The organism is Veronia pacifica (genome assembly GCF_001707825.1).
Lineage (GTDB): Bacteria > Pseudomonadota > Gammaproteobacteria > Enterobacterales > Vibrionaceae > Veronia > Veronia pacifica.
The window spans coordinates 1-57,671 of record NZ_LYBM01000020.1 but is presented as its reverse complement, the minus strand read 5'-3'; the positions used below and the strand labels follow the sequence as shown (position 1 = coordinate 57,671).

The window sequence follows — 57,671 nt, the reverse complement described above, 5'->3', positions numbered from 1 at the left end:
GCTATTTTTATATCCTCAACGTTTTCTAAACCTCCCCATTGTTGGTATTTACCAAGGTATTTCTTTTCCTTGCCAGGATAGAAACGTACCATTTTGTTCTTTGGTAAGGTTTTTAATAACGTCTGCAATACCTGATGCGCTCTGTTCAGCTGTGATATCTGCATCTTCACCCCCCATATCTGTTTTTACCCATCCCGGGTGAACAGAGCATACTGTTAGAGCTGTGTGCTCTTGCTCCAAAGACAACAACTGCATGACTTTGTTAACCGCTGTTTTTGAACTTCGATACGCGTACATGGCCGGGCCATCATCTTCGAGGGAGCCCATCTGGCTAGAAATAGTAATGATTCGCGGATTTTCAGAACGTGCCATTGAAGCTACAAGTGCACGGCTGACCATAAGTGGCGCAATAGTATTTGTTGCAAAGGTATTCAGCCAGTCATTGACTTCAACTGTATTCAACGCCTGCTCTGTTGATCCCAGTACCCCTGCGTTATTGATGAGAATATCTATTTTTGACGAGCCTAAACGAGCGACTAATTCATTGATTGAACTATCATCGGTGACTTCCAGCTCATAGAGCGTCAGTGCATCATGAGAGAGTAAACTGTTGAGTTGCTCCGAAGGTTGGCCACGATATGTGGATATAACCCGATAATCCAATCTGAGAAACTGTCGAGTGAGTTCCAAGCCAATACCTCTGGAGGCTCCTGTAATAAGTACTGTTTCCATTTTCATTTTCCTAATTATAAAAATTATTAATTGATATTTTTATTACATCCTGAGAAAAGTAAAACATTCATTTTACTTTGATAAGAATGATTAATATATTATGCCTAAGTATATTAATTAATAAAGTCATGATGATAAAATAAATAATAATCAGGTATAGTTAAAAACAATATGTCAATAAATCATCATTTAATTTGTGGTAATTAACAATATTAAAATTCACAAAGAAATAAAACGAATATTTCATTTTAAGTGATATATAAATTTAGGTCGGTTATATGTTTAGACGATTAATTAAGAGCATAAGCTAGGGCGTATGAGTTTTATCCTTTAAACCCACTGAAAATGAATACCTCAAAAATCCACGAACACCCTAGCGTGATTTCTATCGCAATTATTCATTGGTATCATCATGATGATTAAAAATAGTAGGTATGAAAAAAGTGAAGTGGCTCGTCAAAGTTTCTTCGTCAACTAGCACAGATTACCGCTATTGATATGATTGCAGCCACGAAACCACAACCCTGTGGTCCAGCATCAAAAAATTAAAGTGGGGCTTTATTTTGTGTTATCAAAGAGACACTTTTTCGTTTTGCCATATCAAAGGCTTGTTCTTCCGTTCCCTCATATGGGTCTTTGCCTACATCAAACGTGACACAACCCTTAGAGAATGGCAGGCAATTAAAGTTGCAGATCATCTTCGAGTAATTGGTCTGCCTAAACCAGCGCTTAAGATCGCTAAATCTGTTTTTTATTCTTCAGAGAACCGCCGCAATAAATTCTGGTCCTGTCATCTCACAGCGACTTCGTTACAGTATCTCAGCAGATATTGCGAGTCGGATGATTTTTTTGAGCAGGCTTTAGAAATAGCGGATGAACTCGAGAGAAGTTTTGCACTTCAACATCACGGCAAATCTCTTGTTGAGCAGGGTAAAAAGAATTTAGCTAAACGCAAACTAAAGGAAGCCCTTGAAATAAGAACCCGCCTAAGGCACGCAGAGCTTGTTCATTCAACGCAGCTCGCACTCATACATTTATAAACCCACCTATACAGCGACAGGATGCCTTTTCACTGTCGCTCTGACTCACATGTCACTTCAGGATAGGAGACACTATGTTTACCGGGATCGTCCAAACAATCGCAGTCATAGAAAAAGTATCTGACATTCAGCAGGTAAGAACCTTCGTCATCGCTTTTCCAGAGGGCTTTTGTGAACAGCTTGAATTGGCGCGAGCATATCAATTGATGGCGTGTGCCTTACAGTAACCGAGATCCTACACAATAACAGAGTAAAGTTTGACGTTATCTTACAAAGCATCAGGATCACTACACTGGGTAATTATACCGTTGGTACAAGAGTGAATGCTGAGCGTGCAGCAAAAGACGGGGCAGAAATTGGTGGCCACCCGCTGTCTGGTCATATTGATTTTCATACCAGCATCGAGTCTATTGAAAATGTAGGTAACAATTATTGCCTGACGCTTGCTTTGGAAGAACAGTGGCAGCCTTATATATTTCCCAAAGGCTATATCGCCCTCAATGGTGCAAGCCTGACAATTTCAGACGTGGATAAAAAACAAGGATGGTTTCAAGTTTGGCTAATTCCTGAAACACGTAATGTGACTGTCTTTGGGCATAAAGAGAAGGGGGATAAAATCAATGTGGAGATTGAGCGTGGTACTCAGGTTGTTGTTGACACAGTCAAAGCAACATTAGAAGAGCAGTTCAAAGATCTACTGCCTGCTTTCAAAAAATTAATGGACCAGCACGATATTGATATTCAATCGCTCGGCTCAACATCAGCGAAGAAAATTCTCGGTCTTAACAGCACGTCCAAATATTGACCGCTCTTCATTCCAGATAAATACACTCTCAGCGATTACTCATCTAAAGACAACATGAGGCTATACCTTGCAACCAATCACTCAAGTGCTTACCTTTCTCACCGAAATTGAAAAACTAAAGAATGTCCTCCGTAAATCACGACCGGTCGGACTAAAGCGTTATGAAAATTCAGCCGAACACAGCTGGCATGTTGCCATTTCTGCCTTAATGTTGAAGGACTTCGCCAATGATGAAGTTAACATTGAGCGAGTAGTGAAAATGTTATTGATTCACGATTTGGGTGAGATTGATGCAGATGACATTATTATCTATGACAGTGAAACCTCAGCGAACAAAAACAAAGAAAGAAATGGCATGATACGCTTGCTGGCATTGCTTCCAGACAATATGGGAGAGGAGTGGCTAATGCTGTGGGATGAATTTGAGACCGGTGATTCTGCAGATGCGAAATTTGCTAAAGCAATAGACAGGGTGCCACCGCTGATCCATAACCTACATGATGAAGGCCATAGTTGGAAAAAACATAATATTTCCAAAGAACAGGTTTTTAATCTTAATAAAAAGCGAATCGGTAACGGTAGTCAGACACTCTGGTTGGCTTTAGAAGAACAACTAAACGAGGCTGTGGAAGCAGGGATACTGAAATAACTATATTAGGGCGTTTTTTCTCATCAACTTTGTTGCCATAGATGTGATTTGCTTATCTATTTGTCATACGACCTGTGTCTTGGCTTCACGATCATGAAGTAGACTCATCGTTCAGGTTATTACATAGGCGAATAGCAAATGAAACCAGGCGCCACAGGGCTAAAGCGTATTATTGACGCTACAGGGTACTCAATGAAAGGTCTGAAGGCTGCGTGGAAAAACGAGGCCGCCTTTCGTCAGGAGTTAGCTCTTCTTGTTTGTCTTACCGGTGTGACTTTTTTTCTTCCAGTGAGCCATATTGAACAACTGCTGATGGTGAGCAGCTTATTTATTGTAGTCATTGTTGAACTGCTCAACTCGGCGATTGAAGCTGCCATCGATAGAATTGGACCTGAGCACCACGAACTTAGCGGCAGAGCCAAGGACATTGGCTCTGCCGCTGTTTTCATGTCGTTGCTACTGGTCGTTATAGTCTGGGTCGGTATTATCTTTTTCTAACATGCTGGTGACCATGGACAAGTGTTTTATGGTCACCACTAAGCAATAAACGACAACAGAATGTCTTCCAGCTCATCCCAAGGGAGCGCATCCTTATCAATAACCTCGATTTTAGACTCGATACCATCAAGACTCAGTGCGTTAACTGAGACGACCTGATTAACAATGTTGAATGCAAAAACACCGTTATCCGTTTTCACAACCGCTTTAACTCGCTCTGCATTGAGGTTTCCGAAAAGCCCATAGAGAGCGTCGAAAGGAAACGTTACACTGGGCGAAAACACCCAGCCGCAGCTTTTGTACCCCTGCCCTTCATTTTCGCGTCTCGCGAAGCGTTCGCCAGGTTCCAGTTCAAAAGCAGGCATCTCATCATTGTGTGCATGGTGATGACCAAATGCTGCATCACGATTTTTTCTCGGTAAATCAAGCCAAAGCGGGTCTAGTGTACCCTGCTCAACGTAACCTTTAGCCAGCTTGGGTATTTCTGAATCAAACACACATTTGTCAAACGCCGCAACATCACTGTCACTACACAAATCTACTTTGTTCGCAATCAGCACGTCAGCCAAATTAATCTGATCTATAAAGTTTTGATTATCTGTATATTTCTGATTTGAGAAGTTTCGTGGGTCAACGAGAGTCAAGGTTGCTCTAAGGTCGATATATTTCTCATAATGCTCTGAGAGTAATTTACCAATGATATCCTTAGGGTGACCAAGTCCTGTTGGTTCAATAAGTAACCTATCTGGCTTTTGAGCCAATAAAGCATTGATTCCAACAGCCATAGGTAAGCCGGCAACGCAACACATGCATCCGCCTGGCACTTCTCTTACTATCGCCCCTTGCTCACTGAGGAAAGCGCCATCGACTCCAACCTCACCAAATTCATTTACCAGTACTGCCCAGTTCTCCCCCTCAGGCTTTGATTTAAGTAATGAGAGTATTGATGTCGTTTTTCCCACTCCGAGAAAGCCCGTTATGATGTTAGTGGGCACTTTAGTCTCGAGCTTATTTGTCATTTTATATCCTTGATCATTCATTTCGGCACCAAGATCTGAATCAGGTGGATTATATACCCAAACAACCTCGAGATGCAGGATTCAGCAGGCTTGACTTACGTTGTGTTCGCGCCACATCTTTACAGATGAACTGACCTCCATCCAAAAGAGACATCAAAGAATATAGCGGCAGTAAAATCATCCTAGAAAAGCCATTCAATGCTATACATATTCGTTGTCTTTTTTAATGAGATAGAGGCTGAAATACATTTTTCGCTAACTCAGCGTACCGAATTACGCGCATTTTTGAATCACAGATTTTGAGTGTTTTTTGAACGTTTGGGTAAAGCCTTTTATATGGACCAAGGCGTTTATCTTTCTTTTTACCTTTTAATGATACAGGGTGCATATATCTATTGTTGCCGTATAAATCTTTATCGTATTTGTGTCATAAGATGACTCTTATTTGTCACTTTATGACCTCACTGATATTCAATCCGGTTGTTAATTTAGAGCTTGTTAAACAACAAGGAAGTCGCGTACAGCCCTGTAAAATTGCCGTTTTTAATCACCAATAGGGTTGTAGAGGGCACTTAAAAATGTGCCATTAATTTATGTGAAACAGAAATAATGATATTGAATGCTTATTTAGGTACTTGAATAATTGATTTTGTCATTACCTCAATAGAGGTAAGACTCAACCGAGTTGTGATGTGACAGTGTTTATCTCACTACACTGTGACTGACCAACAGCGATGTCTTGTATATTCCCGATAAATAGCCGTTGCGGTTGTTATTTTGGCTGGGTTTCTCTGTCTCAGCATATTAAGAAATACGCCTCAGCTATTTTTTACCTCAATAAAGGTAAGTAAGTGTTTGTTTATATTTATATAAGCTAACACTTACTGTTTTTTTATTCATCGATCTCTTAAGCTACGCTTAAACGTTATCACCTTTTCTTTTTCTACCTCACTTGTCACATTTTGATAGCAATTCAGCTCGGATATATATTTATGTCTCTGCGGCAGTAAATGTGAAAAATGTGGCCAGCAAATATTAAATGCTCACTTTAAGATGTATTCCCTCAGATTAAATACGAATCTAACACTTGCACGATGAACCATCGCTTTACAAAACTACTGATTTCAAGTTGTTCTGACATATCACTGAACAAAAATACACAATTAAGCGATATGCATCTCAATGATGATTAGCTTGCATGACTGCGATAGAATTTGTTCGAAAAGCACTCTAGGTTAAGATGTCTAATGGATAAAAACGAGTAATGAAGGAGCATATATGTATTATGTTGCTGTCATCCCTGAATCAATTCCCGAAATTGAGTCAATACGGGCAGATATCGATCCACTTGTTGAACTATCAAAAGCGCACATCACCCTCGTTTTCCCTCATCAGTGGGAATCGCTTAATGACGCGATAAAACACATTGAAAATATAGCAGCCAACGTCTCCCCTTTTTCAGTCGTTGCCAGAGACTTTACCGGTCAAGACGGGGATCTGATTTTTCTAAATATAAAAAAAGGAAACGACGAACTGATAGAGCTGCATGACATGCTTTATTCAGGTCCATTCCAGAGTCAGCTCGATCGAAAACAAACCTACATCCCTCATATAACAGTGGGGCGAGTGACAAACCCTTTTGCATGGCAGGAAAATATTGAAGCATTGACTGAGTTGAACAACTCAATCTCTTTCGATGTAACATCAATGAGCGTTTTAGAAATAACGCAAAGTGGCGATGAACTCATCCGAGACATTGAACTTTCGGGCTAAAAATTTTGCTCGCAAACTAAACATAGACACATATATAACACGTCTACATTCCTCGCCCCTCTAGTTAAAGGGGCAAGGTGTGTATTTTTACTTTCTGCTGCTTGGATGCACAGCTATGAACTCCGGCATTTTTCTCGCGTTAATTAATCTTTCGAAACAATACGCTAATTCAAGAAGCGTTTGTTCCTGATAAGCCCCACTGAAGAACGATAAACCAAGGGGTAGCCCTTGAGTGTCCCCCATAGGAACTGTAATGATGGGGTATCCAGTAATGGCTGACGGTGAAGACGAGCCACCTTCAAAATTATCGCCATTTTCATGATCAATCAGCCATGACGGCGTATTGGTCGGAGCGATAAGTGCATCAAGTTGATAGTCAGTAGACAAAGCATCTATTCCTTGCTTACGACCATATTTTTCAACCAGCTGACGTGATGCCTGGTAGGCAGGCTCCTCTACGCTTCCCTTTTTCGCGGCCATCTCAATTAACTCTTGATTAAAGAGCGCTAGCGTTGACGGGTTTGCCAAGTTGAATGCCACCAACTCATCGATATTTTTTACCTCAACGCTGGAGGATGTTCCACTGAGATATTCACTCAGGTCATGCTTGAAGTCGTAAAGCAAAATCTCAAATTCAGCTTCACCAAGGCTATCCTCCTGAGGTAACTCAAGTCCTCTAATTATTTCTGCACCAGCCTGCTCCATCTTACCGACTGCGGCTTCAAATACAGCGCGAACACTTTCAGGGAATCGGTCCGCATGTTGAGGAATCCCAATACGTTTTCCTTCCAGAGATGCAAACTGCAGGGAAGCGGCGTAGTCTTTTCTTGCCTTGGAGTGACTAGGGTCAACGAGTGCATTCAACAGCAGTGCAGTATCCATAACCGTTCTTGCCATCGGTCCCGCTGAATCCTGATTGTGACTGATGGGAATAATGCCCTTTGACGGCACTAAACCGACAGTTGGTTTCATTCCAACAATGCCGCAGTGTGAAGCTGGCGCGACAATTGAACCATCGGTTTCTGTTCCCACTGCGACCGTTGTGAGATTTGCAGATACCGAGACTGCTGAGCCGGAGCTTGAACCACATGGATTTCTATCGAGGAAATATGGGTTTTTAGTCTGCCCGCCTAATTCGCTGAACCCGCTTGAGCTTTTTAAAGATTTAAAATTTGCCCACTCGCTCAGGTTTGCCTTACCCAGTATCACTGCACCGGCTTTACGTAGCTGAGCTACCAAAGGAGAATCTTGCAAACAGACATTATTTTTAAGAGCCAGTGCCCCCGCCGTTGTTGGCATTGGACCTGCTGTTTCAATATTATCTTTTATTAATACAGGGACACCGTGGAGTGGACCCAGGGGTTTTTCGGAGTTCCAGAGAACGTCTAGTGCTCTGGCTTCATCAATAGCATGCGGATTGACAACCAAAACCGAATGAAGTGAGGGCCCCGTTTTATCGATTTGATGGATGCGCTCAATATATTGAGTGACTAACGACTCTGATGATATCTTCCCTTCCCTCATTAATGCCGCCATCATATCCAGCGTCATCTCTTCGACATTAACAGGAGAGTGAGAAAGGTCGGATGATTCAGTACTTCTATCCATAGCTCGTCCTTTACCAATATATCTTTGATTTACGTGAAGACGACAGTGCAGCAATTATTGCATTCAGGTCGTCATTGCCCTCATCCTACATTTAAACCGTACTGACAAGCTGTGAGAGTAAAGCAATTGATTTATATTTTTTACGTTCTGCGGAGCATCACAAAAAAATATCGGAAAATACCCTAATAACAAGATGATATTGGTAACGTTTAGGTAGAAACGATAATAAAATACTGTTGAATACGCGTGTTAAGAAATATGTGTCCCAAGCTTTTTAACATGTCTTTACGTGTTACTCAGCGACAAGGGGTAGATAAGTACAGGGCTGCCGACACTGCCCGAACCACGCACAGCATTGGTTTGTTTTAACCCGTCGAACAAGCCTGCTGCTTTATAAATAAAACAATACGGGTTCAACAAAAGGAGGAAGGCATGTTAAATCCTGCCATTGCCAAGTCAGTGATCGATCATGCACTGTTTTTGGGCGCAGACTTTGCGGAGCTATTCGTGGAACATCATCATTCTGGCACGGTTGAGTTGCTGAGTGGTGAAGTAGATAAAGTAAATTCAGGAATCGATTTTGGTATCGGCATCCGACTTTTTTTTGGTCATAAAGTTCTCTATGGCTATACCAACAGCAAAGAAGAAGAAAAGCTGAAACAAGTCACTAGCTTACTATGCGCAAAGGATAAACGTGACCAAATTGCCAATGCAGGCCCTATTAACCTCGCGCAGGGTAATGACCGACACCCGGTTGAGTTCCACTTATCCAGTGACCCAAGCGTTGAAGAAAAAATAGCCTTCCTCAGAAAAATCGATGCAAGTGCGAGAAGCGAGAGCAGTAAAATCTCTCAAGCCATCAGTGTTGTAGGCCAACGTGAGCAACAAGTAGAAATTTTCAATTCAACGGGTCTTCACATTCAGGACACCCGAAACTACATCCGCGTAGTGTCATCGGTCGTCGCCGCAGATGGCAGCGAACAGTCAAGCGGCTTTGAGGGCCCGGGCGCATTGAGGGGCTGGGAATTCCATAAGGATATTGATCCCGTTGCCCTAGGCCAGCGCACGGCAAAACAGGCGCTAGTCAAGTTAGGTGCAGATGCATGTCCATCTGGCGAGCTGCCTGTCGTTATTGGTAATGGCTTTGGAGGTGTGATCTTCCATGAAGCCTGTGGACACCTACTCGAAACGACAGCAGTAGCGAAAGGCGCATCTGTATTCCATGACCAGATGGGCGAGTTGATTGCCAACCCGGTGGTTAATGCAGTCGATAATGGTCTTCTCCCCAACGCTTGGGGCTCTATCAATATTGATGATGAAGGGATGGAAACACAAAACACGCAGTTGATTAAAGACGGTAAATTAACTGGCTTTCTGGTTGACCACATGGGCAGCCTCAAAACGGGTTTTGAAAGAACAGGCTCTGGACGCCGTCAGAACTATAAGTTTGCTCCTGCATCAAGAATGCGTAATACCTACATTGAAGCAGGCAATAGTGATTTAGAAGACATGATCGCGAGTGTAGATAAAGGCATTTTTGCCGCCAAGATGGGCGGTGGTTCGGTACAGCCGGGTACTGGCGAGTTCAACTTCTCAGTACAAGAAGCTTATCTGATTGAAGACGGTCAAATAACCAAACCGCTTAAATCAGCCACACTGATTAGCACAGGGCCAAAAGTGCTGAAAGAAATCAGTATGGTCGGTAAAGATCTTGAGCTAGCAGCAGGTATGTGCGGCTCTGTCAGTGGCTCCGTACCAACGACAGTTGGCCAGCCTGCAATAAAAGTCGATAACATCCTGGTAGGAGGTGGCCGCTAATGAGTCAGTCAAATCAACTCGAACACGCCGTTGATCACGTTATCGAACTGGCAAAAAAGCACGGTGTTGAAGCCGATGTTATTGCAGAATCTGGCGAAAAATTTTCATTAAAAGCGGAGAGTGGCGAGCTATCTGAATATCAAGTTTCCGGTAGTCAGGTAATAGGTATCAGGGTAGTTAAAGATGACAGTATTTCTATTAGCTATTCCGAGTCACTTGAAACACAAAGCCTAGAGCAAATGGTCACGCAAGCGGTGAAAAACGCTGCATTTACAAAATCGGATCCTTCTCAGAAAATTCGCGCAGAGGGGGAGCCAATATCCACGTTAAACCCAGAGATTTTTCAAACTGACCCTGCAACAGCAGAAGAGAAAGTTGCGCTCGCTCTGCAACTTGAACAAGGTGTGCTCGATAAGCCTTTGGCAAAGGCAGCACCTTACAACAGTTTTTCAGAATCGAGCCATAAGACTCTACTGGCTAATACACTTGGAATGCGCTGCGATCATTCCAGCCGTCACTTGATGTGCTTCACGAGCACCTTGATTGATCAGGGTGGAAAACAATCTATGCATTACACCGGCACGATAGCCCGTACCTTTGCTGAGCTTGAGCCACAAAGAGTAATTGATGAAAGCTATCAGGTTGCGAGTGATTTACTTGAAGGTGGTCCGGTTTCAAGCGGTGTTTACTCTGTCATCTTTGATACCGATTCACTGAGTGAATTGTTTGGTGCATTTGGCTCGTGTATTTCTGGCCTCTCTGCACAGAGGGGAACCAACCCATGGCGTGAGAAAGTGGGAGAGATAGTAGCTAGTCCCCTCTTGACCGTGACAGATAAAGCTTATGTAGAAGGAGGGATGGCGATCACCGCCTTTGATGGCGAGGGATTTGCCACTCAGGATACATCGCTTATTGCCGATGGTAAGCTGGTAGGGTTACTGCATAACTCAGCAACTGCGGCACACTTTGGTGTTACTCATACTGCCAATGCCAGTCGCTCTGCGAAGAGTCCGCTAAGTGTTTCCGGTTTACATAAAGTGCTCAGTCCAGGAAGAAGCAGCGAAGCTGAGGTGACAGGTGGCGAATATCTTGAGCTGATAGCGCTACAGGGAACACATTCCGGTGCTGATGCAATCAGCGGAGATTTCTCATTCGGTGCCAGCGGTTTCCTTTGTCGGGATGGCAAGAGAGAGAGAGCCGTCCGTGGTATTACTGTGGCAGGTAACTTCTACCAGATGTTGAAGGATATTGAAGCCGTCAGTGACGTGGTATTACCAAATAGTTATAAGAGCTTTTTCTCTCCGACAATCAGGTTCAGTGGCCTTAATATTGCTGGTGAATAAAATCTGTGAATGAGCCTGCGTAACGCGGGCTCCTTTCTTACTCATCTTCACATATCACTTCGCCTCACTCATTATTGACCACCCAATCAATAGCATTTACTTTAGATGCCTTTAGTAATGCGGTGCACTTGTCTTTTGGTGTTAGTAAAGACAAGCCTTATCAGCAATAATATTGAAGACACGGGTGACCAAATGAAGCACATCCTAACTATCATTGCTCTTCTTCTCGTCTTAACTGCGTGTGCATACAATAAAAAGCCAGTTGTTGACCTTGAGGGTGTTGACGAAGCCCAATATCAACGTGATTTCGAATACTGCCAAACACTGGCTGAACAGGTTGATAAAGGTGAGGCTGCCAAAGTTGGTGCAGCGAACTCGTCGGTATCAGGTGCTGTTATTGGCGCAATATCCGGTGTATTGGAGGATGGTATTGGTGGCGCTGTTACAGGAGCCGCTGTAGGCGGGGCAATTGGCGGCGGTGCGGGAGCAGTTAAAGGCGCTAATGATTCAACAAAAGATCAGGCAAAAGTGCTTCGTCGTTGTCTTAAAGAACGCGGTTATAAAGTCTATGATCTCTAGCCCGCCCGAATTGTAAAATCAGGCGGAAGAGTATCTTTGTTTTGCGGAACAGCATCAGGCTATTTCCTGCTCTTGGTCACGGGTCGCTAATAATGTGAAAGCTCGTTCAACCTCTTCACTTTTGAGGATCCTGCCATGGCCGAGATTTTCAGTCTCAACTAACTCAATATGGTCGCAGTCTGATGCCTTTCGGGAAGCCTCGAATGGGGTAAATCTGTCTTCTTTGTCATGAACAATAGTGACAGGAGACGACAACTCAAACAGTTTTTGATCAGGGTCGAAGTCTTCTGGGGCAAACTCAAACTCACTAGATACTTGTTCAATGACTGCGTTGTAAAGTTGCAGATCCACTCCCGAGCGCTGAACTGTTTTTATCGCATTTTCCCAGTAAAACAAGGCGGGAGCGATAAACAAACATGGCTTACCTTTCAGAGATTGCTCAATGATATGCAAAGATATGGAAACTCCCATAGAGTGAGCAATGATTCCTTCAATTTCATCATATTGCGTAATTACCGACTCGAGAGCACTGATCATATTAGGAATATGTGCTTCCTGCCCCTCGCTTTGTCCATGCGCAGGTTGGTCGAAAGCGACAGCGGTATATCCCATTGCGGTCACTTTTTGCATTAACGGGAAGAACTGACTTGCTGACCCTGACCATCCATGAACCATTAGCCAAACTGGTCCTTCTCCAGACTGATAAACCCGGATTTTTCCTGTATCACCCTGTATGTCTTTTACTTTTAGATCCGTAGGCTCTTCATTCTTACTTTGGTTACGCGCAGGCGTTAAGAATAGCTTCCGGGCATATTTAACTGTTATTTTTGGTACGATAGCAAAACAAGTTCGACTGACGAGATTGATCACTAACTTCGAGAAATCAAAGCGCTGCTTGTTATTTTTAAAATAAATTTTACTGCTCATTACTGAGTCCTTAAACACATTGCAAATTGATAAGTCAGGGATTTCACTTTTCGGATTTAACGGTCAGCTCGGCAAGATTCAAACAAGGCATCAATACCCTGCCAAAACCGATCTCGGCTACTGCCAGCTAATGTGAGGTTATTGAACAAATGACTGCTGAGATAAAGACCATAAAGCTCATAAACTTTTTGCCAGCCATCGAGCTCATTCACGAACTCTCCCTGAGAGGCACCTTTGTTAAATTGGTAGTGAAGGTATTCCAACCAGCGAGAAGTCACTCCTTTTAATGCCGCCTGCACAACGTCATCTGGTTGACTGTTCTCTCGCCAGGCATCGAGAAATAAACAACTACCCTGAAATGAACCATTCCAATCCAACCAGTTTTTGATCAAATCGCGAAGCTTTTGCTCAACCGATAGATAAGTTAATTTTTGGCAAGGCACCACAATCCGTTCTTCAAACTTTTCTGCAGCAAAGTTAACGACAGCAGCTTGTAGATTCGCTCTGGAGTTGAAGTGGGAAAACAGGCCGCTCTTGGACATTTCTACCTGTTTAGCCAACTCGCCAATGGTCAGGCTCTCTAAACCGTTGTTACTCGCAATATCGAAGCCAGCCTCAAGAATCCTATTTCTCGTTTCTTGTTGTTTGCTCAAGATTTGATTCCATCATCTCTTAATTGAGATAAAAATAGCACGAACGTTCGATTTCAGTCGAGAATAATTTTTTATATCTCAACAGAAATCAAAATTGCTTGTGTATGGATTACTTTCTAAAGGCTATCGGAGGAGATTGATGCAGGTTATTTCTCGCGCAGAATTTATTCGCAGCTACTAGACTGAAAAATATCAATAAAAGGAGCGACTATTGTGCTGAGGATTACCCTGAATATATTTATTTCTTGTCTGATAGTCTTTGCACATTTTGCTTCGGCTGGTATCCGCTACTTACCCGCGAACGGTGAAAGCTACCCTATCCTCACCATTACTATGTCAGAGCCAATCGTTACTGACCTGTCGATTTCTCGACCAGATTTTAGTTTACCCGTCGATAATTCGACGCGGGATACTTGGCTATTAGAGGGAGAGCAAACCGCTGAATGCGTCGTTGATACACTGGCACCGCTGTTTGGCAGGGTTGTATATTTATCTTTAGTTATGCCTTCAAAACTAATCGATACCAGCCAGACATCTCGTAAGCCATTAGACCATGACGTCCCTCTTCTCTTGTCGTTCCGACAACACAATATCAATATGCCTTGCCACAAAAATATCGTGTATATTTCACTACCCCCGGTAAGCGAGCTGGGTAACCAGTGGGGAACAGTACTGGAAAAGCGGGTGGGATGTTGCGAGGGATATGTTAGGGTAAATCAGTTTGTTGTGCTCCATCCTAACGAGGTTTCATATCCATTTACAATTATTAGCCCAGATCCTGAAAGAGCCGAGCAAACGCTGATGAACCTTTATCAAGAGGTTCCGATGGCAAATAGGTAACATTCAAACTAACAACAGTCAGGCTGATAATTAATATAGGTTTTACCCACAAGATTTTTTGTTAAAAAGACTGGTTTATCAAGTGAAAATAGTTGAGGCGTTTCTATTGCAACTATGTTATCTAAACTATTTTTACAAATATGACCTTTATAATTCATAGAAGGTACTCCAGCACAAAAATCTATACACATATTGTTATCATGACAGCTTGCTGTAGCATTAAAGCACCGTTCCTCGCTATATCGAAATGATAATGAAATAGGATGAAGCTAAGCAGATTCAGAGTCATCTGAATATTAATAGAGCTCATCTTCAGTCATCTTATTTTTTTAAATCTCTGTTATTAAGTACGTTGTAAATACTGAACTGATAAATATTTATATTTAGGTTGAATTGATAGTCCTACTGGGTAAAATTCGCCTCCCGATGCTGCTAATTTACTCATTTATGCCACGTATACTCTCTTTGCTTCTTTGCTCTTTACTCTTCCACAGCGCCCAAAGCTTTGGACAACTGACAGCTGATCGAATTCTTATTAATGGTCACGTCATCCCCATGACTGGCGAAAAAAAAGAAGAGCAAGCTGTGGCAATAAAAGATGGCCGTATACTCGCCGTCGGTGACAATGCATCCGTGCTACAATTGGCAGGAAAATCCACAGAAGTAACATTGCTTGATGGAAAAACAGTACTGCCCGGATTTGTCGATGCACACTCACACATCAGTCAAGTCGTAAACCTGATAGACATTCCATTTCTCTTCCCCAGCCCCAATGGCAAGTTTGATGAAATATCAGAGATTCTCTCGACAATGAGTACCCACCTTGACAATCTTGAAGACAAAGAATCTTTGGGTTTTGCATGGGGATATGACGAGTTGGAGTTACTGGAACGCAGACACCCCACGTTAGCGGAATTGGATACCGTCAGCCGCACTCAGCCCTTTTGCATCATGCAAATTAAAGGTGACCAAGCAGTTTGTAATAGTAAAGGATTGTCTTTACTCGGTGTTCACAAAGGTACTCCTTGCCCAGAAGAAGGACTGATTGAGCACAATAAAAATGGCGAACTGACTGGCCTTTTGCAGGGCTCCGCCGTCCTTGCGATCTATCCACATCTCAATGTGTATGACACTGAGGTCGTCGATAAGGCATTGTCTGAGGCACAAATGATGTACGCGCGAAATGGCATTACCACAGCACAGGAAGCATCAGGAAACCTTAACGCATTTCGTCTTCTCAAGTCACAGGCAGACAGAGAAAAGCTAATGATAGATATTAATGTCTATCCAAACTCGAATGAGTTTGATGTGATCACTGAACTGCAACAGCCTGGACCAAATATAAATAGACTGAGAATAGCGGGTGTAAAACTTACTGGTGACGGCAGTTCGGATTCGGGTATGAATTCGCCAATTGACAGACTACTTAAATTGAAAAACAACAAGTTTCTCAATCACCAGTCCAGCGTGCGAATATTGGATCAATTTTCATTTAATGAATTTGTCGAGAAGTACTATTCCAAGCATATTCAAATCATCTCGCACAGCAATGCTGATAGGGCAACCCTGATGGCAATCTCTGCCATAGAAGGTGCGATTGACAAATATGGTCTTCACGACCACCGTACCTCTCTTATTCATATGAAAGGAACTGAATTTAGTCAGCTAAAGTTGATGAAAAAATTGGGGATCATTCCCTCGTTTCTTGCGCTCAATATTTACTACTGGGGCGATGAATATCATGACCGCGTAATTGGGCCGTGGAAAACATCTAATTTTTCTCCATTGGGATGGGCAAATGAACTTGAATTGCCTTTCACACTTCACACTGACGCACCCATTCTCGACCCGAACATCATTGAGCTAATAGCGAGTTCCGTGGACAGAATGAGTAAAAATGGCGTGGAATTGGGTAAGTGGCACGCTATTTCAACTTACAAAGCGATAGAGGCAGTAACGGTGAATGCGGCAATACAATCTTTCGAAGAGACCACAAAAGGAACGATTGAGGATGGAAAATATGCTGATATGGTTATCTTGGATCAAAATCCACTCACCACCTCAAAAAACCAGCTACGCAGCATTAAAGTGCTAGAAACGATAAAGGAAGGGAAGACAATTTTCTCGGCATAACAATAGTCACAACAGCAGACATCAAACGTTTCAAGCTAGCTGATGTCTGCCGGCTGGGTGGGGGTGAAAGCCCCTCAACAGGCGCCCACTTCACCGTAACGAAAGCAATCCGTTTGGTGATCATTCACCATACCTATGCCTTGCATATATGCGTAACAAATGGTGCTACCTACAAATTTAAAACCTCTTTTTTTCAGGTCTTTACTTACTGAATCAGATAATGGAGTGGTTGCAGGTACCTCAGAAGCAGACGCCCAGTGGTTAACAATTGGTTGGTTATCAACAAAAGACCATATGTAGGCATCGAAACTGCCAAACTCCTTTTGAATACCAAGAAACGCCTTTGCATTACTGACAACAGAGAGGATTTTTAGTCGGTGCCTGACAATCGCTGGGTTGGCTATCAGTTCATCAATTTTCTCTGGGCTGTACTTGGCTACTATCTCAGGGTCAAAGTTATCGAAAGCTTTGAGGTACCCTGCCCTTTTTTTCAATATCGTTGTCCAGCTAAGACCAGCTTGAGCGCCTTCTAGACATAACATTTCAAAAAGCTTCCTGTCGTCGTGGACAGGAACTCCCCATTCACTATCGTGATATCGGCTATCAATTTCAGAGCTATCTGCCCAGTAGCAACGTTTCATATTCATTTATTAATTAATTAATCAAATTCACATAAAAATACCTTGACCTGCATTTAAAGTCTATATTTCGCATCCGCTGATAAAATATTTTAAATAATACAGATGTAATATTAATAATTTTGCATTTGATTATGATATGTACTTCATTATTTGCTTAAGCAATTTCTAAACTGAGTTCAACTTTTTTAAAGGAATCTTGGCTTCAGCGACCATGTAATTTACGTTTAAGATCACATTTACAAATAAAAGTAAAATCTATTTTTTATTTTGGATGGGTTTAAAGATACTTTAAAATAGCAGAAATTTTAAATTAACCTATAATATTCAATGACTTACACTAAAAGGAAATATGAATTTACTAATAAATCTTAATATTGCTCAAAAACCAACACCAATCTTGAAACATTATTACTCCGTATCTATTGTTGTGAGTAGTAGTAATAAGTGACAAGTTGCTGTTTCTTCATGACAAATAAAATGATGACAGGATGTTAGAGTTGAGTTTGTTAAAAGAACAGAGTTGTAGCACGCACCGGTGAAGTCACATTGTGTTTCAAAAGAAGCTGGCCTTGCGGCCTATGCATTTTTTTTATTTTGCAAACTAAAGGTGACTGAAAAATGAAAGAGCTAATGCTAGATCCAAACGATCTGGTCGGCATGTCCTTCTGGATAATTTCTGCTGCCATGGTCGCTTCCACTTTCTTCTTCTGGGTTGAACGCGACCGAGCAGTAGGTAAGTGGAAAACATCGTTAACTGTAGCGGCGATGGTGACGGGTATTGCAGCGATCCACTATTTCTACATGCGTGGGGTGTGGGTTGGTACTGGCGAGAGCCCAACGTCCTTCCGTTATGTAGATTGGTTGTTGACTGTTCCTCTTCAAATCATTGAGTTCTATCTGATCTTAACTGCCATTGCGGTAGTGAGATCTGGCTTGTTCTGGAAATTACTTATTGCTTCTGTAGTTATGCTTGTTGGTGGCTACTTGGGCGAGATTGGCACATTGGGTGTCTGGGTCGGATTTATTATCGGCATGATTGGCTGGCTATACATTATTTATGAAATCTTTGCTGGCGAAGCAAGCCAGATAAGCGCTGAGAGCGGCACGGAGGCGAGTCAGAAAGCATTCAACGCACTCAGACTTATTGTTACCGTCGGTTGGGCGATTTATCCAATCGGATATGTGATGGGTTACACCACTGAAGGTCAGACAGATACCCTCAATCTGGTGTACAACCTTGCTGACTTTGTCAACAAGATTGCATTTGGTGTTGTTATCTGGTCTGCAGCCACTAGCAGTTCTACGAGCGAGGCATAGCACCCAGCCTTGGTCAGTGTTCAACATCTTTCTCCCTAGGAGGGTAGATGACGAAGAAAACGTATTTTTCTCACATAGATACGCTACTGGCCAGTGTCGAAAAAAGCATGCGCAACTTAGTACAGGGCTCATCGGGCCCTGTTTCCCGAGTCTGCGATGCATGTTTGTATCATTTGGACACAGGTGGTAAGCGGAACAGAGCAAGGCTGGCTCTTCACACAGCCCACGGATTAGGTATAGACGATAGCGACGCAGTGGCTACTGCCTGCGTATCAGAGCTCCTCCACAACGCCTCACTGATACACGACGACCTGCAGGATCACGATGAATATAGACGCGATCAGAAGACGGTCTGGAAAGTATTTGGCCCAGAAGTCGCACTGTGCGCAGGTGACCTGATGATTTCAGCTGCCTACGGTGCACTGGCAACAATAAACAGAAAAGACACCATTGGTGATTGTCTAAATCTTATCCATCAGAGGATTAAAACAGTTATTCACGGGCAGTGTCTTGACTTGGATTCATGCCATGATATCTCAACCAGCATGGCTGAATATGAAGTGATCGCAATAGGTAAATCTGCACCACTACTCAGCCTACCAGTAGAACTGGTGTATTGCCTCTCAGGCCACGAGAGCTGGCGCAGCAAAGCCAGACAAACGATCAACAAATTCGCACTCGCCTACCAGATCACCGATGACGTTGGCGACGTTGAGGAAGATCTCCAACGGGACCACGGCTCGGGCTTTGCGCCAAACGCCGTTCTGGTCTTAAGGAATTCCGGATACGGTGAGAGCGCAGAATCTGTCGCTATTCAACGCGCACAATCTTTGTTGTCAGAGGTCAACGAAGAAATCAACATTCTGCCGGGAAAACTTGACGAGATTTTCTGTCATTACATCCGGTCTTTGTCAGACAATCTAATGGAGGTAAGGACATGCCTCACGCAGTAGTAATAGGTGCAGGCTTCGGCGGTATCGCTGCCTCACTTCGCCTTCGGGCAAGAGGTTACGACGTCACTATCGTTGATCGATGTTCGTCTCTCGGTGGTCGGGCGCAGGTCTACGATGTTGAAGGCTTCAGGCATGATGCCGGACCTACAGTGGTAACCGCTCCATTTTTACTTGAAGAGCTTTTTTCTTTATTCGGTGAATCACTTCACGAACATGTCGAACTTGTGCCGCTGGAACCCTGGTACAGATTCCACTTTCCTGACGGCGGTCATTTCGACTACGGCGGCTCTTTAGACAAGACACTAAGCGAAATAGCACGAGTATCTGCAGAAGACGTTGATGGTTATCAGTCACTCGTTAATGAATCCCAACAAATTTTTGATGTTGGTTTCACCAAACTTGCCGACAAACCCTTCCATCAGTTCAGCACCATGCTGGCACAGCTTCCTTATTTGGTTAAGCTTGGCAGTCATCGCTCAGTATGGAAATTTGTCTCAAAGCACTTGAAAAGCGACAAACTTCGCCAGGCATTTTCAATTCAGCCTTTACTTGTCGGCGGGAACCCATTCGACACCACCTGTATCTACAGTCTCATTCATTATCTGGAGAGAAAATGGGGAATCTTTTTCCCTACAGGAGGAACAGGTGCGCTGGTAGAGGCGTTAGGCAATTTGATGAAACGACAAGGAATTGCTGTAAAGTTAAATACCACTGTCACTGGCTTCACGTTCGACAATAAAACGATAAAAAACGTCGAAATGGATGATGGTAGCGTGATGGATGCCGATCTCGTTGTGTCCAATGGTGATCCAGCATTCATCTACGAAAATCTTATTCCGAAATCGCAACAGACATTACCATGCCGACTCAAGACAAATGTCAGCGAAAAATCGATGGGTCTTTATGTCCTTTATTTCGGTACGACGAAGCAATATTCCGACGTTGCCCATCACACAATCTGGTTGGGGAAACGTTACAAGGAGTTACTAGAGGATATTTTTCACCATAAAACCCTGACTGAAGATTTTTCTCTGTATGTGCATCGGCCCACAGCTACTGACCCTTCTTTTGCACCCGATGGTTGTGATTCCTTCTATGTACTTGCGCCTGTGCCCAATCAGGAAGGTAATATCGACTGGACTGTCGAAGGCTCAAAACTGAAAGACCGCATAGTGAATGCATTGGAGCAAACATTGCTGCCAGAACTCAGTGAACACATCAAGGGCGACTTTTTCAAAACACCAGATGATTTTGCTCAGTCCTATCTTAGTGCTGAGGGAGCAGGTTTCTCTATCGCCCCCCTGTTCAGACAGTCTGCATGGTTCCGCTATCACAATCAGGGAGAAGGTATTGATAATCTCTACTTAGTAGGCGCAGGCACACATCCCGGAGCGGGACTACCCGGCGTTCTCTCATCTGCCAAGGTGCTGGAGCGATTGATACCTGACGCCACTCTATTCCGGAGGGCATCATGAGTGAAGAACAACTTAACCTGCCGTCCGTAGATAACACGTTATCTGACAGGCAGTCCACAACTGCCAGACCCGCACAGGCTCGGCACACATTAAAACGACACGGAAAGACATTCCATCTGGCTGGTAAATTATTATCTACCAAACGATTGGATGCTGCCGCCAGACTCTACACATTTTGCCGCGTGGTAGATGACATTGTTGATGAATCAACAGATAAGCAAAATGCGCGTTTGGCGTTGGCAAAAATCCGTCAGTCACTGTTGCTAAACGCACCTCTGTACCCTGATACCGACGATATATTAGGCCTGATTTCAGAGTGGGACATACCTGTTGATGCGCTCCAATCCTTGGTCTGCGGTGTTGCCATGGACTTAGACAAAGTCGAAATCGCTGATGAAAGAGCTCTAATCCGCTATAGCTATTACGTTGCTGGTACAGTGGGCGAAATGATGTGCCCGATACTTGGCAGCAAACAAGGCGGTGAGAAGTTTGCGATTGATTTAGGTATCGCTATGCAAATGACCAACATCGCCCGTGACGTACTCGAAGATGCTCAAATGGGCAGACGATATCTACCTGCGACTTGGGTTAACAACTTGTCTGCATCACAAATTGCGGAAGAAACACCAGAGAACAGAGCCATCATTAGCGAAGCAGTGCGTCGATTACTCGCGCTTGCTGACAGCTACTATTCCAGTGCCACGCTTGGCCTTAGATATTTACCTTTCCGTTCAAGAATAGCCATTGCCGTTGCACTCGCGGTATATCGAGAGATTGGCCACCTTATCCAAGAGAAAAATCACAACATCTATGCGGGGAGGGCGATTGTGCCTCGCCTCCGCAAATACCGGACGGCAATAAAAATGCTGTCCGGTTTTTTCACATGGTCATCAGATTGTCCTGCCAACCACGACAGCCGACTGCATGCACCACTCGACTTCAGTGGGGACAATAGGTATGGGAAAAAGCAAGTATGACGCTGATATCATCATCATAGGTGGCGGCGCTGCTGGCCTGTCACTGGCGGTCAGTCTGTCTTACCTGGTTGACCTTCCGCGCATCTTGATATTAGAGGTGAGGCCGAAATATACCAACGACAGAACATGGTGCTTTTGGGGTAAACAATCCCTGAACAGGCACCTTCCCATCTCCCGGTCGTGGTCCTCATGGTCATTTTCAGCAAACGGAAAACACGTTACCCATGAATCCGAACACTGGCACTATCATCACATTGCTGCTGAAGACTTTTATCACTTCAGCCAATCGCTTCTGAGATTGAATCCACACTGCCTGATGCACATGAACACCAAGGTGGATAAGCTTGAGGCGTCGAAAGATGGTGTAAAAGTGATAACTGGTGACCAACACTTTTTTGCGCGGCAGGTTGTTGATACCCGCCCACCTGAACTGACTCAGGTAACAACTGCTCCTCTTTTTCAAATTTTTTATGGCGCAGAGGTCACTACCTCGTCACCTGTGTTTAATCAACAAATCCCAATGTTAATGGATCGCTTGAACGATACGTCACTCGGTCTGACATTTAACTATTTACTCCCGCTGGAAGAGAATCGAGCACTGATCGAGCTGACTGCTTTTTCGCCAAAGCTCTTTGCACCCGAAACACTCAGACCGATTCTCACTAAGCTGTTGCGCTATCGATTTTCACCACACAAAGATTGGAAAATTTCCCGCGAAGAACAAGCCGTTTTACCCATGGGGATGAAACTGAGTGAACCAGACAAAGATTCAAACATTATCCTTGCAGGAATGAATGCTGGCGCCCTGCGTCCTTCGAGCGGATATGCATTCCTTCGTATTCAGGCTTGGGCAAAGAAATGTGCTGAACACTACAGAAAGTGGTCCGTCATTCCGCATCTCGACTCATCATCACCGACACAAAGAACAATGGATAGCTTGTTCCTTGATGTACTCTCATCAAATGAAACATCGGCCTCAAATCTATTTATTGATATGGCTGATAGAGTAAACGCTGACTGCTTCGCCCGTTTTATGTCTGATAATGCCACCCCACTCGACAACCTTAAAGTCATCAATGCAATGCCTGCTGCACCTTTTATTAAAGCAGCCGTTAGCAATCTTCAATCTGCATTTCAGAGGATTAACAGTCGTGACTTCTACACCAACAAAAAGCAATTCTGAACGCACACTCTTTATCTTTCCAGTCATTGCACTGGTCATGCTGCTTGCTATCCGAGACCTGAGTCTGGTTGATCAAACGCTTATTTCGGCGGTATTGATTGTACTGCTGGGATTGCCCCACGGTGCAATGGATCTCCCCCTCTCATATCATCTCAAGCTATGGAAAAATCTCCGGGGATTGTTAATCTGGCTGACAGGCTATGTGGCTCTGACGTTATTGTGTCTTGCCATCTGGTTTTTGAACCCTGTACTGGGTCTGAGCATTTTCTTTGTGATCACTTTCTGGCATTTTGGCGCAGACTGGCCAACCAATGGTAATGTCGAGCGTATGATTTTTGGCATCTGGGTAATTTGTCTGCCCGTGCCATCAAACCCCGGAGCCACCCGAGAGATCTTTCAGGAACTTTATCAATTTACAGCTTACAGCGACTCAGCGTCATTGATGACCACGCAGGTGTTATGTGCAGGTGCATTAATCACATCGCCCTATATCGCTTACCGTGCCCTGAGTCACTTTTACACCGGTAGACCCAACATGTGGCTATTAGACGCAGCAATACTGCTGTTCGCCGCAAACACACTCCCAATCATTTTGTATTTTTTACTTTATTTCTGTTCAGTACATTCACCTCGCCATTTCTTTGAAATCGTCAAAAATACCAAGCTCACTGGCGTTATGCTCTCTGTTGTAGCTTTGACAACCCTAGCCACTGTTCTTTTAGCGGCCATTTTATGGTTTTCTCTCGAACATATCGGTACTTCATCAAGACTTATACATACGGTATTTGCAGGCTTATTTGCTTTAACCGTCCCGCATATGGTCATTGTGCACCTTTTTGAAAAAACAACATTATCCCAGCCCTCTCAGACTTCTGATGACTGAGTCCACGTGACGGAAGGGTTCTAAAATATAAAAAGCACCCTTCCATCATGCCACTAGGCTATACATCAGCCAATTCACAGAGTGACTTTGTTTAAATATGTTGCTCGTGTTCGAGCCCTAAATTATTGCAAAAATAGAGTTTACTCATTACGGATGACACATTAGAAAGTAAACTAAATGCATAAATACTTGATGTAATTGGATCTATATCAGAATAATGGCATTGTTCGCGGTTAATGATTAAGCAAGAATAAAGGTCTCGGATAGCGAGATATCACAGGAAGGATTTGTTTATGGAAATTGATTCTCTCATTACGATTGGCGTATTTATCGTTGTTGCCGTCGTATTTATCGCAGCGGGTATTAAGACAGTTCCACAGGGAAATAACTGGACGGTAGAACGTTTCGGGCGTTACACCCAGACGCTGAAACCCGGCCTTAATCTGATTATTCCGTTTATAGATGGAATCGGCAATAGAATTAATATGATGGAGCGGGTAATGGATATCCCAGCTCAGGAAGTCATATCAAAGGACAACGCTAACGTTGTCATTGATGCAGTATGTTTTGTTCAGGTCATTGATGCTGCCAAAGCAGCGTATGAGGTTAATGATTTGGAGCATGCGATCCGCAATCTGACTCTCACAAACATCCGTACCGTTCTTGGCTCGATGGAGCTTGATGAAATGTTGAGCCAACGAGATATGATCAATACGAAGTTATTGTCTATTGTTGATGAAGCGACCAACCCATGGGGGGTTAAGGTTACCCGTATTGAAATCAAAGACGTTCAGCCGCCGAAAGATTTGACTGAGGCAATGAACGCTCAGATGAAAGCTGAACGAAATAAGCGAGCGGAAATATTAGAGGCCGAAGGTATTCGTCAGGCAGAAATACTCCGAGCTGAAGGTCAGAAACAATCGGAGATCCTGAAAGCTGAAGGTGAAAAACAGGCCGCTATTCTTCAGGCAGAGGCTCGTGAGCGTGCTGCTGAAGCAGAGGCGAAAGCAACGAGCATGGTAAGTGACGCCATCGCTAAAGGTGATGTTCAAGCTGTGAACTATTTTGTTGCTCAGGGTTATACTGAGGCACTGAAAACTATTGGTCAGGCAGAGAATGGAAAAATTGTTATGCTGCCACTTGAAGCTTCAGGCCTGATGGGCTCGATAGCTGGTATCGCTGAGATGTTCAAGCATAGTACTGCTGACAAGAGATAGGAGACAGTTTGATAGAGTTACTGACAGATATTAATTACTTACACTGGCTCGCATTTGGCTTGTTACTGTTAATTGCAGAACTGGCGGGTACAGGGGGATATTTTCTTTGGTTAGGTACATCAGCATTAATCGTTGGTGCACTGATGAACTTTATCCCAATGAGCTGGCAAATACAGTGGATGTCATTTGGTGCCTTGTCTCTCGCCACCACTTGGCTTTGGTGGCGACGTCAGCTTCAAAGTGATACTGAAGATGATGCAGGCCGTAAACTTAACCAGAAAGAAAGCCAGCTAATCGGGCAGGAAATCACGCTGGATAGCGATGTAGTGATTGGTACCAACAGAGTGAAGCTTGGCGACACAACATGGTCTGCCCGTGCCTCACAAGAAATGAGTGCGGGGTCGAGAGTAAAAGTCGTACAGGTGGATGGTATTGTTTTAGTGATAGAACCGTCTGAGTAAACCGAAACGTGACAAGAGGGCGACAATATGTCGCCTTTTCTATTGTCTAATCTCATCGCTCGGATCAACTAACCTCATAGCTCGGATCAGCTATAGAGGGATCCCTCTGTCGAGAAATGCAGCACTGATAAACCCTTGATGATCGTCTAAAAGGAGTGTCGCCTCTTCATAAGTTAGGTCAGCCATGACCATCAAAATCGCCGTTTTACAGTGACCTTGGCTATCAACTAAAGCTTTCTCAGCACTTTCGTAAGTACAACCTGTCACTTCCATAATAATCTTTTTTTGTCTATCAACTAACTTGGCATTAGATGCTTGAACATCGACCATAAGATTTCCAAACACCTTGCCCATTTTAACCATAGCCCCGGTCGTTAGCATATTAAGGATCATCTTCTGAGCAGTGCCAGACTTGAGTCTTGAAGAACCGCTGATGACCTCAGGCCCCACCACTGGTGTAATGGCAATGTCGGCGGAGAGTTCTAACTCACTCCCTGGATTTGACGAAATTCCTATCGTCTTTACACCTTGGTCTTTAGCGAACTCAACGGCTGATAGTACATAGGGTGTTCTTCCACTCGCAGCTACTCCCACTAAAATGTCAGCTGGTGCGAGCCGAATTGCAAGTAAGTCTGATATCGCAGCTTTACGATTATCTTCTGCATTTTCAACTGGGTTTCTTATCGCTTGCTCACCACCAGCAATTAGGCCGACAACCATATCCGGGTCTGTCCCGAACGTTGGGGGACATTCACTGGCATCCAAAATACCCAGACGCCCAGATGTGCCAGCTCCGATATAAATGAGCCTCCCTCCACGTTTAAAGGCGGCTGTTGTCACCTCTATGGCCCTAGCAATCTCAGGTAAAACGAGCTCAACAGCACTGGCTACCTTTTTATCCTCACTGTTGATCACCTTAACTAAATCTAATGTATCCAACTTATCAATATACTTTGTAGCCGGATTTCGGCTCTCGGTGATCATTGCCATATCTACATCCCTATCCAATATTACCCATTATCAGTGCCATTCTTTGGCCTCGACCTGTCAGACAGACCGATCATTTAAATTTTATAATATCCAGCATATACACAAATGCACCAAACACGCTTTTTCCCAATAAGAAAAGATCGCAATATCTGGGTGCAACTTGATTTAACACAAAGATCATCGTTCTTGTGAGAGCCTGTGCTTTCCGGATAGATGAGGAGGCTTGATATCATGTGTTCTGCTGAAAGTTTTACCCCAGGAGTGCTGGCATTGTGCAGGAAGTGTGTTGCTGCTGGTAAACACCCATATATTTGTGTGCAGTGTTACTCGCTTGCTATTCGGTGTGTTTATCGTTGAATATGTTCGTTATCAAGCCCCGCTCACTATAGCGGGGCTCAGAGTCGTTTAGCCGTCTATTGCATCATCATAAGGTCTGACTGCTTTTCCTTCGAGCACGTAACCCGACAGTATTCCGTCAGTATCAACAGCAACAGTACGCAACTTACCCGTAACATAAACAATATCCCACAGTTCACTGGGAGGAACGCCCTTATCAAACTTCACGTAAACAATTTGGTTCGGTGGGGGAGGCGGAACGTGAATGCACGCTCCCATAAACGGGACGAGAAGGAATTCGGTGATACTGTTTACATCCCCCTCTAACGGAATCACAAAACCACTCAGACCAACAAAAGAATTGTTCAGTTCGTTGCGAACTTTGCCAAGACGACTTTGAATGGGTTCGCCTTGGTGACTGATAATCGGCTGATCACTGTAAAGCAGTCTCTCTGATTCCGGAACCAGATCTTCCCAACTAAGAGAGAGCTCTGGCGCGGCACTAACATTCATCGCAATGCCAAGCAAAGCCCAGCTTAAAAACTTTTTCATGACTTAAACCCTTATCGTCATTCCATCGGAAAGCGACTGTCTATAAGCGCTGAGAGCAGGCAGACAACCAATTAAAATCCCTGCGGCTTGAACAATTGCCAACATAGATAATTCATACTCGGTGATATGCCACACATCAACCACCAACCCATATTGAGCATGGAGAATTGGCACCCCAAATAATAGCAGAACAGCAAGCATCAGGATTCCAACGATGATCCCGCAAAAGGTCAATAGTCCGGCTTCACTGACGAGTAACAGAAAGATATGGTGAGGTCTCGCACCTACTGCACGTAAAATTGCCATTTCACGACGCCGCTCATTGAGGCTGGTCAAAAGACTGGAGAGCATGCCCAAAAGGCCCGCAAAAACAACGAAACCAGAGACAACCAAAAGTGTTTTTTCTGCTACTGACATCATCGACCAGAGTTCACGAAGGACCAGACCGGGAATAATTGCTGACAGCGGCTCAAAACGGTATTCGTTGATTTGTCTTTGTAAACTGAACGTCTGCAATCTGGATTTCAAGCCAATAAAGACTGCGGTCACTGCTGTAGGCTCATGATTGGTATAATCTTTTGCAAACGCCGCACCCGTTGCTCGCTTCGTCCCAGTCTCCCATCCTTCGTGTATAGCATCAATCGCAGCAAGGGAAACGAATACTCCCCGATCAATAGGTGTACCTGTCGGATTTAGAATACCTGAGATCTCAAACGGTGAATCATCATGGCGGGTAAATGACTGATCTGACAGTCCATGAGCAATGATAATACTGTCACCCAGCTTATAGTTGAGTTGTCTGGCGACTTCAGCACCGATAACAACATCTGATAAGGCATCGAATTCTCTTCCCTGTTGAAAACTCAGCAGTTGTTTTCGTCCGTAACGGTATTGTTCAAAAAAGGTGGTTGTCGTACCAGTCACACGGAAGCCTCGATGGGAATCACCAAGGGATATCGGTATGTACCACTTAACGGCAGGCTGTCCGACAATATCTTTCACTGTCTTCCAATCGACATTATTTGTCGCATTACCGATATGGAATACAGAATAGAGAAGAAGATTAATATTGCCTGAGCGTGCTCCCATTATCAGGTCAGTACCTGAAATAGTGTTCGCAAAGCTCTCTTTCGCCTGCACTCTTACCCGCTCTACGCCAAGTAGCAACACCACAGACACGGCCACAGTCAATATCGTGAGCAAAGCAGTATTTTTTCTATTGAGAACACTTCTCCACGCAAGATTCGCAACGGCAATCATGATCGAGTCCTCTCTTTACTCTCCGATACACCAGCATCTAGAACGCCAGTCTCATGGGTATCTTCATCATCACTCACAGACTTGGCCCGGTTAATCTCAGACAAGCAGACTTCTCGGTCAAAATGCGACTTTAGTGTTTGGTCATGGCTGACAAACAACAAGCTGCTTCCTGTTGCTTCACACTGGCTCACCAGTAAGGATAAAAACTTATCACGTGCATTTTGATCCAACGCAGAGGTGGGTTCATCTGCAATCACTAACTCTGGTTTACCCATCAACGCCCGAGCAACAGCAACACGCTGCTGCTGACCAATACTCAATGCCGTTACTGGTTTAGTAAACAATGTTGGTGATAAACCCAAGTCAGATAAAAGAAGCGTTGCCGCTCGATTCGCTTCGGTCGTCAAACGCTGTCGTCGGACTGAAGAAAAGTGACAAGGTAACAGAACGTTCTCTAGCACGTTGAGGTAAGGCAGAAGATTAAACTGTTGGAATATCATACCAACATGATCTGCTCGGAAAATGTCTCGCTTTGACGCAGAAAGCGACGACAACTCGGTATCAGCAATCGTAATCGTCCCGGTATCTGGAACAGAAATACCAGCCAACAGACCAAGCAATGTTGACTTACCACTTCCACTCTCACCGCTAATAAACAGCTTTTCGCCTTGTCTGACACTCAGATGCTCAATGTCCAGCTGAGGCTTGTCGGTCCCCGGCCAGCGATATGTCAGATTATTAATCTCTATCATTATTTGCTCCAAAGTTCGGGGAGCCATTGGCTCCCCTACCCTTGTTTAAAGGTTTACTGACGTATTGTCAGGGGTGAGCTCTGCAGTCGTTGACCCCTTATCAGTGATACCTTTCAGCTTAATTTCACGCGTGGATGTAAAGACTGAAAACCACTCGGTCGATAGTGTTTTCAATTTCTCAGGGCTTTGGCACTCGAATGAATAGCTGACGATAAACTCGCTATGTTCGTCACTGTGCTCACCGTCATGATGCGCATCATGGTCGTGCTTATCATGGTCATGTTTGTCATGGTCATGCTTGTCATGGTCATGCTTGTCATGGTCATGCTTGTCATGGTCATGCTTATCATGGTCATGCTTGTCATGGTCGTGCTTGTCATGGTCATGTTTGTCATGGTCATGATGCTCATCGTGACCATCATTAAAGCCATGCTTAATGCTCGCTTCTTTCACCAAACACTGCGCTTCAGGGTTGAAACTTATAATGCGGCTAGCGTCATTCAAAACAGCAACAGCATCATCAATCAATTTTTGCTGCTTTTTGTTTTTAGGCTGATGCTCAAAGCCAACAACGTCATCCGCTGGTGCCTCGATCTCTATCATGACGGATGAGTCCGACTGGATCAGATTCATCAATACTTCGGCATGTTTGTGTGCTTTGTGATGACGATGTTCATTTTCAGCTGCTGAAGCTGTTGTGCTCAATGCCAGACCAATCAAAGAAGGCAGCAGTAAAAGGGTTGATTTCATAACAATTTAAAACCTCAAATGTGAAAAAAATACGAGTAATTTCAGACAACATATTGTAGAGGTGGGCTGCGGGCACAAGCAGTAAGCAGGTCACAAAATGGGATACACGAAAGGTCTTGCCTTACATATTCATATGTTTCTTTGGCAATACCAATGCTGATGCAATCGACATCGTTAAAACCAAGACTATTAAAGTGACAGAGCTGACATTCAACATGGGTATTTGACAGATGGTCGAGCTCAGTGAGGTGATGCGAGCCCATATAAACCTGAACTGCAAAGACAGTGCAAAGAAGGATGTAGAGAAGGGATCGAACTTTGGACGTATTTTTAGATCGCGGTCTTAGCAAGTTCGTTGTTCTCTGTAGGTGCTGATAGGACAAAAATAAATGACATTCTGATGATGGTCGCCAGCTTACGGGCTCAATATTAAGAAAATATTATACTTCGACGCCAAACTACCAGAATTTAAGGGTTTGGGGCGGTAAAAAAGGTGAGAGAGGTCTAAAAAATGTGTTGGCAGGATATGTAATAAAGAAAATAACCGCATCTCCAAATCAAAATCTGGCAGACACACCAGCAGGAAGCAGATTACGGTTACATTGAATATATTGTTAGGGCAATGGTAAGACTATCAGCCGTGTGATAACTGCAACTCAACCGCTTTTACACAGACGGCGGCAATCGCATACTGACCATTATTCTTGACAAGAATATCAAGGTCTTGCTTTGACTTATCATATACCGCCTTGTCTTTTGCGCTCAGCTGATTGATCTGTGATTGTAGCTGTATAAGCGTTGATTTCAGTTCTTGAGTCTGATTCATAATATTTCCTTCCATACTTTCATCGGTTTAACAGCTACTACCCTCACCCCTGAGAGAGTCATGATGGCTATCAAACGCCTAACTAAAGATTTAACCTCTTTTAGGTGCTCTGTCTTCTGATTAGGTTCCATTAATAAACGTATGTTTGTGAGTTACAGATATTTTATTTTTTATTTAAATGAAATTAATTTTTCATAAAGAAACGATTGATGTCATTTTAACCAAACATAACCTGCAAAGATTACTCAATTTCAGTTAAAGTTTGTATGATTATGAATTTTTTTCATCATAATGGGCTATCTGGACGTCTAAATGGCTGTTATAGTGAAAATCAGTAAGAGTTAACAGTTGGACGTTACGATATGGCTTTATCACTTAAAGAAAAAATTGAGGATCCTGCGCAGGGGGTTTACTTAATTGGTACTACGCCGCCTAAAAAGGGCACAGATAAAGCAAAGATTGCTGAAATTGCCCAAAAGCTTCTTAACCGGCTTCATGAAATTGAATACGATGGCGTCGTCGTTTATGACATTCAGGACGAAAGCAGCCGCACAGCCGCACCAAGACCTTTTCCTTTCAAGCACACTGTTGACCCAAGAGAATATAGCCAACTGGTTAAACACATCTCAAAACAGGATGTGATCACGTATAAAAGCGTCGCGCAACGCGGTGAACAAGAGTTCATTGATTGGCTGAGTGAAACGAAGGAAATCTACCAACTAGATAACCTCGTGCTGGTTGGGAGCCCTTCCTCCGAAGGAGATATTAAACTCAGTCTCTCTGATGCCTATAAAGTACTCGAAAAGCACCAACAAGATTTTTTCCTGGGTGGAGTGACTATTGCTGAGCGGCATTCGTCAAAGCGCAATGAGCATCAGCGTCTAATGAAAAAAACAGAACAGGGGTGTGAGTTTTATATTTCGCAGGCAGTTTATGATGCTCAAGCAACAGTGAACCTGATCACCAGTTACGCTCGAACTTGTCGTCAGGAAGGCATTGAGCCGGGTAGGATCATCCTTACGTTCACACCATGTGGCAGTGAAAAGACACTGGAGTTTATGGAGTGGCTCGGTATTTCTGTTCCGGAGGCCACAAAGTGGAGAATATTGGACGCAGAAAATCCACTTAATGAATCGGTGAGAATATGCCGAGAAAACCTCAACCTCATTTTACAGAGCTGTGCATCTCTCAATGTCCCGCTTGGGCTGAACATAGAGAGCCTGACAAATAGAAAAGAAGAAATCGACGCTTCAATCAACCTTTATCGCTTGCTGAAAGCGACAATGGAATTGAGTCTTGCTGAAAAGCTGCTTGCCAGCTAATGATCATCAACTGAAAAGCGGGGCACTCGTCCCCGCTCTCTGTGCGCTCTCGCGACTATTCTCATTTATAGACCCGCTCCTCTGCCCACACATCAAATTGCTTCATCACACTTGGCAACTCTTTACCAAGAATCATCACATGATCAGACTCAGGCAGTTCTATATGAACTGAACCTCTGTATCTTTTTGCAGTTGCCTTGGCTATGTTCGGTGAAACTGTCTTATCTTTACTGCCTGAAAAAATAAGAACGGGCGTTGATATTTTATCAACGTCAACAAACGCCGACTTATTGCGATCAAACATCCAAAAGGCCATTTCAGCGTATGCTCGGCCAGACTCAACAGTCAGAGAGGTAAAAAACTTTTTGGCGTCTTCCTCACTTTTTTCATTCAGCACGCCTGTTCTAAATTCAGGCCAGCTTGGATACATAGGTTTTTTCCAAAAACCCCAGCGTAAGAAATATTTGTAGAACATTTTCACAGTATTGGGGTAAAGGCCATATATACCTGCTGCAGGTGCAGGCGAAAATAAAACAACCGCTTTATGCGCTGTTCTGGCAGCGACAAGTTGTGCAAGCAACCCACCCATCGAAAGACCGACAATAATTGGCGGGCTATCCAGAGATTCCACAAAGTCGACCAAGTCTGAGACGTAGTCATTCAGACTGACAGTTCCCATGACCATAGCTCCCTCGAGTAGAGGCAAATCATGGTATCTCAAACTGGGTGCGTGAACCGTATATCCCCGGATTTCAAGCTCCGGAACCATTTCATCCCAATCAGATCCGTGTCCCCAAGTACCATGAATTAAGACAATGTGCTTCTCTTTTGTCATTTTTTATTCCTTTATAAGACGCTAAGACATACCCGGGTGATCCGCTCAATCACGTTAAGCCAAAAACAATGATTCAAGTTATGACCAACGTTTCGTGACGCGACAGAAACCGCCTATATCGTAAAGGTAACAGCCGACAACTTCTACAGATTCATGTCGAGGGAGGAATTAGATACAGAAAGGAGGTAAATCAGCGAAAGGATGTAAAAGCGTGTCGATTTATCCATTAAGATGGACACTTACATTCATAAAGAAAAAAAGCCCACTTAAAGGTCATCAGTACAACTCTCCTTTTTAATTCCTATATTTGTGACGTTTCTAGACCGTTTGGTTATCTATAATCTGTTTGATTATTCTAACAATCTAAGTATCAGTGACGTATGAAAACACACCGGGTGGAAGCGATTACACCGTGCCGTGATGTTATTAGTTCCTCCGGCCGTTTTTCTATCGACACTTTACCGTCAAGTTGAATACCAGAGCATAGAACCAAGGAGAGGTTTTGATGTTGCGCTTTGTGTTGATTTTATTACCCACTATCTTGATAACGCTAAATGGATGTACCGAGAATTCCACAACAGACCAAACACTCACTCACTTTTCATTACCGTCAGACGCGACTTCATCTGCCAGTTGTCCAACTGTAAGTTCTTACCCCTTACCTTTTCTGACGAGCCAGTTTTTCGAAGGCTGGAAGGTCTTGCGAAGTCATACTCTTCACAATGAAACATGCAAACACGCTACGCCATATTTTACCCGTGGGCTTGAAGACCCGAGTGTATTTAGGCTATCGAGCCTGTACCTTGAATATTGTTCCTCCATTGGCGGCTCGATTAATGCTGAGGACAGTCCTGTAAAACACTCTCCCATCAGTCTTGAGTACGATGAATTGAAATGGATTGTGGAATTGGCTTCATGCGATAGTCAAGTTGAGCAATACGCACTGGGTAGACTCTTTCTCCAGGGACATTTAGTACCTAAAAATACCGAAAAAGCACTGTTTTATCTGACGATGGCTGCCCAAAAAGAGCACCCAACAGCTCAAATTCAGCTTATCGAAACGCTGAAAGATATCGGTGAAAATCAGGTTGCAGAACTTTGGCTAGAACGTGCCAGAAAAAATGGATTCATAGACGACACAGCCAGGCTATCCAGAACAGCCGCCCATCAAACCCCATAATGTGAGCAGTAACGTGCAAATGCCTGTGTACGAGGAAATTTTCACAGGCTAAAGTATAGAAAGAAGTATGTCAGTTGGAAATTAGTGTTGGAAACGAATCAGTTACCGCTTTTTGTTGCGGGCCCTATGTTACGGCGAGTCACCGCAGATACAGTCGTGATATGGGCAGTAGTCACTGAAGCCATTCAGGGTAAAGTGCAAATCTGTCACAAGCTCTCGCCCTCCCCATTGAAACGCAAATCTAACCATAGAGGACACCCAACAGGTCGGTGAACACGCATTTGTTCTGATGAAAACACTGTCCTGCTCGTCGGGTTTCCCTCTCGATACAGAACTTAATTATGATATTGAAACGTCTACGGGGTCAGTGTTCGACAACATCGATGGGGCACTTTATCCCGGGGAGACACGACCCGTTTTCTTTATTCCATCAAAAACACACAAAATAGCGCACGGCTCTTGCCGTCATCCACATCATAATTGTAAAGATGCGCTTGTGACACTCGACCAACATCATCAGGAAGTGGATGCCTCAGAGCGAGCCGAATTGCTGATTATGTCAGGTGACCAAATTTATGCCGATGATGTCAGCGGGCCTTTGATGTGGACCATACGCGAAACGATAAAGTTGCTGGGCCTTTATGACCAACCTTTTGAGGATGCCCCCTTTTCTTCTTGTCGTCAAATTGACTCAGCTCTGCCTCTTTATGGCAGAGAGCCTTTCTTGCCAAAAAAACAGCGTCGCTCTTGGCTACAGAAAGTGCTTAATCAACCTGCAGAGCCCGTTTTCAGCTCCAGAACGTTGGATAATCATCTACTGAGCTTTAACGAATATTTTGCGCATTATTTACTTGTTTGGTCGCCAGCAATATGGGAATTGCTGCCACTGCCCGACGCAGAGGCCCTCTTTAATGGCAAGCCTGAATACATCTCGCGCTGGCAAACCGAGGCGTCATCAATTATGGAGTTTGTGGCTGGTTTGCATCATGTGAGACGACTGTTTATACACACACCCAGCTATATGATTTTTGACGATCATGACATTACAGATGACTTTAATCTCACAGTGGGCTGGGAAAAAGAAGTATATGCGACAGATTACGGTAATAGGATTATCTCAAATGCATTACTCGCCTATTACTTATGTCAGGGATGGGGTAACCACCCGGCATCATTCAATGACGTCTTTTCGCAGTTTGTCTCTGCATACTTCAGTTATCGGACAGAGGAGGCACTACGTCCACTAGAAGAGATGCTCAAGCATTTCGAGCAGTGGCATTACACCATTCCGACAACACCTAAAATTGTGGTAATGGACACGCGAACGCGGCGATGGCGTTCTGAATCGAACGATAATAAACCTTCTGGGCTGATGGACTGGGAGGCACTGATGGACTTCCAGCAAGATGTACTCAACCATGAGGCAGTGATTGTTGTTTCAGCAGCACCAATATTTGGTGTCAAGTTCATCGAAACAATTCAACGAACAGCGACTTTACTTGGTCAACCGTTGGCGACAGATTCGGAAAACTGGATGGCCCACCCCGGCTCTGCAAATGGAATTATGAACATTTTTAAACACCCACGAACCCCTCATAACTTTATTGTGTTATCAGGTGATGTTCATTATTCGTTTGCTTACGATATTATGATTAGATTTAGAAAAAGCAGTCCGAGGATCTGGCAAATAACATGCAGCGGTTTACGTAATCAGTTTCCACAACCTTATCTAGACATATTTGAGTGGTTGGATCGCATGCTATTTGGCACACGTTCCCCACTTAATATATTCACCCGAAGAAAGCGGATGAGAATAGTAAAACGTTTACCGTCAAATAACGACAAACAATATCTGGTTAACAGCAGTGCAGTCGGGTTACTTATGCTCAATGACGATGGTTCACCAAAAGAAATTGCCCTACTGACAGCGGATAATAGCACTATTCATTTTCCAGAGCGTCCGAATCACTGACGAGTTCACTCTCCGAGCAACCCAGACCAGTCGTTGGGTTGCTCGGATCACCCCGATACACGTTTGTTTGACTTCATGGGCTCGGTGTTAAATACTCCGCACTCTTTTTTTATGTTTAGGTTCAAAAATGGCCCGTCAACTTCAATATGTATTCAAAGACGAGACTAAAGTTATCACCTTTTCCTTTCAACGACATCGCACGCCTTATGAAGCTGCAGCAGATGCTGAAGGCATTGATATCACAGATTTCCTGGCGATGGAAAAACAGTTGGAGATGGTGTCTGATGGTAAAGCAGTAAAGAACCACAGGGATAGCTACTTTAATAAGTTAGGCTTTGGAAAAATTACCTTGCTCAAAAAAGAAGCTGAATCAATCAAAAACAATCGCTGATATTACTGGGGCAAGTAGACACTTGCCCGCATCGATGCGCATCGAATTGTCTAACCGCTAAACACAGTTTTTTTACCTAGATGTCTCATATGAGAGATTTTGAGTATTCATTGTGTCTGAAAGTAGTCCCTCTTCAAAATTCAAAGTATGCTTTGAGTATGCGTGTTGGAAAGATGCGACGTTGTAATAGACTTGTTGTTGTGACACATCTCGATGTAAACGCTGAAGTTATTGATAGTCAGTTCTTACCCTCTACGCAATTAGGTTGATATTTTGTGAGTCGAAGGAGGAGTTGAGTTATGCTCGGTGAAAACCACGGTCTCGTTTATGATTTTCCAGAATTCAAAGACAAGATAAGCGAATTGAAATCGTCTGACGCCAATTTTAATGCACAGGCAAAGGAGTATCACAGCCTAGATCATGAAATTCGGGGTCTAGAAAACAATAACGTACCCACTGATGATTTAACCTTTATGCAGCTCAAAACACGTCGAGCTCAATTAAAAGATGAGATATACAAAGTATTAACGAAATAGTTTTTAAACCCCGCCTACCCTTCAAATATACGGTGGCGGGGTTCTCTATAAATAGAAAGATAATACAGTTTAACCAAATGGTATTCAGTAAAATGACATTTACCGGCAACAATAATAACGGACAAGCCGTTTAATTTTATACAGGGATAACATCATCAATATATCTGTTTAAAACAAACATGTATGTTATTTTCTTTCCACAATGACTTTGACCAGAAACCTTGTGAGTTTCATAGCATCTGAGTTTTTTCTTACCAACGTCAAGCTAAAAAAATAAACAATAAAAATTCTCAAATTATATAACGTAGTTGTCAGCCAGCTATTATAAGGTACGGCTCACTGCGACATTCATTTATTGCAATATAGAACGCGACAAAGGGAACGCGTTTTTGCCACATATGATAATAAGGGAGTAATGATTGATGGACGGCTACATGCGTTTTACGCGTTCAACTATCGGCAGCAAGTTGAGCAAAATATTAGGACTACCAGTACCGCCGCGCCTTGACAGAGACTACAACTTCACACCAAGCCAACAAGATGTTGTTCAGTTTGGCGCGCCACAGGGGCAACGTGCAGATAAGGTCATCAGGGATCAGGTAAAATCACTCGGTTTTGCTGTATCAGAATTAAATGTCACAACTGCTTATGGCCTGATATTCGATGCAACATCAATTAGTGACCTAAGCGAGCTCAAATCACTCCACTCATTTTTCAAACCAGCCATCAGAACACTCCGCTCATGCGGAAGAGTGTTAATTATCGGCCGGCCTCCAGAACAATGTACGACCTCAGACCAGAGAATAGCTCAACGCTCACTGAGCGGCTTTGTTCGTTCTCTTGGTAAAGAACTTCGCAAAGGCGGAACAGCACAGCTTGTTCAGGTAGCAGAAGGGGCTGAAAAAGGCTTGTCCTCAACTCTTGCCTTTTTCCTCAGTCCACGCTCGGCGTATGTCAGTGCACAAACGGTTCGAATCATGACCGCAGACAATTCTGAAGATTGGGATAAAGGAAGGTTAGATGGTAAACGGGCACTGATCACTGGCGCATCAAGAGGCATTGGTAAAGCTATCGCTGAACGTTTCGCCTCACGTGGCGCAACAGTGGTTGGGCTCGACATCCCTGCAGCTGAAGCTCAACTGACAAAGCTAATGAAAGGCTTGGGTGGTGAGGCCATCTTGGCAAACCTCGCCAACGAGGATGCAGCTCGGCAAGTGGCTGCGGCACTTGCCGAACCTGTTGACATCATTGTTCACAATGCGGGTGTCACCCGAGACAAGTCTCTTGCCGCGATGAAAAGCGATGCGTGGGAAATGACGTTGGCAATCAATCTTGAAGCACCCGTTCGTTTGACTGAAACTTTACTTTCAAATCAAAAAATCAACGACAACGGGCGCATCGTGGGTGTGGCATCAATAAGCGGAATTGCAGGAAACAAGGGTCAGACCAACTACGCGACCAGTAAAGCAGGAGTAATAGGATTTGTAGATGCCTTCTCGGCGAATCCAGAGCTCACGAAGAAGGGGATATCGGTAAACGCGGTTGCACCCGGCTTTATCGAAACAGAAATGACGGCAAAAATTCCATTTGGTGTCCGACAGGTTGGTCGTCGTATCAGTTCATTACAACAGGGTGGACTACCAGAAGACGTTGCTGAAACTATTCTTTGGTTCGCAGACAGTGCTTCAGGCCCGGTAACAGGTAACACAGTGCGTGTTTGCGGACAGAGCTTGCTGGGGGCGTAAATGACTAAACAACACACACCATATCGCACTCAGACGGTGAAAATGCCCGCCATGCTGCCACTGTATGTTAATGCAGCCATGCACAGTGCCAATGTCAAAGACTGGAAGTTATCGGACGTTTGCCTCACTATCAAGGGCTGGCGGTGCGATAAAGCGAAACTTCGCAGTTACTGTCAGTCGATAGGCGTGAATAAGGTGGGTGGCTATTTGCCACCTGCTTACCCGCAGATTATTTCATTCCCGCTTCAGATGAAACTGATGACCCGAAAGGACTTTCCATTTAAGTTGTTGGGTCTAGTGCACCTGAGTCAATCCGTTACTCAACACCAGCCCTTGGATATAAATAGCAAGCTTGATCTCGAAGTGAAGTTTGACGGCCATATCCCGCACAGAAAAGGGGTGGTTTTTTTCCTCAAAACCGATGTCTACAATCAGGGGGAATTGGTCTGGGAGGGACGTTCTGGATACCTCTTCCGCCACCGTAAAATAGCTGATGCGGACGCACTCAAATCCACACCGCTAATTTCAGATAGCGACCTTGCCACGTTATCTTTTCCGCAACCATTGAAGAGTGCGTTGCCGATCACCCGTCGTTATGCTTTTGCATCCGGCGACATTAACCCGATACACATGTCCGGTATCACTGCCAAGCTTTTGGGCTTCAAAAAACCGATCGCGCACGGGATGTGGCTCCTCTCCGCTGCATTGGCGAAAGTTGTCCCGGCAAACGGAAATATCGCCATCGAATGCGAATTCAAAAATCCGGTGCTTCTCCCTCGGTCACTCTATATCAAAACAGACCAACCGATCCCAGCATCAAGGTTTGCTGTATTCAATGAAGATGGCGAAGAAGTGCACATTGTTGGTCGCATTGCGTATCAAGAGCAACAAAGCAATTAGACCAGAGCCAAATAAGGATGTTGTATGAAACCCGTTGTTAACAACGCCAAAGCAGCAATACAGGCCTTGCTTTTTTGGTTGGTTCCCTTTTCTGCTGCGGCTGAGGTTAGAGGTAGCGATGGTGCACTGTATTCCGACAGAATCGTCGTCAAATCATACACAGGGTTAGAAGATATCTATGATACCGTGATCGGTCGGGTCCTGATAAATGTACCAATCGAAAAACCTGTGCTGATGCTAACCCAAACTGAAAAGTTCACGCATTGGGTACACTCTTTGGTGGACACCGAGGTTGTCAAAGAGCACACCCCGGCCGATAAAACGCTTCATATTGTTTTTTCAGCACCTTTGGGAATAAAAAACAGAGACGCTTACCTACGTTTCACCTATCGACGGGTTAATCATCTCTTTACAATGACGCTTGCACAGGAAAAGGCATATCCTGAGTCAGACAATGCGGTGAGAATGACCGATATCAAGGGACATTTCCGATTTGAGGACGTTGGTAACGGGCAGTTAGCGGCGGAGCTGAAGTTACATATTAATCCTAATCATCGTCCAATTTTCGCTGTCAACGCCAACACGCGCTCGGTAGTTAAGAACACACTGCGTAACTTTATTGCACATACAGAGCGGCAAAAAACAGTGACCGTCATACCGAATAAACTTGCATCTGCAATGGCTGTACGTTGAAAATACCGACTAGATTGATCATGCTATATAAGCAGCTCACCTAGGCTGCTTATATAACATGATCAATCTAAGCTGCTTATTTTCTAAAACAATCACATCTTACTGTTTCCAATAATTTTCATTCAATCTATCTACACCATCACTAAATCTTTATTAGCAACAGGTATATCATCAGGATAATACTTGGCGGTTAAGGATATAAGATGAATATTCTAAGATCACTCCCACTTATCGTGTCAGCATATCTATTCCCGTTTTCGACGACAGCCGACACCATAAATACCGATGAACATACGATTAATATTACTACTGTCGCAAGTGGCCTTGATCACCCATGGTCACTCGTATTTTTGCCTGGTGGTAACATGCTGGTCACAGAGCGAAATGGTGGTTTGAAGAGAATATCGCCTTCAGGAGATACAGCCGATATCGATATTTCGCTGCCCGGTTTAAAAGCGAGGGGCCAAGGTGGAATTCTTGGGTTGGCTATCGCTCCTGACTACCCCACATCTAAGCAAATTTACATCGCTTACAGCCAACATGAGAAAAATAAATCAGGTACTAGTGTTGCCAAGGCAACTCTGAATGAAAATACACTGACAGATACACAGGTTATCTTTGCCATGGCGCCCAAGGTAGCGGGAACCCGACACTATGGCAGTCGACTCCTGATAAAAGATGGCTACCTGTATATCTCCCTCGGTGACCGGGGACAACGTGACAGAGCGCAGAAATTATCTGACCATTTGGGAACCATGATAAAACTCAATCTTGATGGCTCAGTACCGAACGACAACCCTTTCTATTCTAAGCAAGATGCCAAGTCTGACATTTACAGCTTTGGTCACAGAAATATACAAGGGCTGACTCTGTCAAATGATGGAACGACAATCTGGGCGCATGAACATGGACCCCAGGGGGGAGACGAACTCAATGTTGTCTCAAGTGGCCTGAACTATGGCTGGCCCGAAATAACTTATGGCGTTAACTATGTGACTGGCTCAAAGATTGGTGTTGGCACAAAAAAGGATGGATTAGTACAACCTATACATTATTGGGTGCCCTCAATCGCTCCGTCAGGTTTGACTATGGTAAAAGGCAAAGTCTTTGAACACTGGCACGGTGATCTTCTATTGGGCTCACTGAAATTTGGTCAGCTGGTCCGTTTAAAGCTCAGCGAGGAGAAAGTGATACACGAAGAGAGAATGCTGGACGGTAAGTATGGCCGCATCCGGGACGTTGCAGAAGGGCCAGATGGAGCAATTTACCTTTTAACGGACGCAAACAACGGGAAAATTCTCCGCCTTTCACCGATACAAACCTCTAACAAAGGATCCTAAAGAGCGCTGTAAAGAAAATCTACCACCTCGAATTAAATGGCTCAATATGAGTAAGACGGTAGTTATACATAATTTTCAATTATTTACACGATTCAATATCCTGACAATCGAGTGATTAGCGCTGGAAAACATGACACTATTTGTAACTTATTATGGACAGAAGAAACAATCATATCTATGTTAAGAAAAAAGCGTCATGAATACCTTTGCTTGCAAATACCCGATACCCCGTCATTATGCGGGGTGTCGTTTTTTTCGGCAGAGTGCTGAAAAGCGCCCATTCTCATGTACTCCAACCCTCTTGCAAGTATGCACGTTATTGCCGCGAGAATAAGACGTTTCTTATCAATTCCACGAACAAAAATGTGACATATAGCAAAAATCGATTTACTTGCTCAGTAGCAAAGTTAATTGATGCTTAGTCATTCGGCTATTCTCAATTACATTATCCGGATTGATAGGCATTAAATTGTGCAGCAGGACGACCTTTTGAAAAGTGAAAAAATCAGCCTTGATCTCTTCTTCGTGATAGAAAATCTTCTGCCGGGCAAACGCAGTGTCGATTTGTTCAGAAGCAATGCCAAGTATTTGCCAATACCGACCCTTGCTTTGCAGCATTGCGATTCGGGTTCTGCTCTGCAATTGGAGCTGTTTAAACACTGTAAGAACTATGTTGCGGTCACTCAGGGAAAGAACCTTGCTGATGAGTTTGCCCTCGATGGCAGTGAGGAGCAAATACAGGCGGGCACTCATATTCTCAGTAAATTTGTCAGAGGTGCATACTGGTGGGTAGACCACTACCTGTCTTCTTATCAGGAGCACTGGTCTGAACGTCAAAAGAGTCTCTGGCTCAGGGACTTCAAATTGTTGGTACAAACCGTTATTGGTGTTGGAAACTGCTCAAATGCTTCCTGGTTGCTTAAAAATCATGGTCCGTTGAAAGCGTTAACCTTCAATACACACCTCACTCCTTTTTTGCAGCAGTACGACTAACCACCTATGCTCTGTGAGTGCCTCACAAAATAAATACAACTGACATCTTTATTTGTTTTTATTTTAACGGCTCTGTGACGTCTTTTGGGTATGCACTGTCTGTGAAGGGGAAGCGTGAAAAGACTTAAGCGTTATCAATATGAACATTACGCTATTCTCTGTCGGGCTTCCTATCCAAAGGTGTTTGATCATACAGAATATGGGTTTGACAAACATTGCAGACGCGATATTACTGATAGGTTTGGTAATACAATAATTCGTGTTCTTTGGGGCGAAAAACGCGATGCGGTTGTCGTGTTCAAAGGCTCACATTGTTTGTCTGACTGGCTGACTAACCTGATTTGCCTGCCAAAGAAATTGCCAACGGAACACTACGCTGGTCACGTACACTTGGGTTTCTATTTTCAGCTCCATCAGCGTAGTCAAAAAGCCAAAAATCCATATCACACCCGCTATCAACGACTGAGTGACAATCATTTAGCTGAAATCGCACAAGCCTCCGATGTTTGTCATTCTGAAGGAGATACTGTCTATCATCAGATAGAGGCATGTGCCAAAGAACTCAGGAAGCTCGGAAAAAAAATGATATTAACAGGTCACTCTTCGGGCGGATGTATGGCTGTGATTTCTGCTGAAATGTTAGAGCAAAAATACCCCGGAATCATTAAGCGAATCGTCACATTTGGACAACCGGCCCCGGGCTTTTGGTCTTTTAAGAAACATTACCAGCTCAAAGATAAAACATACCGCATATGCTGTGATGTAGACATGGTGACTTTTTTACCCGGATTACCATTTATCTACTGGCATGTAGGAAAAATGATTTGGTTACATAACAATCGAATTTATCAGGATATTCCCTCGCCAGTGAGGATATTTAGAGTATTGGCAAGTTGGCTAATGCGCCCAATCGCTTATCACTTCATGGATAAGTACATCAGACGCAAAGACTATTTCGATCACCATTAATCAGGTTTAGTTACCTAATTTTCTCTCTCTTACCAGTTTCTGCAGGTATTTATCTAGGGCATTGGCGAACTGTTGACGGTCAGCCTGACTTAACGCTGCCGGCCCCCCTGTTTGCACGCCACTTGACCGAAGGGTATCCATAAAATCACGCATATTCAGGCGCTGTCGGATATTTTCCGTCGTGTACAGTTCACCCCTTGGGTTTAGGGATTGTGCGCGCTTATCAATCACTTCTGATGCGAGTGGAATATCTGCAGTGATCACCAAATCGCCAGGCTGACACCTTCTCACTATTTCATTATCAGCTACATCAAACCCACTGGCGACCTGAAGTCGGCTAATGTATTTTGACGGTGGTGTTCGCAGTGGTTGGTTAGCGACCAATACGAGAGGTGTCTCTGTGCGATCGGCTGCTCTAAATAGAACGTCTTTAATTACAGATGGACATGCATCTGCATCAACCCAAATCGTATTCATTATTGTTTATTTTCCATTTAACTTTGCAGAGCAAAGTATCCCTCTTATCATTCAGATAGACAATCATATCCTGCCGCTGATGAACATTTAATGAGACGGAAGGTGTTCATTACAGGGTGTCATTTCATCTTCTATCGATGTAAGGAAGTTGTGCTTAAACCAATCAGGTAATCCTCTCAATCACAATATGAGGATGTCTACAAACACCTTGGTGCCAGTGAATTGTTTATCTGCAGATCAACCAACTCAACCTCTTAGTGATTGGAGAGAGGTGCGTATTGCCGATAGTAGGCAATCAATAGAAACTTTTGAACGCTAGTTTTACTTTTTACTATAAGGTTTTAAATATCATCTAAAGTGTTTCCTATAACATATATGGTCAGCGATCACGTTAAATAATTTATCTATCTTCTATTCGATAATTAATATGATTTAAAAAATCAAAATGAATAAAAAATACTTGAACAAATTATTATTATGAATTCATAGCGTAAATTTAAAAGAGATAGGTTAGTGATTTCAACAGATTTTAATATCACGAATAAATTAATATAACGAGAGTATAGAAAGCAGTTTGCTCAAGGGGTTATTTGGCACCATAAAAGATACGTATGCAAATTATCATTTTTTATACGTATGATTCAAAAATAATACTAATTTCATTATTTCATATAAAAAAGAGGAAAAACATTACGCTTAAAACAAAAAAAGACCGTGGCTATAATGCATAATTTGATTTTCTTCCAAAAAATAATGCATCAACAATGAAATTTTAATTTAGGTATATTTGATTTAAATATTGTTAGTCTTGATGAACGGATTAAAATTGTTTTACATTACTGACAGGCGGTTACCGATGCATCATAACATATTGAAACATGAGTAACTTAACTTAAAAATAATAATCTTATTCTGTACATATAGAAAGCAGTCATATGAATAGAAAGAAACACAAAAAGTATGCAGGGACGTTTGAATATTTTGGTAATACCTTGAGACATTACCTTGGGGGTAAGGATGCTTGAGAACGTAAAAATAACAAGAAAGTTCCCATTTATTATTATTTCGTTCGCTATTGTATCCTCATTTTTAACGGGGTTAATATCTTTTTACTTTGCATCATCGCAACTGGAAACATCAGCCAATTCAAAACTTTACTCTCTTTTGGAATCTAGACGCTATTCATTAACGTCATACTTTAAAATGATAGAACAGGATCTACTTTACCAGTCGCAAAGTCCGACTGTTCGATCCGCCATTATTGATTTCACTTCTGCATGGAATGGGTTTGCTGAACCAAGGAAAGAGGGATTACAGAAACTCTACATAAAGGATAACCCCTTTAAATCCGATCAAAAAAGTGCCTATATGACGGCAGGGGATGACTCTCTATACAGTTATATTCATGCAAAATACCATGGCGCATTCCGGCATTTATCAACGACAAAAAAATACTACGATACCTTTCTCATCGATCAATTCGGTAACCTAATCTACTCGGTGAGAAAAGAAGAGGACTTTGCCACCAATCTGCTGGACGGAAAATGGAAAGAAACTGAACTGGCAGAATTATTCAGGCAAATAAACAGAAATCCGATTCAAGGTAAATTACATTTGACGGATTTTTCTCCTTACCCGCCGAGCCTCAATGAACCAGCCAGTTTTATGGGGACACCAGTGTTTGATGAGTTTTCACAATATCTTGGTGTACTGATATTTCAAATGCCCATCGAGCCAATGAATGATGTTATGCAAGTGACAGCGGGAATGGGGAAAACGGGCGAGACGTATGTTGTGGGCCCAGACCTTCTTCTTCGGAGCGACTCTCGCTTTATTGAAGGAAGAAGTATTCTGCTTACACGAGTCGACACTGAGGCTGTCGATTTGGCTCTTCGTGGCTTATCAGGTACATCAATCAGTAAGGATTATCGTGACATCATTGTTTTTTCAGCCTACGCCCCTTTTCGATTTATGGGCCTGAAGTGGGCAATTATCGCAGACGCTGAAAAGAGTGAGGTGTTGGCACCTCTGCATCATATGGGGCAGATGTTATTTACCACTGGGCTTCTATCATGCCTGATCATCTTCTTTATTGGCTACTCGCTGGCATCAGATATCTCTAATCCTATCGTTGCCATGACCGAGACCATGCACCGACTGGCGCGGAACGAGTTAAATATCAACATATCAGTATCAGACAGACAAGATGAAGTCGGCGTGATGGCTAAGGCACTGGAGGTCTTCAAGCGCAATGCGATTGAGAGAGAGAAGCTACAGAAAAAACTCAGTCATATGGCCCACCATGACATGCTCACCGGTCTACCAACTCGCCACCTGATAATGGATAGGCTGCGGCAAATTACGCTGGATGCTGAAAAAAATCAGACCATGTTCGCTGTGATGTTTGCCGACCTCGACAACTTCAAAGCCGTTAATGACTCTCTGGGGCATCATCGCGGAGATGAAGTCATTCAAGCCTCAGCCAACATACTACTTGAAACAGTGAGGGAGGACGACCTTGTTGGCAGGCTTGGTGGAGATGAATTTATTGTGATTCTGAAGGATATAGATACACCGGAGACAGCGATGAAAATCGCAGAAAAGCTGGTGACATCAATCCGGCACGGATTGTCGCAATTGTGCGGAAATATCGAGGTCACATTGAGTCTTGGTGTAGCAATCTATCCTTTAGACAGCACAAGCGCCACCAGCCTCGTCAAACTTGCCGATAAATCTATGTATGCCGCTAAGCAAAACTCAAAAAATCAGTATTGCCGTTAAGTCGACCAAACATTCTTTCTCTTCTTTGTCGTGTCAATTCAGCGATAGCATTGGCACGATAAACTGATTCAGTGGACAACCGACTCCGCAAATGTCCGATACAAAGGCAACACCTAAGAAGTTGGCTTTTTATCTATGCGTACCAAAAAACAGTATCAACTACATCCACAGTGATGCCATTTATTACACTCTGGTTTGCGGTTACTTCATTCCATCTTCCCGATACGCAAGGTGTTTTCAGTATGACAACTTGATTAACCAAATGTTACCCAAAGACTTATCCACTGAAATTGTGGGTAACTATTTTTTTATGCACAATTTCAGTAAGTTGAAGTTTTCAACACTATTTTACATCTTTATTTTTATTTATCTGTTGCTCGGCTCATTACCGCTAAGCACCGTCATCATTTCGCCTTTAGCGCTTAGCGTTTTTTACCTAACAGCCAATATCACTTCACTTGAATTACGACAGCATGACTGCGTATCCACTCGAAGACTAAATTGGAGAAAGGTTCACCTCAGAAACACGCCGAGTGATATCAGTAATATCACTGACGCCCACCCCAACTTGTGAGACCGCCGACGCTGATAAAGCAATGGCAAACCTAAATGTCTTTTGCTGTGACCAGCCCTGAAGATAGCCCCAACAAAAACCCGCTAATAAACTATCCCCTGCACCCACAGTACTGACGATATCGACATCCAGTGCATCGCATTTTATCCATTCACCATGTCGAAGCCATACTGCACCTTCATCACCAAGAGAGACGACGACATTCTCGATTCCCGTTGCCATCAGTCTTTGTGAATAATTGCGAAAATCAGTTATCGAGCCATCGGGCTCTCCAAGCCACTCTGAGAATTCCTCTTGATTGGGTTTGATCAACGCTGGCTTTGCATTTATACCTGACGACAGCGCTTCTCCACTACTGTCAAAGTAAACCGTTTTGCCAAGTGAACACAGAAAATGAATCCAGCCAGCCAACCTGACAGGAGAAATGCCTGAGGGTAAACTGCCGGATATAACAAAGAGATCATGTTCCTGCGCAAGACGGGATAATGTATGTCCCAAGGCATCAAGAGCAGATGGCGGCACAGAAAACCCCGGAAAGTTAATTTCTGTTGTAAGGCCGTCATGTTGAGATAGCTTGATATTGTTGCGGCAACTCCCGGGAACACGAATCATCGCGTCGATGATTTTATTGTCTGAAAATAGCCGTTCAAACGCATTCGCATTTTCTTCGCCAAGAAAACCTGTCACTGTTGTTTGTGCGCCGAGGTTAGCGAGAACCTTGGCAACATTAATTCCTTTACCCGCAGCAAAAACGTCGCTGTCACTGACTCGGTTAAGCGTACCTGAATTGAGAGAGGCGAGAGAGCCAGTCACATCAAGAGCCGGATTAAGGCACACAGCAACAACACCCGAAAATATCTTTTTACTCATAGTACCCCGCTTATCGTTTTATGCGAGGTATTTGACTGTCGCGGTGTATTCCCCAAAAAAGAAGCAAAAACAAAGGTTGCCAACGGAAAATCCTGCATAAAACCCTTAACATTGATGTATTTTTAGGCAGACATGCTGAAGGTTAAAGACAAGAATTGCAAGCAGTTGTTCAGTTAACATACAACTATGGCAGCAAGACCTACAAACGTTGGAAAGTCAGATCGATGTCTAGCTTAGATACTGACTCAATGACACTTTTGTAAAAATAAATGGATCTTTTCTTACTCAAGGAAAGGTCGAAAAAGGCTTGATCGCCCCTTTTAAAGGGGCATTGGAGTAAGGAATGATGTGAATTCTCTACAGCAAAAAAGTACTATGAGCCTTTGGTCTCATTGTTTTCCTGGAAGATGACATTGCTGAACTTCTCAACTAAATCAACGGGGATAGGAAACACAATCGTCGAAGTACGTTCGTTGGCAATCTCAGTTAATGTTTGCATGTATCGGAGTTGTAGAGCATTTGGGGCTTTGTTGAGGACTTTCGCAGCTTCACAGAGCTTAGTGGAAGCCTCAAGTTCACCTGTAGCATGGATTACTTTTGCCCGTCGATTTCTCTCAGCTTCCGCTTGGCGGGCCAATGCTCTTACCATGCTGTCATCAAGGTCAACATGTTTAACTTCGACGTTAGCAATTTTAATGCCCCAGTTATCTGTTTGCTGGTCAAGAATACCTTGCAAGTCTTTATTCAATCTGTCCCGTTCAGATAACAATTCATCCAGATCGTGTTGCCCCAGTACTGAACGAAGTGTCGTTTGAGATAGCTGACTGGTAGCCTCATGATAGCTTTCGACATTATTGATAGCCATCTGAGGGTCCAGCACCCGAAAATACACTACGGCATTCACTCTTACCGATACGTTGTCCTTCGTGATGAGATCCTGAGTGGGAACATCCAATACTATGGTTCTCAAATCGACTTTCACCATTTGTTGTACAACAGGGATCAGAATCACTAGGCCCGGCCCTTTTACACCTTGGAAACGACCGAGGAAAAAGACAACGCCGCGTTCATATTCACGAAGAATACGGAACATGTTGAACAACAAAATGACCAGCAATACAAGAACAACGAGCCCAGTATATAGCACCATGGTTGTATTCCTTTTATCTATGACTATCCAGTGGTTTCACTCTCAGGGTCAGTCCATTCACCTGTTCGACTACAACGTCCTGTCCTCTTTCAAGTTCGGTATCACTTATCGCTCGCCATCTTTCCCCGCCCAGTTGCACTTCACCCTGCCCCTGAGAAAAATTATCGAGCACCTGCGCCGACTTACCGATCATCGTTTCTATACCCGTTACCACTTCTTTACGACGAGTCGTCAGCAGCATGGACAACAAAACAACAGTGATAACAAGCGAGAAAACCGTCACACCAGCAATGATAGGAAACGCGATTTGATAGCCTTCAACATTACTGTCGAACAGAAAAACGGAACCAAAGACGAAAGCGGTGATCCCGCCGAGCCCAAATATGCCAAAGCTCGGACTGAATGCCTCAGATACCATCAAAGCGATTCCTAAGATGATAAGGCCGAGTCCTGCGTAATTTAGGGGTAGCATTTGCAATGCGTACATACCGAGGAGCAAGGAAATACCGCCAAGCACGCCCGCCAGACCAACGCCGGGACTGTAAAACTCCAGTAGCAGGCCGTAAATACCAATCATCATTAAGATGTAGGCAACATTTGGATTTGTTAATACTGATAAGAATTCTGCACGCCAGTCTGGCTCTCTCTCGACCCAGCGAACATTTTCAATAAAGACTAAGGTTTGTTTGCCATTGAGATTAATGGTCTTTCCTTCAGTTTTAGCAACTAACTCTTCCACGGAGTTAGCGATAAAATCTATTACCCCAAGCGACTTGGCATCAGTTGCATCTAAACTTGCTGCCTCACTTACCGCTTTTTCAGCCCAATCCGCGTTCCTGTTGTGGAGTCTTGCAAGCCCCCGGATATAGGCACGTGCATCATTCACTGCTTTTTTCTCTAGAGCAGTTGAGGACGGTACTTTGTCCGGATCTTGCTGAGTACTCTCACTACTCTCGGTATCACTCTCGTCGCCTTTTTGGTTTTGGTCTTCCTGTGACTTTTCTCCATCGGTTGGTGGCGGTGAACTACCTCCACCGATAGACACTGGTGTCGCAGCACCTAGATTCGTGGCTTCAGCCATGGCAGCAATATGGCTAGCAAGAAGAATATACGTGCCAGCACTTGCCGCTCTTGCACCTGACGGGCCGACCCAAGTAGCAACAGGAATGGGCGATGAGGTAATTTCTCTAATAATGTCGCGCATTGCGGCGTCGAGCCCACCGGGCGTATCCATTTTAAGGATCACCATTTCCGCGCCCTGCTCGTTAGCGGCACGAATTTCTCGGCTAACATAATCGCTGGTGGCTGGTCCAATAGCACCATTGAGCGGCACTATCCAGATATCATCCGCTTGCACAAGGAAAGTGTTAAAAAGTAAGGTGAGAAATAGAGCGATGCGTTTGTTCATATCTCGCCGCCTTCCAATCGATGGAAATTGCTTAGGTAAAGTATAGAACTTCAAACTACCCAGCGCGGAGGCGGTCTACAAAAAGTAAAATCTAGAGCTGCTGCAGTCTCTTCTTGCAATGATTTAAGCACAGAGCCTGTATAAGGAGCTTCGATTGCTTGTTCATACACCTAAACTCAGCTGCGCACAGTCCTCCATTCTCAAAAATCTTTTCTAATTTGGATAAAGGGATCTCGAGCTGAACAACAGGCTCCGGCTGCTTATCAATTTTTCTAGCAGATTCCCATTCCTCGACCGGTATTCTGTTTTGCAGAGATGTCATCTCAGACTCCGCTAATGTTTAAACCACGTTACCGAATCGTAAATGAGAATGATTATTGATACAAGCTTATTCACACATTTCTGGGTCAAGAGAGCACAGATGATTACCCCGTTTGTGATAACCGTTATGCAGTGCACCTGACACTAGGTAACGCCCCGGAGTGTCACCAGTGATCTTCCTGAAAAAGCTGATAAATGCGCTGACGCTGGAGAAATCGAGATTCCTTGCAACTTCAGTAACAGGCCTACCGTTTGACAACTGTCCAATGGCTTCATGAAGTCGCCACTGTTGACGCCAATATTGATAAGCCATGCCAGTTTCGCGCGTAAATATGCGGCTTATTGTTTTGGCACTTGCGCCTATATCCCTTGCCATATCCTTAAGTGGCTGAGGTTTGAGTTCACCTTCATTGAGCGCATCCAACCAATCTATCAAACGTCTGTCTTCTGGGTACGCTAGGGTCAGGGTTTCACTCACCGCATTGTTTATCTCGTCACACAAAACAGTGAACATAGGTTGTTGTTCGCGAATGGGCTTATCCCAGTTCCACTGGACCATACGTTCTATCAGCTCTCTCATGAGATTGTTGCTGTCGACAATCTTAATCTCCGTAGGGAAAAGCGAGCTAACGTTTTGATGGACGAACAGCGACCGATACTCCGTGCCTTTGTATATGCGAGTCGTGTGCCGCACGTTGGGCGGTAACCAGATAGCCCTTCTTGGAGGAACAATATACTGGGTGTTATTTACGAACAGAGAGATGAAACCATCTGCTACGTAGAGCACCTGTGCTTTTTTGTGTTGATACTGATGTGCACTTCCTGGATCATTATTCGCAGTTAGACCTATAACCAAAGAATTGAGCTCATCAGCGTCATTGAGCAACTCCGTTTCAACGATTGCCATATCACCTTGCCTGGTTCTGAACTCTGTAGCCAAATGTTATATTCGCATTTAAAACAAAACATATTTTTAACAGAGTTATAACAACTTGAATGTAGCGGGCTTATAAGAGTCGGCTACAAATACAGATGTTTAGATATACGGATGAAAAACCCAGTCTGGTTTACTTTGTCGCTCAAATTGAAATGGATTACCTACACGGACATTGCCAGTAAGGACAAATATCCTAATTGACAGTCTGTTCCCCACCAGATAAATGAAAAAAGAGTCAAAGAATACCGTCTGATACATTACTAGCTTTCCTCACAACCGCTGGCTTGATCGAATCCGCGAAAAACATTGTGAGGTGACTGCAGTTCGAACCTTCAGTTTAATTCAGCTGCAGGTTGTTATTTCTTGGTGATTAAACTCCGGTTTCCGCCTAAAGCGACGCGTTCAGTCAAGTATAAAAACAAAGTCAGCATGCCATAGATTCTGCAAAGTAAGGTTTTAACTCACCAGCGCTACACTTTTTATAAGTGAAAAAATCGAAAAAATTGATAAACGATGACAGAAAGAATACCGGAAGAACAGGCTCAGGAACTCTCAGACTTTATAGCCAAAAAGTGCATTGAGATGGAACTGGAGCCAGAGCAGATATTAGACGGGCTTGCACGGGTGTTACTTGGTGTAACTAATGACCTTGGTGCGGGCGGGTTTGATCTAGATATTGAAGGTTTCGGAAAGTGCAGCGTCGAGCTTGAGACGTAACTGATTGTATTGTGTGCTTTGAGAGGCAATAACACGCCACGACAAGCAGAGCCCCAGTATCTCAACGGATAAGTAACGTTATCTAAAAAAAACTTCGACCTAGAGATATACGGGCTTTGTTGTTACCTATTTCATCATCGTTTTGCTACCGCTATCTGTGCCGGGTCTGTAATGAGATAAGTATTCCATTACCTATAGTGAAATATCCTTTATCACCTTTTAAGTTAACCGAGTGATACACGCCTACTTACTCGTTCTGTATTACCCTAGAGGTTAACTCTGTATTTTCAGATGCTTCTTTTTATCTATCGCACTCCCTCATATCGATAATAAATGTCTAATAACTGGTAGCTGGCCTTAGCACCTGTAAAAAACACTTAAAATCGAATCATCTTAATTTAGGCGCAGCATATATTGATGCCTCGATATCGTAATAAATATCTCTGCTGTGGATAAAGGCTCCCACAAATGAAATGAGAGAAGACTCGTAGGGATACCCAGCTTCTATTGATTGATAACGTAATCAGACTCATGATTTGGTGCTTACCCGCTTTGCTGATTCGTCAGCCACTCAGGAGAATCAGACCTTCCCACGAACATAGAAATACTCGATACCCTATGGGTCGCGGAGGAGTTGAGTGAACAAAACGTAGGAACAGATCTCTTGGCCCTAACTGAGAAAGCAGGGGAAAAATAGAGGCTGTTCGCGATGCCTTCTGGATACTTTGAATTTTCAGGCGACGCCTTTCTATGACAAGCATGAATACACCATTCAGTCGGTGCAGGAAGGATCCCCCAAAAACAGGTTGCAAGTATTACATGGATAAAACGTTATGAAAATTTACGGGAGAACGACATCATTCAATGTGCAAAAGGTACTGTGGCTCATGGACGAGCTCAAAATACATTATGAGCATATTGAATTAGGTGGCAAATTTGGTGGACTTGACGATGAGAAATTTGCCGCCTTAACGCCGATTAAAAAAGTGCCGTTGCTGATTGATGGACAGAAGATTATCTGGGAGTCACATACAATACTCCGCTACTTGGCATCAAAATATGGCAGAGACCACTGGTATTCAGATGATCCCTATCAACGCTCTCAATATGAACGTTGGATGGATTGGTCACATACATCCTTTCAGCCATCATTTATGAAAGTTTTCTGGGGTTTTTACAGAACGCCAGAAAGCAAAAGAAACATGGATGAAGTGAATGCCGCAGTCAGTGAATGCGTAGCCTGTTTAAATATTCTTGAAGAAACGTTAAAAGAATCTGATTTTATATCTGGCCCAACGATCACCTTGGCTGATATCTGTGCAGGGGCAGTACTTTATCGTTTAACCACACAGGGAGTCACTATAGATATACCCACTCGTGTTTTAGGGTGGTATGAATCTCTTAAAATTCGCGAAGGCTACAAAAAATGGATAATGAGTGATTTTAGTGAATTAAGAGGCCGAGAAACTTTCTAGGGTCATCAAATACACACTTTTATATTGATGAGTTAAAGAGACAGAATGCTTACCCGTCTCTGATGAATAGGCCGACCATCTTGTTCTAATCCGACTTCATCTTGAATAAATGGACGTAAACATGAAACAGAATATCGTGCACGTTGCCTTAGTGGTAAGAGACTACGACGAGGCAATCGATTTTTACGTTAATAAACTCAAGTTCGAACTTCTCGAAGATACCTATCAATCCGAACAGGATAAACGCTGGGTAGTTGTCGCACCTCCCGGCTCGGATGGCGTGACGTTATTACTGGCAAAGGCGTCAACGCCCGAGCAAGTTGAGGTGATTGGCAACCAAACAGCTGGGAGGGTTTTTCTCTTTCTTAACACTGACGACTTCTGGCGCGATTATGAATACATGACCTCCATCGGCATTGCTTTTGTCCGCCCACCGAAAAAACAAGATTACGGCATGGTCGCTGTATTTACAGACCTATACGGAAACCTCTGGGATCTGTTGCAACTTAACCCCGGTCACCATATAGCGGAGAGATGTATCAGTGGATAGCAGGTCGACAATCACACCTAAAAAGGTGGCGATTTTAACGCTGAGTGGCTTCAGTGAAATCGACTCACTCGTCGCGTATTCAATGCTTAACAGGTTAAAAAGCCACGGTCTGCTTGCAAAAATAGTGTCAGAAAAACAATCAGTTTGCTCCAGCAATGGACTGACGGTATCCGTCGATGACGCCATCAGAAACCTCGCTGAGTACGACGCCATCATTATTGGTAGCGGCATTAACACGCGTAAGCATATTGAAAACGCTACGCTTATGCGTTGTATCCATCTTTATCCTGAAAGGCAGATCATTGCCAGTCAGTGTTCAGGTGCCTTGGTTCTCGACAGGCTTCAGCTACTCCCCATTGGTTTTAAGGTGTCTTGCGATGAAAAGACACAAGAATTCCTCCATAAACGCAACGTAGAAGTCAGCGGAGAATCATTCAGTAGTCAGGATAATGTAGCAAGTGCCGGAGGATGTTTGGCTGCTGAGCACCTCTCAGCTTGGGTGGCTTTTCGTCTACTTGGCCTCGATGCCACAACACAGATGCTGGAGCAGGTATTACCTGTAAAAGGTAAAACAGAACGGATAGCCACTGTATTAAAAACGATCAACGCACAGTAAACCATAGAATTAAATAAGCAGAATATTCTTTCGGGACGATTGCTTTCGAGACGATCGCTCACTGGAAAAATCAAACCTATTTGACGACGCACGAAATGAGAGATCGGGGAACAGGCATGGAAATAGAGATTCAACTTAACGGTAAGATCGAAGAAGAAAAAACCATTGAGCTTTACCGTGCAAATAGCTGGTCATCAGCAGATAAACCCAGCCTGCTGCTCGCGGCCTTACGCAACTCTCATACCCTCGTTACCGCACGTAATCAGGGAAAGCTTGTTGGTATTGGTAACGCAATATCAGACGGATTTCTGGTGGTATATTTCCCGCACATGCTGGTTCATCCAGACCACCACGGAAAGGGGATCGGGAGAAAAATGATGAACACAATGCAAACTGTTTATCGCCACTTCCACCAGCAAATGCTGACCGCAGATGGAGAGGCGGTTGATTTTTATAAAGCGCTCGGCTTTGAACGCGCAGGCCAGACCGAACCTATGTGGGTATATCAAGGAGATGAACATTAGTTAGCTGCCAATAGCGACATTTTTTAGTAAACATGCCGCTAAAAGAAAAATTCATAAAATGATCCGAAAAGCTCTGGTCAGCTTTTGCCGTGTGATTTGGCTGTCGAATGGTAGGTGTTTCCAGCGATGAGGGGTTCTTTTGTGTCAGCCAGTCGTTGAAACGTATAAATCTAAATGGACATGTCAATGATTAGGTTGAACCCCAGTTTGTTATGAGCACGCGAGCGCTACATTCCGGATTTTCTTTCCATCCAGTTCAAAGAAAGTCTCTCCAGTTTCCATAAAACCAATACGTTTATAAAACTGAAGGGCGGGTTCGTTTCCTTCCCAACAGGTCAAGTAAAGCTCCAGATTAGTGTGCTTTTTAAGTTCATCCACCAAGGCCTTTCCCGCGCCTAAGCCTTTGAAGCGCGAAAGAACATATAACGTTTCTATTTCACCTAACTTACCATTGAGAATAGCCAAGCCAATAGGTGATCCTTTAACCTCAGCAACGAGAACCGTACTGTTTACTATGCGTTGTTTCAAATTTTTTGCCGTATATTCATCTAACACATAGTTTGCATGCGCTGCTTCAATCCCTTCAGAGCAGTAGGTATCAATCCAAACTGTTATACACAAAGCAGCCAAAGCTTCTGAATCAGTGAATTGTGCTTTTCTTATTTTCATCATCTTTCTCATAACGTTTTAATAATGGGTATTTAGTCCAACTTAATTAATAAGCCGTAAACATTTTCCCTCAGTGAAAAGTATCGGGACACGTGACTGCCCTGTTAATTTATTCGTTACAACATGCTAAATAGCTGCTCCTAATAGTAGATCTCAAAGAAAAGAGAAACTCAGTCCGTTTTTTGCGATCTGATCAATCACCAAACCGAAACACACCGACAAAAGGACTGAGTGATGGCCGTCATACTAATGTTCCAGCCCGTTTATTGCCCTTAGTTCAACGTCATAAAGCTATTGTGGAATGCTCTCCATGAGACAATTACTCAGAATCACAGGTGTAAACATATGTGGCAATTGCTCAGGAAGGTGAAGCACTTTATGAATAACGTATCGCCGCACCCGGGAGGTTGCCATGGCACGGCGAAAATGTAGCACTATTCGCATCAGTTATTTAGGGTAAAAATTAACTCGCCATATTTTTTAATAAACTAATATCAATATATTGAGTGATTTGTTGGATATCTCAGCTCTGTCTATTTTTTCTTATTGCCTGGCTTATTTTTTGTATTGACCTTTAAGTATTCTGGGTAACGTAATATAAAGATGAGTAAAAAAGATGAAAAATTTAATAATCGTCTTATCGCTGACTACGCTATTTTTTTTGAGCGGATGCAGCCCCTCACCTGAGTCTAACCCGCTAAGTGATAACTCTGGCTCCAATAACGATGGCGGCAGC

The 57,671-nt window shown here is 43.6% G+C and carries 56 protein-coding genes and 1 pseudogene; 38 read left to right on the top strand and 19 right to left on the bottom strand.

Features of this window, described 5'->3' with window-relative positions:
• Positions 1-48: 48 nt before the first annotated feature.
• Positions 49-732, bottom strand: coding sequence for an SDR family oxidoreductase (locus A8L45_RS12045; protein ID WP_068902561.1), 684 nt, complete (start codon positions 730-732; stop codon positions 49-51).
• A gap of 563 nt (positions 733-1,295) precedes the next feature.
• Between A8L45_RS12045 and A8L45_RS12040 the strand changes: the two genes are divergently transcribed.
• The 5 genes from A8L45_RS12040 (at position 1,296) to A8L45_RS12025 (ending at position 3,724) form a co-directional block, all read left to right on the top strand.
• A complete protein-coding gene (locus A8L45_RS12040; RefSeq protein ID WP_139122373.1) occupies positions 1,296-1,772 on the top strand; it encodes a hypothetical protein in 477 nt (158 codons plus the stop codon).
• A 74-nt stretch (positions 1,773-1,846) separates the two neighbouring features.
• Positions 1,847-1,999, top strand: coding sequence for a hypothetical protein (locus A8L45_RS25300; protein ID WP_245680714.1), 153 nt, complete (start codon positions 1,847-1,849; stop codon positions 1,997-1,999).
• Entirely contained in the window at positions 1,984-2,577 is a 594-nt protein-coding gene (locus A8L45_RS12035; protein ID WP_245680713.1) for a riboflavin synthase subunit alpha, read from the top strand. The genes A8L45_RS25300 and A8L45_RS12035 overlap by 16 nt, the downstream gene beginning before the upstream one ends.
• 67 nt (positions 2,578-2,644) lie before the next feature.
• Positions 2,645-3,226, top strand: coding sequence for an HD domain-containing protein (locus tag A8L45_RS12030; protein ID WP_068902556.1), 582 nt, complete (start codon positions 2,645-2,647; stop codon positions 3,224-3,226).
• 138 nt (positions 3,227-3,364) lie between these two features.
• Positions 3,365-3,724: a diacylglycerol kinase gene (locus tag A8L45_RS12025; RefSeq protein WP_068902554.1), complete on the top strand. Its 360-nt coding sequence runs from the start codon at positions 3,365-3,367 to the stop codon at positions 3,722-3,724.
• Positions 3,725-3,762: 38 nt separating this feature from the next.
• On the opposite strand, the gene A8L45_RS12020 is transcribed toward A8L45_RS12025, so the two are convergent.
• On the bottom strand, positions 3,763-4,743 hold the full coding sequence (locus tag A8L45_RS12020) for a CobW family GTP-binding protein (RefSeq protein WP_068902552.1): 981 nt from the start codon (positions 4,741-4,743) through the stop codon (positions 3,763-3,765).
• A gap of 1,278 nt (positions 4,744-6,021) precedes the next feature.
• Between A8L45_RS12020 and A8L45_RS12015 the strand changes: the two genes are divergently transcribed.
• On the top strand, positions 6,022-6,516 hold the full coding sequence (locus tag A8L45_RS12015; protein WP_068902550.1) for a 2'-5' RNA ligase family protein: 495 nt from the start codon (positions 6,022-6,024) through the stop codon (positions 6,514-6,516).
• 87 nt (positions 6,517-6,603) lie between these two features.
• Here A8L45_RS12015 and A8L45_RS12010 read toward each other — a convergent pair whose 3' ends face one another.
• Complete coding sequence (locus tag A8L45_RS12010) at positions 6,604-8,124, bottom strand: amidase (protein WP_068902548.1); 1,521 nt, start codon at positions 8,122-8,124, stop codon at positions 6,604-6,606.
• Between the two features lie 432 nt (positions 8,125-8,556).
• Here A8L45_RS12010 and A8L45_RS12005 point away from each other — a divergent pair, with 432 nt between their 5' ends.
• From A8L45_RS12005 to A8L45_RS11995, 3 genes are all read left to right on the top strand, one after another.
• Positions 8,557-9,942 carry a TldD/PmbA family protein gene (locus A8L45_RS12005; protein WP_068902546.1) on the top strand — a complete coding sequence of 462 codons (1,386 nt, stop codon included), beginning with the start codon at positions 8,557-8,559 and terminating at the stop codon, positions 9,940-9,942.
• Positions 9,942-11,285, top strand: coding sequence for a TldD/PmbA family protein (locus A8L45_RS12000; protein ID WP_068902544.1), 1,344 nt, complete (start codon positions 9,942-9,944; stop codon positions 11,283-11,285). The genes A8L45_RS12005 and A8L45_RS12000 overlap by 1 nt, the downstream gene beginning before the upstream one ends.
• Positions 11,286-11,477: 192 nt before the next feature.
• Complete coding sequence (locus tag A8L45_RS11995) at positions 11,478-11,864, top strand: hypothetical protein (protein ID WP_068902542.1); 387 nt, start codon at positions 11,478-11,480, stop codon at positions 11,862-11,864.
• A 54-nt stretch (positions 11,865-11,918) separates the two neighbouring features.
• Here A8L45_RS11995 and A8L45_RS11990 read toward each other — a convergent pair whose 3' ends face one another.
• Both A8L45_RS11990 and A8L45_RS11985 read right to left on the bottom strand, forming a co-directional pair.
• Entirely contained in the window at positions 11,919-12,791 is an 873-nt protein-coding gene (locus tag A8L45_RS11990; protein WP_068902540.1) for an alpha/beta fold hydrolase, read from the bottom strand.
• A gap of 56 nt (positions 12,792-12,847) precedes the next feature.
• A complete protein-coding gene (locus A8L45_RS11985) occupies positions 12,848-13,444 on the bottom strand; it encodes a TetR/AcrR family transcriptional regulator (protein WP_068902538.1) in 597 nt (198 codons plus the stop codon).
• Between the two features lie 213 nt (positions 13,445-13,657).
• Between A8L45_RS11985 and A8L45_RS11980 the strand changes: the two genes are divergently transcribed.
• The gene (locus tag A8L45_RS11980; protein ID WP_068902536.1) at positions 13,658-14,284 is read left to right on the top strand and encodes a hypothetical protein; all 627 of its coding nucleotides are present in this window, start codon (positions 13,658-13,660) and stop codon (positions 14,282-14,284) included.
• A 555-nt stretch (positions 14,285-14,839) separates the two neighbouring features.
• Complete coding sequence (locus A8L45_RS11975; protein WP_175401978.1) at positions 14,840-16,417, top strand: amidohydrolase; 1,578 nt, start codon at positions 14,840-14,842, stop codon at positions 16,415-16,417.
• 74 nt (positions 16,418-16,491) lie between these two features.
• On the opposite strand, the gene A8L45_RS11970 is transcribed toward A8L45_RS11975, so the two are convergent.
• Complete coding sequence (locus A8L45_RS11970; RefSeq protein ID WP_068902631.1) at positions 16,492-17,058, bottom strand: DNA-3-methyladenine glycosylase I; 567 nt, start codon at positions 17,056-17,058, stop codon at positions 16,492-16,494.
• 618 nt (positions 17,059-17,676) lie between these two features.
• On the opposite strand from A8L45_RS11970, the gene A8L45_RS11965 reads away from it, so the two are divergent.
• The 8 genes from A8L45_RS11965 to A8L45_RS11930 all read left to right on the top strand — a co-directional run bounded on the left by A8L45_RS11965 (position 17,677) and on the right by A8L45_RS11930 (position 25,524).
• Positions 17,677-18,375, top strand: coding sequence for a bacteriorhodopsin-like (locus A8L45_RS11965; RefSeq protein WP_245680712.1), 699 nt, complete (start codon positions 17,677-17,679; stop codon positions 18,373-18,375).
• 47 nt (positions 18,376-18,422) lie between these two features.
• Positions 18,423-19,328: a polyprenyl synthetase family protein gene (locus tag A8L45_RS11960; protein WP_068902534.1), complete on the top strand. Its 906-nt coding sequence runs from the start codon at positions 18,423-18,425 to the stop codon at positions 19,326-19,328.
• Positions 19,313-20,803 (top strand): phytoene desaturase family protein, encoded by a 1,491-nt coding sequence (crtI, locus tag A8L45_RS11955; RefSeq protein ID WP_068902532.1) that lies wholly within the window; start codon positions 19,313-19,315, stop codon positions 20,801-20,803. The genes A8L45_RS11960 and crtI overlap by 16 nt, the downstream gene beginning before the upstream one ends.
• On the top strand, positions 20,800-21,780 hold the full coding sequence (locus A8L45_RS11950; RefSeq protein WP_083228319.1) for a phytoene/squalene synthase family protein: 981 nt from the start codon (positions 20,800-20,802) through the stop codon (positions 21,778-21,780). Before crtI ends, A8L45_RS11950 begins: the two co-directional genes overlap by 4 nt.
• The gene (locus A8L45_RS11945; protein WP_068902530.1) at positions 21,761-22,963 is read left to right on the top strand and encodes a lycopene cyclase family protein; all 1,203 of its coding nucleotides are present in this window, start codon (positions 21,761-21,763) and stop codon (positions 22,961-22,963) included. Before A8L45_RS11950 ends, A8L45_RS11945 begins: the two co-directional genes overlap by 20 nt.
• Entirely contained in the window at positions 22,932-23,846 is a 915-nt protein-coding gene (locus tag A8L45_RS11940) for a Brp/Blh family beta-carotene 15,15'-dioxygenase (protein ID WP_068902529.1), read from the top strand. Before A8L45_RS11945 ends, A8L45_RS11940 begins: the two co-directional genes overlap by 32 nt.
• Before the next feature lie 293 nt (positions 23,847-24,139).
• Positions 24,140-25,063, top strand: a complete 924-nt coding sequence (locus tag A8L45_RS11935) for an SPFH domain-containing protein (RefSeq protein WP_068902527.1) — start codon at positions 24,140-24,142, stop codon at positions 25,061-25,063.
• A gap of 8 nt (positions 25,064-25,071) precedes the next feature.
• Positions 25,072-25,524 carry an NfeD family protein gene (locus A8L45_RS11930; RefSeq protein ID WP_068902525.1) on the top strand — a complete coding sequence of 151 codons (453 nt, stop codon included), beginning with the start codon at positions 25,072-25,074 and terminating at the stop codon, positions 25,522-25,524.
• Between the two features lie 90 nt (positions 25,525-25,614).
• On the opposite strand, the gene murQ is transcribed toward A8L45_RS11930, so the two are convergent.
• From murQ to A8L45_RS11900, 6 genes are all read right to left on the bottom strand, one after another.
• Positions 25,615-26,514, bottom strand: coding sequence for an N-acetylmuramic acid 6-phosphate etherase (gene murQ, locus A8L45_RS11925; RefSeq protein ID WP_217492156.1), 900 nt, complete (start codon positions 26,512-26,514; stop codon positions 25,615-25,617).
• Positions 26,515-26,919: 405 nt separating this feature from the next.
• The gene (locus A8L45_RS11920; protein ID WP_068902521.1) at positions 26,920-27,402 is read right to left on the bottom strand and encodes a DUF3299 domain-containing protein; all 483 of its coding nucleotides are present in this window, start codon (positions 27,400-27,402) and stop codon (positions 26,920-26,922) included.
• Positions 27,403-27,405: 3 nt separating this feature from the next.
• Entirely contained in the window at positions 27,406-28,662 is a 1,257-nt protein-coding gene (locus A8L45_RS11915; protein WP_068902519.1) for an ABC transporter permease, read from the bottom strand.
• The gene (locus tag A8L45_RS11910; RefSeq protein ID WP_068902517.1) at positions 28,659-29,414 is read right to left on the bottom strand and encodes an ABC transporter ATP-binding protein; all 756 of its coding nucleotides are present in this window, start codon (positions 29,412-29,414) and stop codon (positions 28,659-28,661) included. Before A8L45_RS11910 ends, A8L45_RS11915 begins: the two co-directional genes overlap by 4 nt.
• 45 nt (positions 29,415-29,459) lie before the next feature.
• Positions 29,460-30,164, bottom strand: coding sequence for a zinc uptake protein ZrgA (gene zrgA, locus A8L45_RS11905; RefSeq protein ID WP_083228316.1), 705 nt, complete (start codon positions 30,162-30,164; stop codon positions 29,460-29,462).
• Positions 30,165-30,798: 634 nt separating this feature from the next.
• Complete coding sequence (locus A8L45_RS11900; protein ID WP_068902516.1) at positions 30,799-30,990, bottom strand: hypothetical protein; 192 nt, start codon at positions 30,988-30,990, stop codon at positions 30,799-30,801.
• Between the two features lie 362 nt (positions 30,991-31,352).
• Here A8L45_RS11900 and A8L45_RS11895 point away from each other — a divergent pair, with 362 nt between their 5' ends.
• Positions 31,353-32,312 (top strand): methylenetetrahydrofolate reductase, encoded by a 960-nt coding sequence (locus A8L45_RS11895; protein ID WP_068902515.1) that lies wholly within the window; start codon positions 31,353-31,355, stop codon positions 32,310-32,312.
• 61 nt (positions 32,313-32,373) lie between these two features.
• Here A8L45_RS11895 and A8L45_RS11890 read toward each other — a convergent pair whose 3' ends face one another.
• Positions 32,374-33,147, bottom strand: a complete 774-nt coding sequence (locus tag A8L45_RS11890; protein ID WP_068902513.1) for an alpha/beta hydrolase — start codon at positions 33,145-33,147, stop codon at positions 32,374-32,376.
• 505 nt (positions 33,148-33,652) lie between these two features.
• On the opposite strand from A8L45_RS11890, the gene A8L45_RS11885 reads away from it, so the two are divergent.
• From A8L45_RS11885 to A8L45_RS11840, 11 genes are all read left to right on the top strand, one after another.
• The gene (locus A8L45_RS11885; RefSeq protein ID WP_068902510.1) at positions 33,653-34,327 is read left to right on the top strand and encodes a tetratricopeptide repeat protein; all 675 of its coding nucleotides are present in this window, start codon (positions 33,653-33,655) and stop codon (positions 34,325-34,327) included.
• A gap of 87 nt (positions 34,328-34,414) precedes the next feature.
• Positions 34,415-34,600, top strand: a complete 186-nt coding sequence (locus A8L45_RS25295) for a hypothetical protein (protein ID WP_245680711.1) — start codon at positions 34,415-34,417, stop codon at positions 34,598-34,600.
• Between the two features lie 16 nt (positions 34,601-34,616).
• Positions 34,617-36,299, top strand: coding sequence for a metallophosphoesterase family protein (locus tag A8L45_RS11880; protein WP_245680710.1), 1,683 nt, complete (start codon positions 34,617-34,619; stop codon positions 36,297-36,299).
• A 127-nt stretch (positions 36,300-36,426) separates the two neighbouring features.
• The gene (locus A8L45_RS11875; RefSeq protein ID WP_068902508.1) at positions 36,427-36,690 is read left to right on the top strand and encodes a DUF2960 family protein; all 264 of its coding nucleotides are present in this window, start codon (positions 36,427-36,429) and stop codon (positions 36,688-36,690) included.
• Positions 36,691-36,989: 299 nt separating this feature from the next.
• Positions 36,990-37,226, top strand: coding sequence for an HP1242/YdcH family protein (locus A8L45_RS11870; RefSeq protein WP_068902506.1), 237 nt, complete (start codon positions 36,990-36,992; stop codon positions 37,224-37,226).
• Between the two features lie 422 nt (positions 37,227-37,648).
• Positions 37,649-38,971, top strand: coding sequence for a 3-oxoacyl-ACP reductase (locus tag A8L45_RS11865; RefSeq protein WP_245680717.1), 1,323 nt, complete (start codon positions 37,649-37,651; stop codon positions 38,969-38,971).
• On the top strand, positions 38,972-39,871 hold the full coding sequence (locus A8L45_RS11860) for a MaoC family dehydratase (protein WP_068902502.1): 900 nt from the start codon (positions 38,972-38,974) through the stop codon (positions 39,869-39,871). It abuts the gene before it with no gap.
• Positions 39,872-39,895: 24 nt separating this feature from the next.
• Entirely contained in the window at positions 39,896-40,564 is a 669-nt protein-coding gene (locus A8L45_RS11855; protein ID WP_068902500.1) for an SRPBCC family protein, read from the top strand.
• 203 nt (positions 40,565-40,767) lie between these two features.
• On the top strand, positions 40,768-41,904 hold the full coding sequence (locus A8L45_RS11850) for a PQQ-dependent sugar dehydrogenase (RefSeq protein WP_068902497.1): 1,137 nt from the start codon (positions 40,768-40,770) through the stop codon (positions 41,902-41,904).
• 489 nt (positions 41,905-42,393) lie between these two features.
• The gene (locus A8L45_RS11845) at positions 42,394-42,897 is read left to right on the top strand and encodes a hypothetical protein (protein WP_068902626.1); all 504 of its coding nucleotides are present in this window, start codon (positions 42,394-42,396) and stop codon (positions 42,895-42,897) included.
• A gap of 114 nt (positions 42,898-43,011) precedes the next feature.
• Positions 43,012-43,866: a lipase family protein gene (locus tag A8L45_RS11840; RefSeq protein WP_068902495.1), complete on the top strand. Its 855-nt coding sequence runs from the start codon at positions 43,012-43,014 to the stop codon at positions 43,864-43,866.
• 6 nt (positions 43,867-43,872) lie between these two features.
• On the opposite strand, the gene A8L45_RS11835 is transcribed toward A8L45_RS11840, so the two are convergent.
• Positions 43,873-44,343, bottom strand: a complete 471-nt coding sequence (locus tag A8L45_RS11835; RefSeq protein ID WP_068902493.1) for a YaiI/YqxD family protein — start codon at positions 44,341-44,343, stop codon at positions 43,873-43,875.
• A gap of 1,203 nt (positions 44,344-45,546) precedes the next feature.
• Between A8L45_RS11835 and A8L45_RS11830 the strand changes: the two genes are divergently transcribed.
• Positions 45,547-47,124 (top strand): sensor domain-containing diguanylate cyclase, encoded by a 1,578-nt coding sequence (locus A8L45_RS11830; RefSeq protein ID WP_245680709.1) that lies wholly within the window; start codon positions 45,547-45,549, stop codon positions 47,122-47,124.
• 496 nt (positions 47,125-47,620) lie between these two features.
• On the opposite strand, the gene pfkB is transcribed toward A8L45_RS11830, so the two are convergent.
• The 4 genes from pfkB to A8L45_RS11805 form a co-directional block, all read right to left on the bottom strand.
• Positions 47,621-48,568 carry a 1-phosphofructokinase gene (pfkB, locus tag A8L45_RS11825; protein ID WP_068902489.1) on the bottom strand — a complete coding sequence of 316 codons (948 nt, stop codon included), beginning with the start codon at positions 48,566-48,568 and terminating at the stop codon, positions 47,621-47,623.
• A gap of 373 nt (positions 48,569-48,941) precedes the next feature.
• A complete protein-coding gene (locus A8L45_RS11820) occupies positions 48,942-49,718 on the bottom strand; it encodes a slipin family protein (RefSeq protein WP_068902487.1) in 777 nt (258 codons plus the stop codon).
• 13 nt (positions 49,719-49,731) lie between these two features.
• A complete protein-coding gene (locus A8L45_RS11815) occupies positions 49,732-51,126 on the bottom strand; it encodes an NfeD family protein (protein ID WP_068902486.1) in 1,395 nt (464 codons plus the stop codon).
• A 388-nt stretch (positions 51,127-51,514) separates the two neighbouring features.
• Positions 51,515-52,354 (bottom strand): AraC family transcriptional regulator, encoded by an 840-nt coding sequence (locus A8L45_RS11805; protein WP_068902485.1) that lies wholly within the window; start codon positions 52,352-52,354, stop codon positions 51,515-51,517.
• Between the two features lie 543 nt (positions 52,355-52,897).
• Here A8L45_RS11805 and A8L45_RS11800 point away from each other — a divergent pair.
• The 5 genes from A8L45_RS11800 (at position 52,898) to A8L45_RS11780 (ending at position 56,266) form a co-directional block, all read left to right on the top strand.
• Complete coding sequence (locus tag A8L45_RS11800) at positions 52,898-53,101, top strand: hypothetical protein (protein ID WP_068902484.1); 204 nt, start codon at positions 52,898-52,900, stop codon at positions 53,099-53,101.
• Positions 53,102-53,934: 833 nt separating this feature from the next.
• Positions 53,935-54,576 carry a glutathione S-transferase family protein gene (locus A8L45_RS11795; protein ID WP_068902482.1) on the top strand — a complete coding sequence of 214 codons (642 nt, stop codon included), beginning with the start codon at positions 53,935-53,937 and terminating at the stop codon, positions 54,574-54,576.
• A gap of 121 nt (positions 54,577-54,697) precedes the next feature.
• Complete coding sequence (locus A8L45_RS11790) at positions 54,698-55,126, top strand: VOC family protein (protein WP_068902480.1); 429 nt, start codon at positions 54,698-54,700, stop codon at positions 55,124-55,126.
• 25 nt (positions 55,127-55,151) lie between these two features.
• Positions 55,152-55,742, top strand: a complete 591-nt coding sequence (locus tag A8L45_RS11785) for a DJ-1/PfpI family protein (protein ID WP_068902623.1) — start codon at positions 55,152-55,154, stop codon at positions 55,740-55,742.
• A gap of 116 nt (positions 55,743-55,858) precedes the next feature.
• Entirely contained in the window at positions 55,859-56,266 is a 408-nt protein-coding gene (locus A8L45_RS11780) for a GNAT family N-acetyltransferase (RefSeq protein ID WP_068902478.1), read from the top strand.
• Between the two features lie 210 nt (positions 56,267-56,476).
• On the opposite strand, the gene A8L45_RS11775 is transcribed toward A8L45_RS11780, so the two are convergent.
• Positions 56,477-56,938, bottom strand: coding sequence for a GNAT family N-acetyltransferase (locus tag A8L45_RS11775; protein ID WP_175401976.1), 462 nt, complete (start codon positions 56,936-56,938; stop codon positions 56,477-56,479).
• Between the two features lie 243 nt (positions 56,939-57,181).
• Between A8L45_RS11775 and A8L45_RS25290 the strand changes: the two are divergent.
• A pseudogene (locus A8L45_RS25290) lies at positions 57,182-57,367 on the top strand (IS630 family transposase); the annotation flags it as partial.
• Between the last annotated feature and the right edge of the window lie 304 nt (positions 57,368-57,671).

Bases quoted from the DNA above. Each gene is read 5' to 3' on its own strand.
- A8L45_RS12045 (WP_068902561.1), bottom strand. From the start codon at position 732: ATGGAAACAGTACTTATTACAGGAGCCTCCAGAGGTATTGGCTTGGAA.
- A8L45_RS25300 (WP_245680714.1), top strand. From the start codon at position 1,847: ATGTTTACCGGGATCGTCCAAACAATCGCAGTCATAGAAAAAGTATCT.
- A8L45_RS12025 (WP_068902554.1), top strand. From the start codon at position 3,365: ATGAAACCAGGCGCCACAGGGCTAAAGCGTATTATTGACGCTACAGGG.
- A8L45_RS12020 (WP_068902552.1), bottom strand. From the start codon at position 4,743: ATGACAAATAAGCTCGAGACTAAAGTGCCCACTAACATCATAACGGGC.
- A8L45_RS12015 (WP_068902550.1), top strand. From the start codon at position 6,022: ATGTATTATGTTGCTGTCATCCCTGAATCAATTCCCGAAATTGAGTCA.
- A8L45_RS12010 (WP_068902548.1), bottom strand. From the start codon at position 8,124: ATGGATAGAAGTACTGAATCATCCGACCTTTCTCACTCTCCTGTTAAT.
- A8L45_RS12005 (WP_068902546.1), top strand. From the start codon at position 8,557: ATGTTAAATCCTGCCATTGCCAAGTCAGTGATCGATCATGCACTGTTT.
- A8L45_RS12000 (WP_068902544.1), top strand. From the start codon at position 9,942: ATGAGTCAGTCAAATCAACTCGAACACGCCGTTGATCACGTTATCGAA.
- A8L45_RS11995 (WP_068902542.1), top strand. From the start codon at position 11,478: ATGAAGCACATCCTAACTATCATTGCTCTTCTTCTCGTCTTAACTGCG.
- A8L45_RS11990 (WP_068902540.1), bottom strand. From the start codon at position 12,791: ATGAGCAGTAAAATTTATTTTAAAAATAACAAGCAGCGCTTTGATTTC.
- A8L45_RS11975 (WP_175401978.1), top strand. From the start codon at position 14,840: ATGACTGGCGAAAAAAAAGAAGAGCAAGCTGTGGCAATAAAAGATGGC.
- A8L45_RS11970 (WP_068902631.1), bottom strand. From the start codon at position 17,058: ATGAAACGTTGCTACTGGGCAGATAGCTCTGAAATTGATAGCCGATAT.
- A8L45_RS11965 (WP_245680712.1), top strand. From the start codon at position 17,677: ATGAAAGAGCTAATGCTAGATCCAAACGATCTGGTCGGCATGTCCTTC.
- A8L45_RS11960 (WP_068902534.1), top strand. From the start codon at position 18,423: ATGACGAAGAAAACGTATTTTTCTCACATAGATACGCTACTGGCCAGT.
- crtI (WP_068902532.1), top strand. From the start codon at position 19,313: ATGCCTCACGCAGTAGTAATAGGTGCAGGCTTCGGCGGTATCGCTGCC.
- A8L45_RS11950 (WP_083228319.1), top strand. From the start codon at position 20,800: ATGAGTGAAGAACAACTTAACCTGCCGTCCGTAGATAACACGTTATCT.
- A8L45_RS11945 (WP_068902530.1), top strand. From the start codon at position 21,761: ATGGGAAAAAGCAAGTATGACGCTGATATCATCATCATAGGTGGCGGC.
- A8L45_RS11935 (WP_068902527.1), top strand. From the start codon at position 24,140: ATGGAAATTGATTCTCTCATTACGATTGGCGTATTTATCGTTGTTGCC.
- murQ (WP_217492156.1), bottom strand. From the start codon at position 26,514: ATGGCAATGATCACCGAGAGCCGAAATCCGGCTACAAAGTATATTGAT.
- A8L45_RS11920 (WP_068902521.1), bottom strand. From the start codon at position 27,402: ATGAAAAAGTTTTTAAGCTGGGCTTTGCTTGGCATTGCGATGAATGTT.
- A8L45_RS11915 (WP_068902519.1), bottom strand. From the start codon at position 28,662: ATGATTGCCGTTGCGAATCTTGCGTGGAGAAGTGTTCTCAATAGAAAA.
- A8L45_RS11910 (WP_068902517.1), bottom strand. From the start codon at position 29,414: ATGATAGAGATTAATAATCTGACATATCGCTGGCCGGGGACCGACAAG.
- zrgA (WP_083228316.1), bottom strand. From the start codon at position 30,164: ATGAAATCAACCCTTTTACTGCTGCCTTCTTTGATTGGTCTGGCATTG.
- A8L45_RS11900 (WP_068902516.1), bottom strand. From the start codon at position 30,990: ATGAATCAGACTCAAGAACTGAAATCAACGCTTATACAGCTACAATCA.
- A8L45_RS11895 (WP_068902515.1), top strand. From the start codon at position 31,353: ATGGCTTTATCACTTAAAGAAAAAATTGAGGATCCTGCGCAGGGGGTT.
- A8L45_RS11890 (WP_068902513.1), bottom strand. From the start codon at position 33,147: ATGACAAAAGAGAAGCACATTGTCTTAATTCATGGTACTTGGGGACAC.
- A8L45_RS11885 (WP_068902510.1), top strand. From the start codon at position 33,653: ATGTTGCGCTTTGTGTTGATTTTATTACCCACTATCTTGATAACGCTA.
- A8L45_RS11880 (WP_245680710.1), top strand. From the start codon at position 34,617: ATGAAAACACTGTCCTGCTCGTCGGGTTTCCCTCTCGATACAGAACTT.
- A8L45_RS11875 (WP_068902508.1), top strand. From the start codon at position 36,427: ATGGCCCGTCAACTTCAATATGTATTCAAAGACGAGACTAAAGTTATC.
- A8L45_RS11870 (WP_068902506.1), top strand. From the start codon at position 36,990: ATGCTCGGTGAAAACCACGGTCTCGTTTATGATTTTCCAGAATTCAAA.
- A8L45_RS11865 (WP_245680717.1), top strand. From the start codon at position 37,649: ATGGACGGCTACATGCGTTTTACGCGTTCAACTATCGGCAGCAAGTTG.
- A8L45_RS11860 (WP_068902502.1), top strand. From the start codon at position 38,972: ATGACTAAACAACACACACCATATCGCACTCAGACGGTGAAAATGCCC.
- A8L45_RS11855 (WP_068902500.1), top strand. From the start codon at position 39,896: ATGAAACCCGTTGTTAACAACGCCAAAGCAGCAATACAGGCCTTGCTT.
- A8L45_RS11850 (WP_068902497.1), top strand. From the start codon at position 40,768: ATGAATATTCTAAGATCACTCCCACTTATCGTGTCAGCATATCTATTC.
- A8L45_RS11835 (WP_068902493.1), bottom strand. From the start codon at position 44,343: ATGAATACGATTTGGGTTGATGCAGATGCATGTCCATCTGTAATTAAA.
- A8L45_RS11830 (WP_245680709.1), top strand. From the start codon at position 45,547: ATGATAGAACAGGATCTACTTTACCAGTCGCAAAGTCCGACTGTTCGA.
- pfkB (WP_068902489.1), bottom strand. From the start codon at position 48,568: ATGAGTAAAAAGATATTTTCGGGTGTTGTTGCTGTGTGCCTTAATCCG.
- A8L45_RS11820 (WP_068902487.1), bottom strand. From the start codon at position 49,718: ATGGTGCTATATACTGGGCTCGTTGTTCTTGTATTGCTGGTCATTTTG.
- A8L45_RS11815 (WP_068902486.1), bottom strand. From the start codon at position 51,126: ATGAACAAACGCATCGCTCTATTTCTCACCTTACTTTTTAACACTTTC.
- A8L45_RS11805 (WP_068902485.1), bottom strand. From the start codon at position 52,354: ATGGCAATCGTTGAAACGGAGTTGCTCAATGACGCTGATGAGCTCAAT.
- A8L45_RS11800 (WP_068902484.1), top strand. From the start codon at position 52,898: ATGACAGAAAGAATACCGGAAGAACAGGCTCAGGAACTCTCAGACTTT.
- A8L45_RS11795 (WP_068902482.1), top strand. From the start codon at position 53,935: ATGAAAATTTACGGGAGAACGACATCATTCAATGTGCAAAAGGTACTG.
- A8L45_RS11790 (WP_068902480.1), top strand. From the start codon at position 54,698: ATGAAACAGAATATCGTGCACGTTGCCTTAGTGGTAAGAGACTACGAC.
- A8L45_RS11780 (WP_068902478.1), top strand. From the start codon at position 55,859: ATGGAAATAGAGATTCAACTTAACGGTAAGATCGAAGAAGAAAAAACC.
- A8L45_RS11775 (WP_175401976.1), bottom strand. From the start codon at position 56,938: ATGATGAAAATAAGAAAAGCACAATTCACTGATTCAGAAGCTTTGGCT.